This window comes from Candidatus Poriferisodalis sp. (assembly GCF_965214215.1).
Lineage (GTDB): Bacteria > Actinomycetota > Acidimicrobiia > Acidimicrobiales > Poriferisodalaceae > Poriferisodalis.
Genome location: NZ_CBDCBD010000002.1, coordinates 403170 through 460840, shown reverse-complemented (window position 1 = coordinate 460840; position 57671 = coordinate 403170). Strand labels below are relative to the sequence as shown.

At 66.5% G+C, this 57671-nt stretch carries 43 protein-coding genes (1 of these 43 only partly in view); 28 read left to right on the top strand and 15 right to left on the bottom strand.

Annotated elements, in window-relative coordinates:
- Window positions 1-28 precede the first annotated feature (28 nt).
- From ACOOF5_RS02280 to ACOOF5_RS02265, 4 genes are all read left to right on the top strand, one after another.
- The gene (locus ACOOF5_RS02280) at window positions 29-475 is read left to right on the top strand and encodes a hypothetical protein (RefSeq protein WP_420436177.1); all 447 of its coding nucleotides are present in this window, start codon (window positions 29-31) and stop codon (window positions 473-475) included.
- A 2-nt stretch (window positions 476-477) separates the two neighbouring features.
- A complete protein-coding gene (locus ACOOF5_RS02275; protein ID WP_420436175.1) occupies window positions 478-699 on the top strand; it encodes a hypothetical protein in 222 nt (73 codons plus the stop codon).
- 176 nt (window positions 700-875) lie between these two features.
- Window positions 876-1640 carry an alpha/beta hydrolase family protein gene (locus ACOOF5_RS02270; RefSeq protein ID WP_420436173.1) on the top strand — a complete coding sequence of 255 codons (765 nt, stop codon included), beginning with the start codon at window positions 876-878 and terminating at the stop codon, window positions 1638-1640.
- Window positions 1641-1682: 42 nt separating this feature from the next.
- Entirely contained in the window at window positions 1683-1955 is a 273-nt protein-coding gene (locus tag ACOOF5_RS02265) for a hypothetical protein (RefSeq protein ID WP_420436171.1), read from the top strand.
- A gap of 51 nt (window positions 1956-2006) precedes the next feature.
- Here the strand turns inward: ACOOF5_RS02265 and ACOOF5_RS02260 are convergent, their stop codons facing one another.
- Together ACOOF5_RS02260 and aceE are read right to left on the bottom strand one after the other, a co-directional pair.
- On the bottom strand, window positions 2007-2468 hold the full coding sequence (locus ACOOF5_RS02260; RefSeq protein WP_420436169.1) for a MaoC family dehydratase: 462 nt from the start codon (window positions 2466-2468) through the stop codon (window positions 2007-2009).
- Between the two features lie 99 nt (window positions 2469-2567).
- Window positions 2568-5270, bottom strand: coding sequence for a pyruvate dehydrogenase (acetyl-transferring), homodimeric type (gene aceE, locus ACOOF5_RS02255; protein ID WP_420436167.1), 2703 nt, complete (start codon window positions 5268-5270; stop codon window positions 2568-2570).
- A gap of 21 nt (window positions 5271-5291) precedes the next feature.
- Between aceE and ACOOF5_RS02250 the strand changes: the two genes are divergently transcribed.
- Window positions 5292-6368, top strand: a complete 1077-nt coding sequence (locus ACOOF5_RS02250) for a ribonuclease H family protein (RefSeq protein ID WP_420436165.1) — start codon at window positions 5292-5294, stop codon at window positions 6366-6368.
- Window positions 6369-6452: 84 nt separating this feature from the next.
- Here ACOOF5_RS02250 and ACOOF5_RS02245 read toward each other — a convergent pair whose 3' ends face one another.
- Window positions 6453-12986 carry a PEP/pyruvate-binding domain-containing protein gene (locus ACOOF5_RS02245; protein ID WP_420436163.1) on the bottom strand — a complete coding sequence of 2178 codons (6534 nt, stop codon included), beginning with the start codon at window positions 12984-12986 and terminating at the stop codon, window positions 6453-6455.
- Window positions 12987-14133: 1147 nt separating this feature from the next.
- On the opposite strand from ACOOF5_RS02245, the gene ACOOF5_RS02240 reads away from it, so the two are divergent.
- Window positions 14134-14325: a hypothetical protein gene (locus ACOOF5_RS02240; RefSeq protein ID WP_420436160.1), complete on the top strand. Its 192-nt coding sequence runs from the start codon at window positions 14134-14136 to the stop codon at window positions 14323-14325.
- 230 nt (window positions 14326-14555) lie between these two features.
- On the opposite strand, the gene ACOOF5_RS02235 is transcribed toward ACOOF5_RS02240, so the two are convergent.
- From ACOOF5_RS02235 to ACOOF5_RS02225, 3 genes are all read right to left on the bottom strand, one after another.
- Complete coding sequence (locus ACOOF5_RS02235) at window positions 14556-15014, bottom strand: SRPBCC family protein (protein ID WP_420436158.1); 459 nt, start codon at window positions 15012-15014, stop codon at window positions 14556-14558.
- A gap of 8 nt (window positions 15015-15022) precedes the next feature.
- Window positions 15023-15250 (bottom strand): TlpA family protein disulfide reductase, encoded by a 228-nt coding sequence (locus tag ACOOF5_RS02230; protein WP_420436156.1) that lies wholly within the window; start codon window positions 15248-15250, stop codon window positions 15023-15025.
- Window positions 15251-15316: 66 nt separating this feature from the next.
- Window positions 15317-15652 (bottom strand): hypothetical protein, encoded by a 336-nt coding sequence (locus tag ACOOF5_RS02225; protein WP_420436154.1) that lies wholly within the window; start codon window positions 15650-15652, stop codon window positions 15317-15319.
- Window positions 15653-15898: 246 nt separating this feature from the next.
- Between ACOOF5_RS02225 and lpdA the strand changes: the two genes are divergently transcribed.
- The 6 genes from lpdA to ACOOF5_RS02195 all read left to right on the top strand — a co-directional run bounded on the left by lpdA (window position 15899) and on the right by ACOOF5_RS02195 (window position 24112).
- Window positions 15899-17362: a dihydrolipoyl dehydrogenase gene (gene lpdA, locus ACOOF5_RS02220; protein ID WP_420436152.1), complete on the top strand. Its 1464-nt coding sequence runs from the start codon at window positions 15899-15901 to the stop codon at window positions 17360-17362.
- Window positions 17363-17407: 45 nt separating this feature from the next.
- On the top strand, window positions 17408-18802 hold the full coding sequence (locus ACOOF5_RS02215) for a dihydrolipoamide acetyltransferase family protein (protein WP_420436150.1): 1395 nt from the start codon (window positions 17408-17410) through the stop codon (window positions 18800-18802).
- Between the two features lie 71 nt (window positions 18803-18873).
- Entirely contained in the window at window positions 18874-20652 is a 1779-nt protein-coding gene (lipA, locus tag ACOOF5_RS02210; RefSeq protein ID WP_420436148.1) for a lipoyl synthase, read from the top strand.
- Window positions 20653-20765: 113 nt separating this feature from the next.
- A complete protein-coding gene (locus ACOOF5_RS02205) occupies window positions 20766-22301 on the top strand; it encodes an Eco57I restriction-modification methylase domain-containing protein (protein WP_420436146.1) in 1536 nt (511 codons plus the stop codon).
- Window positions 22298-23248: a BsuBI/PstI family type II restriction endonuclease gene (locus tag ACOOF5_RS02200; RefSeq protein ID WP_420436144.1), complete on the top strand. Its 951-nt coding sequence runs from the start codon at window positions 22298-22300 to the stop codon at window positions 23246-23248. The genes ACOOF5_RS02205 and ACOOF5_RS02200 overlap by 4 nt, the downstream gene beginning before the upstream one ends.
- Before the next feature lie 12 nt (window positions 23249-23260).
- Entirely contained in the window at window positions 23261-24112 is an 852-nt protein-coding gene (locus ACOOF5_RS02195; RefSeq protein WP_420436142.1) for a hypothetical protein, read from the top strand.
- A 139-nt stretch (window positions 24113-24251) separates the two neighbouring features.
- Here the strand turns inward: ACOOF5_RS02195 and ACOOF5_RS02190 are convergent, their stop codons facing one another.
- The 4 genes from ACOOF5_RS02190 to ACOOF5_RS02175 form a co-directional block, all read right to left on the bottom strand.
- On the bottom strand, window positions 24252-24797 hold the full coding sequence (locus ACOOF5_RS02190) for a hypothetical protein (protein ID WP_420436140.1): 546 nt from the start codon (window positions 24795-24797) through the stop codon (window positions 24252-24254).
- Between the two features lie 267 nt (window positions 24798-25064).
- On the bottom strand, window positions 25065-25247 hold the full coding sequence (locus ACOOF5_RS02185; RefSeq protein ID WP_420436138.1) for a hypothetical protein: 183 nt from the start codon (window positions 25245-25247) through the stop codon (window positions 25065-25067).
- Entirely contained in the window at window positions 25226-29737 is a 4512-nt protein-coding gene (locus ACOOF5_RS02180; RefSeq protein ID WP_420436136.1) for a hypothetical protein, read from the bottom strand. The genes ACOOF5_RS02185 and ACOOF5_RS02180 overlap by 22 nt, the downstream gene beginning before the upstream one ends.
- A gap of 941 nt (window positions 29738-30678) precedes the next feature.
- Window positions 30679-31503, bottom strand: a complete 825-nt coding sequence (locus ACOOF5_RS02175) for an enoyl-CoA hydratase/isomerase family protein (RefSeq protein WP_420436134.1) — start codon at window positions 31501-31503, stop codon at window positions 30679-30681.
- Window positions 31504-31707: 204 nt separating this feature from the next.
- Here ACOOF5_RS02175 and ACOOF5_RS02170 point away from each other — a divergent pair, with 204 nt between their 5' ends.
- The 6 genes from ACOOF5_RS02170 (at window position 31708) to ACOOF5_RS02145 (ending at window position 38085) form a co-directional block, all read left to right on the top strand.
- Window positions 31708-33108: a 4-hydroxyphenylacetate 3-hydroxylase N-terminal domain-containing protein gene (locus ACOOF5_RS02170; protein WP_420436132.1), complete on the top strand. Its 1401-nt coding sequence runs from the start codon at window positions 31708-31710 to the stop codon at window positions 33106-33108.
- A gap of 183 nt (window positions 33109-33291) precedes the next feature.
- Complete coding sequence (locus ACOOF5_RS02165) at window positions 33292-34239, top strand: ABC transporter ATP-binding protein (protein WP_420436130.1); 948 nt, start codon at window positions 33292-33294, stop codon at window positions 34237-34239.
- Window positions 34236-35192, top strand: coding sequence for a hypothetical protein (locus ACOOF5_RS02160; RefSeq protein ID WP_420436128.1), 957 nt, complete (start codon window positions 34236-34238; stop codon window positions 35190-35192). Before ACOOF5_RS02165 ends, ACOOF5_RS02160 begins: the two co-directional genes overlap by 4 nt.
- Entirely contained in the window at window positions 35189-36205 is a 1017-nt protein-coding gene (locus ACOOF5_RS02155; protein WP_420436126.1) for an ABC transporter ATP-binding protein, read from the top strand. Before ACOOF5_RS02160 ends, ACOOF5_RS02155 begins: the two co-directional genes overlap by 4 nt.
- Window positions 36202-37002, top strand: coding sequence for an ABC transporter permease (locus ACOOF5_RS02150; RefSeq protein ID WP_420436124.1), 801 nt, complete (start codon window positions 36202-36204; stop codon window positions 37000-37002). Before ACOOF5_RS02155 ends, ACOOF5_RS02150 begins: the two co-directional genes overlap by 4 nt.
- 66 nt (window positions 37003-37068) lie before the next feature.
- A complete protein-coding gene (locus ACOOF5_RS02145) occupies window positions 37069-38085 on the top strand; it encodes a glycosyltransferase family 2 protein (protein ID WP_420436122.1) in 1017 nt (338 codons plus the stop codon).
- Window positions 38086-38190: 105 nt separating this feature from the next.
- On the opposite strand, the gene ACOOF5_RS02140 is transcribed toward ACOOF5_RS02145, so the two are convergent.
- Window positions 38191-39954 carry an acetyl/propionyl/methylcrotonyl-CoA carboxylase subunit alpha gene (locus ACOOF5_RS02140; protein WP_420436120.1) on the bottom strand — a complete coding sequence of 588 codons (1764 nt, stop codon included), beginning with the start codon at window positions 39952-39954 and terminating at the stop codon, window positions 38191-38193.
- A 153-nt stretch (window positions 39955-40107) separates the two neighbouring features.
- Between ACOOF5_RS02140 and ACOOF5_RS02135 the strand changes: the two genes are divergently transcribed.
- Window positions 40108-41028 (top strand): biotin--[acetyl-CoA-carboxylase] ligase, encoded by a 921-nt coding sequence (locus ACOOF5_RS02135; protein WP_420436118.1) that lies wholly within the window; start codon window positions 40108-40110, stop codon window positions 41026-41028.
- A 245-nt stretch (window positions 41029-41273) separates the two neighbouring features.
- The gene (locus ACOOF5_RS02130; RefSeq protein ID WP_420436116.1) at window positions 41274-42770 is read left to right on the top strand and encodes a leucyl aminopeptidase; all 1497 of its coding nucleotides are present in this window, start codon (window positions 41274-41276) and stop codon (window positions 42768-42770) included.
- Between the two features lie 52 nt (window positions 42771-42822).
- On the opposite strand, the gene ACOOF5_RS02125 is transcribed toward ACOOF5_RS02130, so the two are convergent.
- A complete protein-coding gene (locus tag ACOOF5_RS02125) occupies window positions 42823-43551 on the bottom strand; it encodes a hypothetical protein (protein WP_420436114.1) in 729 nt (242 codons plus the stop codon).
- A 162-nt stretch (window positions 43552-43713) separates the two neighbouring features.
- Here ACOOF5_RS02125 and ACOOF5_RS02120 point away from each other — a divergent pair, with 162 nt between their 5' ends.
- The 7 genes from ACOOF5_RS02120 to ACOOF5_RS02090 all read left to right on the top strand — a co-directional run bounded on the left by ACOOF5_RS02120 (window position 43714) and on the right by ACOOF5_RS02090 (window position 52368).
- Window positions 43714-44532 carry an SIR2 family NAD-dependent protein deacylase gene (locus ACOOF5_RS02120; protein ID WP_420436112.1) on the top strand — a complete coding sequence of 273 codons (819 nt, stop codon included), beginning with the start codon at window positions 43714-43716 and terminating at the stop codon, window positions 44530-44532.
- 89 nt (window positions 44533-44621) lie between these two features.
- The gene (moeB, locus tag ACOOF5_RS02115) at window positions 44622-45785 is read left to right on the top strand and encodes a molybdopterin-synthase adenylyltransferase MoeB (RefSeq protein WP_420436110.1); all 1164 of its coding nucleotides are present in this window, start codon (window positions 44622-44624) and stop codon (window positions 45783-45785) included.
- Window positions 45786-45913: 128 nt separating this feature from the next.
- On the top strand, window positions 45914-47281 hold the full coding sequence (locus ACOOF5_RS02110) for an FAD-dependent oxidoreductase (protein ID WP_420436108.1): 1368 nt from the start codon (window positions 45914-45916) through the stop codon (window positions 47279-47281).
- The gene (locus ACOOF5_RS02105; protein WP_420436106.1) at window positions 47278-48879 is read left to right on the top strand and encodes an LCP family protein; all 1602 of its coding nucleotides are present in this window, start codon (window positions 47278-47280) and stop codon (window positions 48877-48879) included. Before ACOOF5_RS02110 ends, ACOOF5_RS02105 begins: the two co-directional genes overlap by 4 nt.
- Window positions 48876-50249: a UDP-glucose dehydrogenase family protein gene (locus ACOOF5_RS02100; RefSeq protein ID WP_420436104.1), complete on the top strand. Its 1374-nt coding sequence runs from the start codon at window positions 48876-48878 to the stop codon at window positions 50247-50249. The genes ACOOF5_RS02105 and ACOOF5_RS02100 overlap by 4 nt, the downstream gene beginning before the upstream one ends.
- A 170-nt stretch (window positions 50250-50419) precedes the next feature.
- Window positions 50420-51301, top strand: coding sequence for a hypothetical protein (locus ACOOF5_RS02095; RefSeq protein ID WP_420436102.1), 882 nt, complete (start codon window positions 50420-50422; stop codon window positions 51299-51301).
- A gap of 23 nt (window positions 51302-51324) precedes the next feature.
- Complete coding sequence (locus ACOOF5_RS02090) at window positions 51325-52368, top strand: sugar phosphate nucleotidyltransferase (RefSeq protein ID WP_420436100.1); 1044 nt, start codon at window positions 51325-51327, stop codon at window positions 52366-52368.
- 112 nt (window positions 52369-52480) lie between these two features.
- Here ACOOF5_RS02090 and cofE read toward each other — a convergent pair whose 3' ends face one another.
- From cofE to ACOOF5_RS02075, 3 genes are all read right to left on the bottom strand, one after another.
- Entirely contained in the window at window positions 52481-53191 is a 711-nt protein-coding gene (gene cofE / locus ACOOF5_RS02085) for a coenzyme F420-0:L-glutamate ligase (protein WP_420436098.1), read from the bottom strand.
- A complete protein-coding gene (gene cofD, locus ACOOF5_RS02080; RefSeq protein ID WP_420436096.1) occupies window positions 53188-54135 on the bottom strand; it encodes a 2-phospho-L-lactate transferase in 948 nt (315 codons plus the stop codon). The genes cofE and cofD overlap by 4 nt, the downstream gene beginning before the upstream one ends.
- A 92-nt stretch (window positions 54136-54227) precedes the next feature.
- Window positions 54228-55208 carry a GDP-mannose 4,6-dehydratase gene (locus ACOOF5_RS02075; RefSeq protein WP_420436094.1) on the bottom strand — a complete coding sequence of 327 codons (981 nt, stop codon included), beginning with the start codon at window positions 55206-55208 and terminating at the stop codon, window positions 54228-54230.
- Between the two features lie 150 nt (window positions 55209-55358).
- Between ACOOF5_RS02075 and ACOOF5_RS02070 the strand changes: the two genes are divergently transcribed.
- On the top strand, window positions 55359-57671 hold the 5' portion of the coding sequence (locus ACOOF5_RS02070; protein ID WP_420436092.1) for a cell wall-binding repeat-containing protein. Its footprint extends 918 nt past the window's final position; 2313 of the gene's 3231 nt are visible here — the first part of the coding sequence; it begins with the start codon at window positions 55359-55361; its stop codon lies beyond the right edge, outside the window.

The following is a 57671-nucleotide window of genomic DNA, read 5'->3' as shown; positions in this document are numbered from 1 at the left end:
TGACACGTGTACAGCCGAGGAGGCAACGGTGATCATCGCGGTCATCGTCATCTCGCTGGTGATCGGCTTTGTCGTTGCCGCCGGCGTGGTGGGCGTGCAGGCCCAGCGGCTGGGCCGCCAGCGACGAGAGCCGGTGTGGCGCCTTGCCGAAGCGGCGGAATTCGTCGCTCAGCTGGTGCCGTTCGATATCGCCGCGGGGCTGAGAGCTGACGAGCTCGAGGCGCTGCTCCGGGCGCATCTCAACCAGCTGCAGTTCGGGTCTGATGCGGCGGCCGACAACACGGAGGAGGCCGGCGACGACTCGGGCCCAACGGTCACCGAGGACCGCTCCTCTGGCGCCGATCTGTACCGCGATGTCCGTCGAGCGGGAGTCGAAGTGACGCTTGAACAGGTCCAAGCCGTCGTTGACGCGCACTTGGAATACCTGCGCCGGATCGGCGCGCTCGCTGCGGTGTATCCCGGCGGCAGAATGTGACCATGGACATCCCCAGGGAGCTAGCCGGCTGCCGGTTCGTCGGCGACAAGCGCAACCAGATCGTCTACGACATGGAGCTGGAGTCCGACGATCCCGCCGTCAGCGAGCAGCTCGCCGCGGCTGTCGCTGACATTGTGACGGCGCAGTCGTATGCCACCTTCGGACCCGACGAGCTGCCCGAGGCGCGCAACCGCGGCTATCGCCTGTCGCGGCTCTGCCATTAGAGGCTGCTGATGCTGTCGGCAGCCTGGCAGCGCGGCACGAGCAGCCTGCCCGCTGCCACCCCGGTTGCTTCCCGCTCTTGTTCGCTGCGTTCACGGGCCGCTCGGGCCACGGCTTCGCCTGACGGCTCAGCCTCTCGGGCGCTGCGCCAGCACCGGCGGCAACTCCGAGCCGAGCTGTGAGCACGACCGTCACCGAAATCACCGTCGAGGGCAGCCCGAATCTTGCGGCCCTGATGGTCCGGCCGTCTCGTTCGACGGGAAGCGGGCCGGCAGTGGTGCTGTGCCACGGGTTTCCCTCCAAGCAGCGACCCGGCATTCCGAATCGCACGTACCAGCAGTTCGCAGAACGCATTGCCGAAGCGCAAGGCTGGACCGTGCTCGCCGTCAGCATGCGGGGCTGTGGGGAATCCGACGGCGATTTCTCCCTGCTCGGATGGATCGACGACGTCGGGCGCTCTATCGAGCATGTCCTGGACGACGGCTGCCGGGGTGTGTGGCTGGTGGGTTCCACGACGGGCGGCTCGGTGGCCATCCTGGCCGCCGCCCGCGATGCCCGGGTGCGAGGCGTCGCCGCGATGGCACCCCGGGCCGACTTCGACGACTGGGCCAGCGACCCCAAGGCGTTCCTGCAGCACTGTCGCAACGTGGGCGTCATCAGGTCCGACAACTTTCCGCGCTCGGCGAGCGCGTGGAACCGCGAGCTGAAGCAGAACCGGGCGGTCGACGCGGTGAAACGACTCACCGACCGGCCGTTGCTGATCCTGCACGGCATCAACGACCGCCAGGTGCCCTACACCGAAGCCCGCCACCTCGCAGAGCAGCATCCCAGTGCGGAGCTTCGCCTCATTGCGGGAGCCGACCATCGCATCCGTCACGACCCCCGCGCCGTCGCCATCCTGCTGGGCTGGCTGGAGCACCAGTCCGCTGCCCAGTACGTCTAAATTCGTTGCCGAGCCGGGCGGCGCGTGTTCTAGCGTGAGGTCATGGCAGTGAGCTTGATGGCGACGACCCAGATTGTCGTCGAAGCGTGGGCGGTACTTGTCGCCGCCGCAGGCATCGTCGCCAGCGTGCTCGGCACCGGTCTGGGCATCACCTTGCATCTGAGCGGACGCATTGACCACCAGTCGGATCGCATCGACCACCAGTCGGATCGCATCGACGGCGTGACCGCCGAGGTCGCATTGGCACGTGAACGCGTGGCACGCCTAGAAGGCGGTTCCAGCACGCCCGATCCGGGTCCGTTGCAGCTCGCCTGAGCGAGTCCCTTTCGACGCTGCCCAGAGCGAGTGATCAGCGCTGGGAGGGTTTCACGCGCGGCGGGCGATCATCATGTTGGCGACCGAACGCACCACCGTGGTGCCGTGCTGGTTGACCAATTCGTGGGCCATCTTGATGATGCCCCGGTCACGCTTGGATCGACTCGGGCGAACCTCCAGCACTTCGACGACCAGCGTCAGGCGGTCGCCTGGATGTACCGGTGCCAGCCAGCGCAGCTCGTCGAGGCCCGGCGAGCCCATGCTGGAGGGCCCCAGCAGGTATTCGCCCAGCATCCTCATCATGATCGAGCCGGTGTGCCAACCAGAGGCGATCAGCCCGCCATAGACAGTGTTGCGAGCGGCATTCGGGTCGATGTGGAACGGCTGAGGGTCGAACTTGCGGCCGAACTCGATGATCTCGGCTTCGTCGATGGTCGTCGAGCCGAAGGTGAAGCGCTCGCCGGCCTCGTAGTCGTCGAACCACCGCTGCGGGCAGGGGATATCACTAGGCATCGGAACAGTCTGGCGGCGCCAAACCGACGGCGCCGGACAGTGATGGACAGCTCCGCCGCCATCTCACCTCGTTTGGACCCTGAGGGAGCGAAGGCTGGCTCAGTGGGTTGCCGATGACCAGGGGTCGGCGCTGTCGGTGGCCAGGCCGTAGCGCTTGATGGCCTCAGCGGCGACCTTGGAGTCGATCTCGCCGAGCTCTGCGAGTCGCCACAGCACCGCCACGGTGATGTGCTCGGCGGTCACCTCGAAGTGCTCTCGCAAGCGGCTGCGGGTGTCGCTGCGGCCGAATCCGTCAGTGCCCAGCGAGGTGTAGTCGCGGCCGATCCAGCGCGACACCTGGTCGGGCACGGCCCGCATGAAGTCGGTCACCGCAACCACGGGACCCCATCCGTCGGCCAGTTGCCGGGTTACGAAGGGCACGCGCGGCGCCTCGTCGGGATGCAGCGTGTTCCAGCGCTCGCACGACAGAGCTTCCTCGCGCAGCGCCTTGTAAGACGTGGCGCTCCACAGGTCGACCGCCACGTCGTGCTCGCTGGCCAGCAGTTCGGCAGCATCACGTGCGGCGCCCTGAGCCGCGCCTGAGAACATGATCGTGCCCCAGTGCGTGCGTCCGGGCGGCGTCGGGGCGAATTGGTACATGCCGGCCAGAAGGTGCTCGACGTTCAGATCGTCCGGCTCTGGCGGTTGGATGTAGTTCTCGTTGTAGATGGTCAGGTAGTAGAAGATGTCCTCGCCCACGCCGTACATGCGCCGGATGCCGTCTCGCACGATGGCCGCCAGCTCATACGCGAACGCCGGGTCGTAGGCCTTGCAGGGCGGCACGACCGAGGCGAGCAGCGGTGAGTGGCCGTCCTGGTGCTGGAGGCCTTCGCCCATCAGGGTGGTGCGGCCTGCTGTCGCTCCCATCAGAAAGCCGCGGCCTCGCATGTCGGCCAGCGCCCAGATCATGTCGCCCACCCGCTGGAAGCCGAACATCGAATAGAAGGTGTAGAAGGGCACCATCGCGACGCCGCGGGTGGCATACGAGGTGGCGGCGGCGGTGAAGCTGGCCAACGCGCCGGCTTCGGTGATGCCCTCTTCGAGGATCTGGCCGTCGATGTGCTCGGTGTAGGACAGCAGCAGGTCGTGGTCGACGGGCTCGTACAGCTGCCCCTGGCTTGCATAGATGCCCAGCTCGCGAAACAGCGAGTCCATGCCGAACGTTCGGGCCTCATCGGGGATGATGGGCACCACGCGGTCGCCGAAGCCCGGCTCACGGGTCATGGCGCGCAGCATCCGTGTGAATGCCATCGTGGTCGACACCGCCATCTCGCCCGAACCCGAGGCGAACTCCGAGAACGGCTTCGAGCTCGGCATCGGAAGGGCCTTGCGACACCAGTTGCGCATGCGCTTGGGCAATGGGCCGTTGAGCGCCTTTCGGCGGGCCATCAGATACTCGTGCTCGGCGCTGCCGGACGCGGGTCGGCAGTAGGGCGGATCGTCGGGATCGAAATCGGCGTCGATCTCGTCGTGCAGCCGCAGCCGTTCCCGGATGGTCATGAGCTGGGTGCGGGTCAGCTTCTTGATCTGGTGGGTGGCGTTGCGGGCTTCGAGGTCAGGCCCCAGCGACCAGCCCTTGACTGTCTTGGTCAAGATGACGGTGGGGCTGCCTTCGTGCTCGACTGCGGCTTGGTAGGCCGCATAGAGCTTCTTGTAGTCGTGGCCGCCGCGGGGAAGCGTCTGAAGTTCTTCGTCGGAGAGGTGCTGGACCATCTCGCGCAGGCGCGGATCGGGCCCGAAGAACTGCTCGCGGATGTAGGACCCGCTCTCCACCGAGTAGCGCTGGTACTCGCCGTCGACGGTCTCGTTCATCTTGTTGAGCAGCACGCCGCCGCGGTCTCGGGCCAGCAGCTCGTCCCAGCGGCTGCCCCAGATCACCTTGATGACGTTCCAGCCCGAGCCGCGAAAGTTGGCTTCGAGTTCTTGGATGATCTTCCCGTTGCCGCGCACCGGGCCGTCGAGTCGCTGCAGATTGCAGTTCACCACGAAGATCAGGTTGTCGAGGCGCTCCCGTGCGGCGAGGTGCAGTGCCCCGAGCGTCTCGGGCTCGTCGGTCTCGCCGTCGCCCACGAAGCACCACACCTTCGATTCCGACGTGTTGTCGATGCGGCGATTGTGGAGGTAGCGGTTGAAGCGGGCGTGGTAGATGGCCGTGATCGGTCCGAGGCCCATCGACACCGTCGGAAACTCCCAGAAATCGGGCATGAGGCGGGGATGGGGGTACGACGACAGCCCGGTGCGACCGATCTCGCGTCGGAAGTGTTCGAGGTCGGTGTCGTCGAGGCGGCCTTCGAGATAGGCCCGGGCGTAGATGCCGGGCGCGGCGTGGCCCTGAATGTAGATGTGGTCGCCGGGCTCGCCGTCGTCCTTGCCGTGCCAGAAATGGTTGAAGCCCACGTCGTAGAGCGCCGCCGAGCTGGCGAACGTGGACAGGTGCCCGCCGATGCCGTCTGCCCACGAGTTTGCGTGGGTCACCATGGCGACGGCATTCCAACGGATGAAGGCTCGCAGACGTTTCTCGATGTCGTCGTCGCCTGGAAACCACGGTTCGTCCTCGGGGGCGATCGTGTTGATGTACGGCGTCGAGACGGTGGCGGGAAAGTCGACCTGCAGTTCGCGGGCCTTCGACATCAGTCGACGGATCAGGAACCGCGCACGGTTCTTGCCCCGTTCCTCCACGACTGCTTTGAAGGACTGCAGCCAGTCGTCGGTCTCGTCGGGGTCGATGTCGGGGATTTGCTCATGCAAGCCGTCGAAGAGCATGGGTCCTAGTGTCGCACTCCGATGAGCCAGAAATCGAACGCGGCAGTGCGAGACGTTTTCACCGATGGGTCGTGCCTCGGCAACCCGGGCCCGGGCGGCTGGGCCTACGTGGTCGACGGAGGGCCTTGGGCATGTGGCTTCGAGCCCAAGACCACGAACCAGCGCATGGAGGTCATGGCGGCGGCACAAGCTGTCGAGGACCTCGACGGGCCGTTGCGGATCGTCAGCGACTCCACCTATGTGGTGAAGTGTTTCAACGACGAATGGTGGAAGGGCTGGCACCGGCGCAACTGGCTGAACACCGCAAAGAAGCCGGTGGCCAACCGGGACCTGTGGGAGCCGTTCATTGAGGACGTGCTGGCACGCGGCGATGTGACGTTCGAATGGGTGAAGGGCCACGCAGGCCAGCGAATGAACTCCGCCGCAGATGCGCTGGCCGTGCACGCTGCGGGGGCAGGCGTCGGCCAGAGCGGCAATCGATTCGATGACGACGTGCTCGAGCGGCTCGCCGACCCGCGGTCGGGGCCGCACCATCCTCCCAAGGGCGCCGTCAGCACCGACGAGCCGACATCGGGAAATCGGGAGATTGCGGGTTACGCAGTGGCCGTGCTCGGTCACCGGCCGCCCGAACTCGGCGGGTACAGCGAGAACCCCGTCTCACGCAAGGTGCTGCGACAGCTGAGCGACGTGCTTGCCGCCAAGCGCGAGATGCACCCCGACATCGTCGTGGCAACGGGCCTCGGGCTCGGCGCGGAAACCTTGGGCGCCGAGGCTGCGCTGGCGGCCGGGGTGCCCTATGTCGTAGTGCTGGCCTTCGAGGGCGTGGAGCGCAGATGGCCGGGACCGTCGCGGCGGCGGTTCGCCGAGCTCCGACAGCAGGCAGCCAAGCAATTCGTGCTCGGCAACCGGACGCCCGTTGACGGTGAGGCGTTCGGCAAGGCGATGCGTCGCCGGGATACGTGGTTCATGCACAACTGCGACGAAGCGGTGTTGGTGCGCCGAGACGATGACCGCACTCTGGCCGATCTGCAACGGCGATTCGAAGAAGCACTCGACGACGTCTGGGTGATCGAGCCTGAGTCCGGACGCACTGGGTGAGCACCGTGCTGCTCGCGAATTGCGCCTCCCCATTGATGCGGCCGGCTCGGGTCGTAACCGGCGCCTGCGCGATCGCTGGTGCGGTCAGTCGTCGTCGGTGATGGTGCCGGTGGCGTAGAGGAAGCCGTCGCGGATGACGATTCCGCTGGTGGCGTAGATGTACACGCGCAGCGTTTCGTCGTCTTCTGGGGTGTCGTCGTCGATGATCGGCACGGTGACGTCGATGGTCGTGTCGCCGGCAGCCAGTGTGAACGCCTTGTATTCGATGCTCCAGTCCTGCCACAGTGTCGCGGTGCGGGCGTATCCGCCGTAGCGGAACGTGATCGGGTCGGGATTGGGTTTCGACAGCGTCACCACGAAGGCGAGGTGCTGCGCGTCCTCGGCGGCTGTGGCGTCGCTGACGGTCACCGTCGGCGGACCGGCGGGGGCCAGATCGTTGTCGGACACCGCGACTGTCGCCGCGTTCTGCGTGGACGACACGGTGTAGCCCGTGCCGCTGTCGACCGTGACAGTCAGCGAACCGTCAGCCTCGTCGGTGCTGTCGTCGTGGGTGCCGAGGCTCACAGTGTGGGTGCCCGAAGTCGCCATCTGGATGGTCATCGGACCAGGCGACAAATGGTAGCTGCCGTTCTGCGAGACCGTCAGGCTGATCGTCAGGGGCGCCGTCGGCGCGGGACTGGCGGTGATCGTGTAGGTCGCATTGCCGCCTTCTGTGACCGCAGTGCCCCCGACGATGCTGATGACCGGCGTGTCCGGCGGCGGCGCCGGGTCGTCGTCATCGGACACCGCCACCGTCGCCGCCCCGGCTGACGACGACACCGTGTAGCCCGTGCCGTCGCTGATCGTGGCGGTGACCGAGCCGTCCGCCTCATCAGTGGTGTCGTCGGCGGTGGCGACGGTGAACGTCGCGGTGCCAGTCGTCGGGATCGTGACGGTCCGCTCGCCGGTCGCAGCGAAGTCGCCGCTCTGGGACACGGTCACGCTGACGTCAACACTTGCCGCGGGCACAGGGCTGGCCGTGATGGTGAACGACGCCGCAGCCCCCTCAGCGACATCGCTGCCCGCCGCGATGCTGACCTCGGGCACGTCATTGTCGGCCACCGCGACCGTGGCGCTGCTGTCGCTCGACGACACGGCATAGCCGGTGCCGGTGCCGATCGTGACGGTCACCGACCCATCGGCTTCATCAGCCGTGTCATCGGCGGTGGCGACGGTCAGCGTGTAGCTGCCCGTTGTGGGGATCGTCACGGTCCGTGCCCCGGTCGTCGCACCGTAATCGCCGCTCTGGGAGACGGTCACCGTCACGTCCAGGCTCGCCGCCGGGTTGGGAGACGCGGTGACAGTGAACGACGCCGCGGTCCCCTCGGTGACGGCGCTGCCCGCAGCGATGCTGATCTCCGGATCTTCGGGCTGCCGGGCTGCCTCGATGCACTCCAGCGCCTCACGGAACGGCTTCCACCCGAACCAGATCTGCTCACCCTCAAGCGCCTCAGCCGCAGTGAACGCAGTCAACTGATCATCGACCACATCACCGAACGCCACCAGCACCCGACGCCAGTTACGGCCAAAACTCGGCGCGCGACCACGATTCAGGTCGAAATAGACACGCGCCGACTCCAACACCTCATCAGAAACACAACCCGCAGGCACAGGCGGTGGAGGCGGCGGGTCGTCGTCATCAGACACCGCCACAGTCGCCGCGCTCTGCGTGGACGACACGATGTAGCCCGTGCCTGTGCCGATCGTGGCGGTGACCGACCCGTCTGCTTCGTCGGTGCTGTCGTTGGCGGTGGCAACGGTCAACGTGTAGCTCCCGCCGGTCGGGATCGTCACCTCGCGCGCCCCGGTGGACACGCCGAAGCTGCCGCTCTGCGCGACGGTGACGCTGACCAACAAAGCGGCCGTCGGCGCTGGTGACGCGGTGAGCGTGAACGACGCGGCGCCGCCTTCTGTGACGCCGCTGCCCGCAGCAATGCTGATCTCCGGATCAGCCTGCGGGGGCGGTGCGGGGGAGTCGTCGTCTGCGACCGCGACCGACGCCGAACCAGCCGACGACGACACCGTGTAGCCGGTGCCGGTGTCCACCGACACGGTCACCGACCCGTCGGCCTCGTCGGTGCTGTCACCGGTGGTGTCCACCGTCAGCGTGTAGCTGCCCGTGGTGGGGATCGTCACCGTCCGCGACCCGGTCGTGACACCGAAATCGCCTGACTGCGACACCGACACCTCCACCGACAAAGCAGCCGCCGGCACCGGTGACGCGGTCAGCGTGAACGACGCCGAAGAGCCCTCAGTCACACCGCCGCCCGCAGCAATGCTGATCTCGGGTTCGGCAGGCGGGGGCGGGGTCTGGCGGGCTGTCTCGATGCACTCCAGCGCCTCTCGGAACGGCCGCCATCCGAACCACAGCTGCTCGCGCTCGAGCGCCTCAGCCGCAGTCATAGCAGTCAACTGATCATCGACCACATCACCGAACGCCACCAGCACCCGACGCCAGTTACGGCCATAACCAGGCTCGCGATCACGATGCAGGTCGTAGTAGTTCCGCGCCGATTCCAGCGTCTCATCAGACACACAATTCGAAGGCGGAGGCGGGTCGTCGTCATCGGACACCGCCACCGTCGCAGCGCTCTGGGTCGCTGACACGGTGTAGCCGGTGCCGCTGCCCACTGTCGCGGTGACCGACCCGTCGGCCTCGTCGATTGTGTCGTCAGTGGTGACGACGGTGAACGTCGCGCTACCAGTCGTCGGGATCGTGAACGTTCGCACACCGGTAGTAGCGAAGTTGCCGCTTTGGGACACGGTCACGCTGACAACGAGACTCGCCGCGGGAACAGGGCTGGCCGCGACGGTGAACGTCGCCGCGGTCCCCTCAGTGACATCGCTGCCCGCCGCGATGCTGATCTGGGGCACGTCGTCGTCGGCCACAGCGACCGCGGCGCTGCTATTGGCAGACGACACGGTGTAGCCGGCGCCGTCGCTGATCGTGGCGGTGACCGACCCGTCGGCCTCGTCTGCGCTGTCATCGGCGGTAGCGACCGTCAGCGTGTAGCTCCCGCCGGCCGGGATGGTCACCGCGCGCGCTCCGGTGGACACGCCGAAGCTGCCGCTCTGAGCGACGGTGACGCTGACCGACAAAGCAGCCTTCGGCGCCGGTGACGCGGTGAGCGTGAACGACGCCGCCGAACCCTCGGTCACGCCGCTGCCCGCCGTGATGCTGATCTCCGGGTCAGCCGGCGGAGGCGGCGGCGGTGCGGGGTCGTCATCGTCTGCGACCGCAACCGTCGCTGAACCGGCTGAAGATGACACTGTGTAGCCGGTGCCTGTGTCGATCGTGGCGGTGACCGACCCGTCGGCCTCGTCGATGCTGTCGCCAGTGGTGTCCACGGTCAGCGTGAAGGTGCCCGTGGTGGGGATCGTCACCGTCCGCGACCCGGCCGCCGCACCGAAATTGCCTGACTGCGACACAGTCACGCTGACCGACAGAGCTGACGCCGGCGTAGGGCTGGCGGTGAGCACGAAAGTCGCAGCAGTCCCTTCAGCGACATCGCTACCCGCGACGATGCTGATCTCCAGTTCGGCAGGCGGGGTCTGGCGGGCGGCCTCGATGCATTCCAACGCTTCGCGGAACGGCTTCCACCCGAACCATCGCTGCTCACCCTCAAGCGCCTCAGCCGCAGTGAACGCAGTCAACTGATCGTCGGCCACATCGCCGAACGCGATCAGCACCCGACGCCAGTTGCGGCCATAACCAGGAGCGCGATCACGGTGCAGGTTGTAATGGTCCCGCGCCGACTCCAACGTCTCATCGGAAACACAATCCGCAGGCGGCGGAGGCAGCGGGTCGTCATCATCAGACACAGCCACCGACGCCGTACCCGAAGACGACGACACCGTGTAACCCGTGCCTGTGTTGACCGTGGCGGTGACTGAGCCGTCGGCCTCATCGGTGGTGTCGTTGGTTGTGCTGACGGTGAACGTGGCGGAGCCTGTGGTCGGGATCGTGACGGTGTCTGCGCCGGTCGTCGCAGCGAAGCTTCCCGTCTGCGACACGGTGACGTTGACAGTCAACGCCGAAGCCGGATTGGGGCTGGCGGTCACGGTGAACGTCGCGTCGCTGCCCTCGGTCACTGCTGAACCCGCGGCGATGGTGATGACCGGTGTTGCCGGCGGTGGATCATCGTCGTCGGCCACGGCGACCGTCGCGGCGCCGTTCGTGGTCGACACGGTGTAGCCCGTGCCGGAGTTCAGCGTGGCGGTGACTGAGCCGTCGGGCTCATCGGTGCTGTCGCCGGACGTGGGCACCGTCAGCGTGTAGGTGCCCGACGTGGGGATGCTCACGGTCTGCGCGCCAGTGGAGGCGCCGTAGTCGCCGCTTTGTGACACCGTGACACTCACCGACAACGCTGTGGTCGGCGACGGAACAGCAGTGACCGTGAACGTGGCGTCGCTGCCCTCGGTCACGCCGCTGCCGCCAGCAACGCTGATGGTGGGGCCTGGTGAAGGCAGTAGCTGCTGACGGGCGAGTCGCAGCACTCTCGCCCGCACGTCGTCTGTGAGACTCGCGAATTCGGGCTTGAGTCCGTCGGCCTCGACCTCCGGGAGAAGCGTTACGCGCTGGTCCTCGCTGAGTTGGTCCCATCGCTGCTTCGCCCGCTCAATGAGACTGTCATTGACCACGGTGAAACGCAGTCTCTCCGTCGTGGTTCCGCCGCGGGTGTCCGAGGCTGTGAGGTCAATCTCGTAGACCCCGTCGTGGTTTGCGTCAGCTGCATGGTTGTACTGCCGTGCGTCCATAACTAGGAGACGGGCAAAGGTGTAGTCGGTGAAGTAGCTGGCGTCAGGCCCGGCGATCTTGTAGGTGATGTCGCCGCCGTTGCCTCTGTTGTTGACCGACAAGATGTAGGTCTTCTTTTCGGGCGGTGCATGGTTGAAGTCGAATAGCAGATCGGGGGGCGGCATTTCGTCATCCTCGATCGTCACCTTGGCTTGGCCTGACCCGTTGATGCCGTAGTCGCTGCCCGCGTCGATCTGGACCGTGACAACGCTTGGGTTCGTCCGGACCGAGTCATCAGAGGTCGGCAGCGATATGGCAGCAGACGCGCTGTTGGCCGCGAAGGTGACGGCTGTCGGCGCGGTGCCCTGCAGCCGACTCCCTGACTCGGTGATGGTGACGCTTACCGTGAGCGCTTGCTCGAGCACGCTGCCTGACCGGGTGAACGTGAAGCCGACCGACGAGCCCTCCGTGACCGTGCTGGCATCACCACGCACTCCGATCATCGGCTGGTCGTCATCGGCGATGGTTGCTGACGCCGAGCCCGCCGCGCCGATCGTGTAGGCGCTGTCAGCGCTGATGCTGACCTTCGCGACGCTGTCATGCTCGTCTTCTTGATCATCGTCAGTTCTGACGGTGACGCTGGCGCTCGTCTGATTGCCAGGGATCGTCACGGCGGCTGGCTTGCTCTTCAGCGCCGCCCCGGTCTCGCTCCAGGCAAGGTTCACTGTGAGCGGTGTCGACTGGATGCCGCCGCTTCGAGTCACCGTGAGCTCCAGTGACTCGCCCTCCGTGACCTGGGCTGAACCGAGAGCAAGGCTCACTTCAGGGCTTGGAATCACTAACGGTTCGGGGAAGATCCAGGGCCGTGCCTGCTTGATGGCGAGCTGGTTTGCCGCCGTGATCTTGAACTCGATCTCGATGGCGAAGTCGTCGCCGTCCTGAACCTGATAGAGAGTCTTGAAACGATTATGGATCGTGTCGAGGTTGCTGCGCAGCTGGGTCATCTGCGCAGCGCTCATCAGCAGCTGATTCGACGATGTCAAATTGGAGCGTGACAGCACCGTCGCTGAGCCACCAGCTCCAAGCAGCAGCTGCTCGGGCTGGGAGTAGGCCTCCGGGTTGGTGACTAGGTCCTCGCCAACTTGGGAGTTGACGTAATGAGCGTTGTCCTGGAGGGTGATCGGGTCATAGCTGACGGCGACACCGTTGACCCGTTCATCTGAGTAGTTCGGATGCACCAGAACGCCCATGGCGACGGTGCTGTGATCGACGCGATGGAAGTCTCGCTCCAGGAAGGCGCGGTGGTTCCAGAGACTGGCCCAGACTGCTTTGATGGACTTGTCGATGCCGTCTGCGGTGGTCTCGTCCGGGTCCTGTGTCTTGGAGTCATACAGGCCGGCGCCGTTGAACGACGGTAGGTCCTCGTTGTTGGTGCTGGACCGGTAGCGCAGGGACTGGCCGTCGGGATAATTGCCGTGCAGCGCGTTCAGCGCTTGGACGACCCATGCAGGCGAGGTAGCGTTCTTGATGGCTTTGCGCAAGTCGTCGAGCATCTCCTCCTGAATGTCAGAATCGCTCTGGAAGTACGAATGCGCGAGCATCGCCGACACTGCTTGGTCTAATGTCGTCTCAGCTGAGAGAGTGATCTTCTCCGCAGCCGGCGCCTTCTTCTTCCCAAGAATCGTCTCAGTCCCGACGGTTGCCTGCTTCATGAACTCGTCGTAGAAGTAGAATGGGACGGCATACCCGACTGGCGTTGTGCCAGTGGGCAACGACAACTTGGTCAACTCCGCTACATTGGCCGCCTTGACGCCGAACGCGTTCCAGTCAGCGAAGTTCACGCTCGCCAGTGAAGTGATAGTTGTCTTCGTCAGGTCTCGCTGCAGTGTCTGCGTCTGCTTAGGACGAAGGTCTTCGAAATGCTTATCTACATCTGCCTTCGTGGCTGCGCGTAGCGTGTATCCCTCGGCACCGACAGCAAAATATACGTAGCTGCCGATCAAGGAGGTGACGGTATCGGTCGACAAGGCGTCGCGAATGAAGGCATTCGGCAGACCATTTTGGATAGCCCGTAAGTTGACATGAGACAGCGGCGTTTGCGGTACGGTGGTTATGGTTCCAGCCACGCGAGGCAGATCATTGGGCAGCGTGTCATAGATGGCTATATCAAAGGGGCTGGGACGTTCACCCTCCTCCATCAATCGCAGGCGGCCGTATCCTTCGGCTTGGTTCAGCGGGATGAAGTCTATATCAGGAGCGATGTCTTCATCCAATAGCACACCAACGCGGGAGCTGTCATACTTGGACTTGCCCGATTTGTAAAGGTCGAGTTGCCCCTTTGTGAACGGGTGATAATAGAAGTTGTTGTCTAGGAATGGCATACTAGCGGCTAGGAGCTGATGCAGGTTTTCGACAAAACTGAAGGATACAGAATTCCAGGGATCAAACTGAAAGGCATAGAGTCCCAATGTTCCGTCTGACGAGATCACGTTGGGATAATAGACAATCGTGCCCTTACCAATGGCTGTAGGTCGACTGACCGACAAGCCAACGGCCTGGTCGAAGCTCGTGTGCATCTTGTGTGTGTTCGAATTGATGAAGTATGTGGTCTGAGTGTCGGTGCCAAGGCCTCTGACCTCGAACTTGACGAACTCCAGGCCGTCAAGATGCTCTAATCCCCTGACCCCTGTACTACCCTTGAATGACAATGTCTGGAATGCGGCTCGGGAGTCAATCGCGACTGCGCCATTGACGATATCGATAGTCTTTGCCGGGTTGATGGGATTGTATTTTCCGAGGTCCGCCAGTTCCGTGATGTCGTCTACACAATCGCCGTCGAGGTCTCCCGGCTGCGCGACAGAGTACTTCTCCACGAGGTACTTCTCAGCGGACAGCGTTCCGAGGTTGTCGGGCAGAGTGGTCGTGCCGTGCTCACCGCGCTTGACCAGAATCGGCTGCGACTTCAAGTACAACACGAAATAGTCGGCGGTGGTCGAGTCGACCGTGATCGGGACGCTAGTCACCGAGATATTGGTGGGAGTGGGCGCGACCCAGCCGTCGTCACAGGGACCGAGCGGCGGGGTGCTCGATGAGACCGGTGGCGCTAGCAGGGCGAAAGTCGCCACGGTGCCCAGCGCGACTGCAAGAATCGCCGACAAGGCGTGGCGGCATACCGTTTGACGGCGTGGTAGCACCATGGTGCTGGGGGGAGGCACCGCCCGATTGGATACCGGTCAACAAGGGCAAATGCAAGGGGTAATTGCACACTGTTTCAGTCAGTTTCGGTTTCTGTGGCACCCCCTTGATCTGCTGGAGCGCGATCGCAGGCAAGTGCTTTGGGCTGGTTTGGTGATGTCCTGGCGCATCGCAGAACACCGGATAGGCCGATTCGCCCCATCGGCAGACCTGGGTTATCGGTGTTCGTGGGCGGTCTCGACGAGTGCAGCCAGTCGTTCGAGCGTCTTTTCCATCGACGGCACGTTCTTGCGGTGAGCTCCGAGGAGCTCAATGCTTCGCGGCAGCTTCGCAGTGGACCAATTGAAGGTCTCACGCACGAGCGTTCCGCCGTCGGGCTGGGGCTCGAGCCGGTAGCTCCAGCGTTGGCCTTGCCAGTGCGCCCAGGTGATCAGCCGATTCTCCTCGAACTCCAGCACCCGGTTCTTCACGGTGTAGGCGATGCCGCCCTTGATGCGCATCGAGAACGTGCTGCCGAGCGCCAGCGGAGCGCTGCTGGTGGTCAGGCGGTTCAGCGTTCCGGAGCCGTCGATCTCGCAATGGCGGCTCGGATCGGCCAGCACGGCGAAGATGCGTTCTGCGGGCGCGTCGATCAGCCGCTCGACGCTGACGCTGCGTTGCCGTGATTTGGCCATGGCCTCCCTCAGGCGGGCGTGAGCGCGTCCTGAACGATGTCGGGCGGCGGGGCGCCGCCACCGCGTTCGACCGACCCGTCAGCCCGTACGAGGACCCACCGAGGCTGTGAGCTGACGCCGAAATGGCCCCACAGATCGCCGTCGGCGTTGGTGACTTGCGGGATGTCGCCAAGCTGGTGCTTGGACACGAAGCTCCGGTAGGAGTCCTGTGAGTCTCCGCCTGGGACGCCCACCATGACGAGGCTGTCCCCGTGCTCTGACTTCAGCGCTGCGACCGCAGGCGCTTCACGGTTGCACGCCGGTCACCAAGGCGCCCAGAACCACAGCAGCACGTCGTTGCCGGCCGTCGCAGCCAGATCGAATTGCTGCCCGTCCAGCAATTCGCCCTCGAGCAGCAAGATCTCTGCTCGGGTCTCGGCGGCAGCGGCGGCAGTCGTCGCGCTTGCAGCGGCCGAGGTGGCAGCCGGAGTTGCAGCGCTTGTGGGCGCCGGGGCGTCGGTTGGCGTGGCGGCGCTGGGCTCGGTCGCGCTCGGCTGCTGCGAGGTAGCGGCGTCGTCGCTCCCGCAGCCGGCCAGAACGCCGACGGCGATCAGTCCGGCGACCAAGACGGAGGCGGCTCGGGACATCAGGCGCGTCATCCCGCCGAGCCTAACGCTGGCCCGCCAGACGATTATGCGGGTTGCCGCGAGTTACATTCGACTCGGTGAGCACCCGGACGCTGATCGCTTTGGCTTTCGCCACTGGAGTGTTGATCTTGGTGGCGTTCGCGGTCCGGGTGCTGCTGTGGCTGTGATGCGCTGACCCGCTGGTGACGCGCTTGGAACGCCCCGACTGCGCGCGCCTCGGTGCCATGGGCGCGCCCTGAGGCGTACCCTCGTCGCGCGATGGAAGATGGAGCGAATTCAGGCGAAGCGAGCGGCCCGGTTCGTTACGACCTCGTTGTGATCGGCGGCGGCCCGGCAGGCTACGGCGCGGCTCTGTACGCCGGTGCCGCGGGAATGAAGGTTGCGCTGGTCGAGCGGGACAAGGTGGGAGGCACATGCCTGCACCGGGGTTGTATTCCCGCCAAGGAGCTGCTCGAGACCGCCGCGGTGTGGCGCACGGTTGGCGAGGCAGCCGAATTCGGCGTCAACGTCGAGCCGCCCGAGCTGGACTTCGGTGTCTCACAAGTCCGCAAGCAGCGCATCGTGGACGGTCTGGAGACTGGGGTGAAGGGGCTGCTGCGACATCGCAAGGTGACCGTGTATGAGGGGACGGGCTGGCTGTGCGCCGACCGTTCCGTCGAGGTTGACGCAGGCGAGTCCGACACGCTGAGGCTGCAGGGAGATCACGTTCTGCTCGCAGCAGGCTCGGTTCCGATCACGCTGGGTGGCTTCGACCGCGACGGGACGCTGATCATGACCTCCGACGAGGTCTTGGCGCTCGACGAGGTGCCCCCTCGCGTGGCCGTGATCGGCGGGGGGGCCATCGGCTGCGAATTCGCCTCGATGCTGTCCGATCTGGGCGCTGAAGTCACCGTGCTTGAGTACGCGCCCCAGATCATCCCGGGCGTCGACGCTGACATTGCCAAGGCCTTGGCTCGGGCTTTCTCCAAGCGCGGCATCACCGTGCTGACCGGCTGTCAGGTCACTGGCCACACCCCGACCTCGGGCGGCGGAACGACGGTGCAGTACACGACAGCTCCCCGGTCCGGTGGCGACAGCGGGGAAGCTGCGCTGGACGTCGACGCCGTGGTGGTGTCGGTGGGACGCCGGCCGTACCCCGATCATCTCGGCCTCGACGACACCGAAGTCAGGCTCGACGAACGCGGTTTCGTCGTCGCCGACGAGCTGTGCCGCACGTCGATGGCGGGTGTGTACGCGGTCGGCGATCTCATCAACACCCCCCAGCTGGCCCATGTGGGGTTCGCCGAGGCCATCGTGGCGGTGAAGGACATGCTCGGAGAAGAACCGGCCCCGGTCGACTACGGCAACGTGCCCTGGGCGATCTACTGCCATCCCGAGGTGGCGTTCGCAGGGCTCACCGAGGCGGCGGCTCGTGAGGCTGGGTTCGATGTGGCGACGTCCAAGCATCGCTTCACCGGAAACTCGCGGGCGATGATCGTCAACGACACCGAGGGGCTCGTCAAGATCGTGGCCGAGCGTGAGGCCGACGGCGCCGCCGGGCGCGTGCTCGGCGTTCACATGATGGGTCCCTGGGTCACCGAGCAGCTGGGTCAGGGCTACCTGGCGGTCAACTGGGAGGCCACAGTCTCGGAGGTGGCGGCCCTGGTGCAGCCGCACCCCACCCTGTCGGAGTTGTTCGGCGAGACGATGCTGTCGCTCACTGGACGAGGTCTGCACGGATGATCCCGGAACCCGGTGCCGTGTACCGAGGTGAGAGGCTGAGCCGACATGGCTGATCTGGTGCTGCCGCAGCTCGGCGAGACGGTCACCGAGGGGACCATTACCCGCTGGTTCAAGAACCCGGGCGACTCGATCGCGGTCGGAGAGATGCTCTACGAGGTGTCCACCGACAAGGTGGACAGCGAGGTTCCCTCGCCGATGGAGGGCGTCATCAGCGAGATTCGCGTGCCCGAAGGCGAGACCGTGGACGTCGGAACGGTGCTCGCGATCGTCGAGCTGCCTGAAGGTGCCGTCGCCCCGCCGCCTGACGCTGCCGTCCCAGTGCCCAGCGCTGCGCCCCCAGAACCTGCCGCTGCGCCGGCGCCGACCGATGCACCGGCGGTGCCCGCCGTAGCACCCGCCAGTGCGCCTGCCGACGCTGCGCCGACCAATGGCTCGGCGAACGGGCCGGCGACCGACCACGGCAGTCATTTGCTTTCGCCCGTCGTCCGGCGTCTGGTGCGGGAGCACGGCCTGGACCCCGCCGCGCTCGTGGGAACCGGGGTCGGCGGCCGCATCACGCGATCCGATGTGCTCAACGCCATCGACGAACGGCAACGCGCTGCCGCAGCAAGCGCAGCTCCGGCAACGTCGCCGGCGAGTCCGGCGGCAGGCGAACGTCCGTTAGCACCGAGCGCGCCGTCGGTGCCTGCACCGGTCGCCGCCGCGGCCGCTGCTGATTGGACCGACGGCGACTCGCGCTTCGAATCGTTCAACAACATCCGCCGCCGCACGGGCGAGCACATGGTGAACTCCGTGGCCACCTCGCCGCACGCCCTCACCGTCGTTGAGGTCGACTATGAGAACGTGGAGCAAGTGCGCAGAGCGCACCGCGAGGCGTGGCGGGCATCGGAAGGCTTCAGCCTCACCTATCTGCCGTTCATCGTGGTCGCAGTCGCGGATGCCTTAGCTCAATGGCCGCGGCTGAACGCATCGGTGGAGGACGGAGGCCTGCGCCTCTGGCGCAGCCGCAACGTCGGCGTCGCGGTCGACCTCGACTACGACGGGTTGATCGTGCCGGTGCTGCGCGATGCTGACTCGTTCAGCTTGCGCGGGGTCGCTCGCACCATGAACGAGTTCGCTGCACGCGCCCGGGAGCGACGCCTGACGCCCGACGACATCACCGGCGGAACGTTCACCATCTCCAATAACGGATCGTTTGGCACCTACACGACAGCGGCCATCATCAACCAGCCCCAGGTGGCCGTGCTCTCGACCGACGGCGTCGCCAGACGGCCAGTCGTCGTCACGGACCGGTTCGGCAACGAGAGCATCGTCGCGCACTCGGTCGGTCACCTGGCGATGGGCTGGGATCATCGTGCGTTCGACGGCAGCTACGCCGCAGGATTCCTGGGCCACATCCGCCAGATGCTCGAACAGCACGACTGGGGAGCAGAGTTCTGAGGCCGAGCGGACTTGCAATGACCCCTGGGCGTGCCAATACAGCGACAGCGAGACCGGGGCCCGAGCGGCCCGTGAGCGGAGCGAACAAGAGCGCGAGACACAGCTCGATGCTGCAGGCGCGCTGGCTGGGGCGGGTCGGCTTCCGCGAGGCGCTCGGCCTCCAACGCCGCCTGTGGAAACACAGCGCGGATGACTACTTGCTGCTGCTCGAACACGATCATGTCTTCACTGCCGGTCCGAGTGCCGACGAGGCGAACTTGTTGGTCGATCCGACTGCAGTCGGCGCCGACTGTGTGCGTATCGACCGCGGCGGCGACTTCACCTATCACGGTCCCGGTCAGCTCGTCGGCTACCCGATCCTGACGCTGCCGGGCCAGCGAGGCGGTGGCCTGGCCGAGACCGCCGCCTACGTCTGCGATCTGGAACAGGTGCTCATCGACGCGCTGGCCGACGTTGGGCTGTCAGGCTGCGGCCGGCTGCGGGGCTATCCGGGCGTCTGGCTCGACCTTGAGGGCACGCCTCGCAAGCTCGCTGCGATCGGCGTTCGACTCAGCCGCGGACGAACCATGCACGGCTTTGCGCTGAACGTCGACACCGATCTGGCGTGGTTCGATCGGATCATCCCGTGCGGCATCCGCGAGTATCGACCCACGTCGCTGCGGGCCGAGGGCTGTGAGGCGACGATGCGTGAGGTGGTCGACGCAGTGCTTGGTCGAGCCGCCGAGCGCTGGTCAGGCACGGCACTCGAACGTGCCGATGTGGCGTGGCGACACCGGCCATCCGATCTGAGCGCCTTCAGCCGCGGTCTCGGCCCCGGACAGGCGCTCAAACGGCCGTCTCGGGGCTCCCGTTTCTCGGCACCCGCCAGCGCAGACACACAAGGCGGACACGACTCGGGCCTCGTGCCAGTCGCTCCGCCGCGCAGCCGCGCCCGCCTCGCGGAAGCCGGCGTCGGGAACGGCCTGCAACTCGCCGAGCGGAAGCCCTCGTGGCTGCGTGCCCAGATGGACCTGAACGAGGGCTACCTGCGGCTGCGCCGGGTGATGCGCCAGCACGATCTGGTCACCGTGTGCGAGGAAGCCGGCTGCCCGAACATCTTCGAGTGCTGGGGCGCGGGCACGGCAACTTTCATGATCAACGGCCAGCGATGCACGCGGGCGTGCGGTTTCTGCCTGGTCGACACGAGCAAACCCGGCCCACTCGACATCGACGAACCCCGCCGGGTCGCAGAGGCAGTCGCAGAAATGAAGCTCGACCATGCGGTCGTCACCGCCGTGGCCCGGGATGATCTCCCTGACGGCGGCGCTGCTGCGTTTGCAGACACCATCGCTGCTATCCGTGCTGAGTCGCCCGGCACGACCGTCGAGGTGCTGGTGCCCGACTTCGGCGGCGACGCCGGATCGCTGCAGACGGTCCTCGACGCAGGCCCCGACATCGTGAACCACAACATCGAGACCGTCGCCCGGCTGCAGCGGGCTGTGCGCCCGTCCGCGGGCTACGCCCGCAGCCTTGCGCTGCTGGCGCGTTGCGCTTCAGGGGGCCACGTCACAAAGTCGGGCATTATCGTCGGCATGGGCGAGGATGATGCTGAAGTCGAACTGACGCTCGCTGACCTGGCGGCGGTCGGCGTGAGCATTGTGACCATCGGCCAGTATTTGCGGCCGACGGACAACCACATCCCTGTCGCTCGCTGGGTGCCACCAGAGTCCTTCGGGCGATGGAGGGACATCGGGTCCGCGCTCGGCTTCGCCCATGTCGAATCCAGTCCGCTGACCCGCTCCAGCTACCACGCCGCCGAATCTGCCGCAGCCGTAGCGCTCGAAGCACGTGCCCGGCCCGCCTCGGCCTAGCGCGTCGACCAGGCAGCGCAGTAACTCGGGCGCAGAAAATGCTCCGCGAAGCAAACCCGGTGCCTACCTATGCTGCCGACAGGTATCGAACTCGACTTGCTTGGTGAGGACGCGTGGCAGCAGTTGTTGATGATCTGCTTGCGGCCGGGCCGCTGACGCGTGCCGAGCAGCGCCGCGTCGCCCATGCCGATGGGTCATCCCCGGATTCTCGTTCTGAGCTTGGGCAGTACTTCACGCCCGCCCCGATAGCGAGGTTGCTAGCCGACATGTTCGAACCGCCGGAGGGACCCGTGCGTGTCCTGGATCCCGGTGCCGGCGTAGGGTCACTCTCGGCCGCGCTAGTCGAACGAGCAGCCCGCGAGGCATGGCGATGCTCGCTGGATGTGACAGCAGTAGAAGTTGATGATCGCCTGCTGGATGGTCTTGAGGCGACGCTCGGCGAGTGCTGCGCAGCGATGCCTTCGGCGCGTAGTTGTGCCGTGAATTCAGACTTCTTGACGTGGGCCGCGGCCCAAGCGGCACCGGAGATGTTCCGACAAGAGCCTCAGCAGTTCGACCTCGTCATTATGAATCCGCCCTACGGCAAGTTGCGCACCGCTTCGGCGACGAATGAGCGGCTTCGGCGTCTTGGTGTCCGCACGAGCAACCTGTACTCGGCCTTTGTCTGGCTCGCCAGCCGTTTGCTTGCTCCGGGCGGTCAGCTGGTGGCGATCACCCCGAGGAGTTTCTGTAACGGCTCATACTTCAGGCCATTCCGACGGGCGCTGCTGGACGACTGTGCGCTACGGGACATCCACGTCTTCGAATCCCGCGACACCGCCTTTCGCGACGGCGCAGTGCTCCAAGAGAACATCATCTTCAGGATCGTTCGGTCCGAGCAGCGACCGCCGGTGCAGATTGCCGTCAGTTCGGGTTCGGGCCTCGACGCACCCCGCCGGCACGAAGTCAACGCCGATTCCGTCGTCCACCCAACCGACCCTCGTCTCTTCATCCGCATACCCGAGGACCGTGCCAGCGTCGAGCTGGCAGAACACATGGGAGGACTCCCGCAGACGCTGGCGGGACTGGGCGTCACCGCCTCAACCGGGCGAGTCGTGGACTTTCGGTCGCGAGAGCACCTGCGCGAAGACTGCGGCGGCGATGCGATCCCGTTGATCTACCCAGGACACTTACGGCGAGGCAGGATCGACTGGCCAGGCAAATCCAGCTCCAAGCCGTGTGCGATTGCGGCGGCACCGGCAACCGAAGGAATGTTCCTTCCTTCGGGCGAGTACGTATTGGTCAAGCGCTTCTCATCGAAGGAAGAACGCCGACGGGTCGTGGCCGCAGTGCTGGAGCCCGCGGACCTGCCGAGCGATGTCGTCGCGATGGAAAACCACGTCAACGTGCTTCACATCGCGAACCGTGGCATGGAACGCGATCTCGCATGGGGATTGGCGGCATACCTCAATTCGACGGTTGTCGATCAATTTTTTCGGCAGTTCAACGGGCATACACAAGTGAACGCCGCCGACTTGGAGTCACTCCGATACCCAGACACTGAATCCCTGCTCGCCTTGGGCGCCGAAGCACGCTCAGCCGACTTGGAGCAGGCAGCGACGGACTTGCTGGTGGAACGCCACGTCCCGGACCTCGAAGGGCTCCGGTGAGCTACGAATCCACCCAGCGCATCTCCGAGGCCCAGTGGATACTCACCGAACTCGGGTTCCCGCCTGCACAGAGCAACGAGCGCTCCGCGCTCGCATTTCTCGCACTTCTTGACTTGAAGCCCGACATGCCGTGGACGACGGCGACCACCCCGCTGCGGGGCATCACCGAGATGATGAAATTCATGAGCGCCCACTACGACAAGGATTACGCTCCCAACACCCGCGAGACAGTTCGACGGCAAACAATCCACCAATTCTGTGCAGCTGGATTGGCGACGATAAACCCGGACGACCCCGACCGCCCCACCAACAGCGGTAAGACCGTCTATCAGGTCAACGGCATCGCGTGGACGCTTGCAAAGGCGTACGGCACCGACGCTTGGTCAGAGCGCCTCGCGACCTATCTTGAGCGGGTCGGCACGCTTGCCGACCATCTTGAGCGTCAACGCCAGATGCGTCGGATCCCGGTGCGTTTGCCTGATGGCACTTCAGTCGATCTCGCACCAGGAGGCCAGAACCCGCTCATCAAGGAGATCATCCAAGCGTTCTGTCCAAGATTCACGCCCGGAGGCGGCGTATGGTACATCGGCGACGCCGACGAGAAGTTCGCGGTCTACGACGAGCGTGCATTTGCGCATGCCAGTATCAATGTCCCCCATCACGGCAAGATGCCCGATGTCATCGTCGAGCATTTGGAAGAGCCGTGGCTCGTCGTTGTCGAGGCAGTGACATCTCACGGACCCATCGACCCGAAGCGGCGAGCTGAGCTGGACCAGCTTCTGCAATCGCCGCGTCTCGGACTCGTCTATGTGACCGCGTTCTCAGATCGCGCAACCTTCCGTCAGTACGTCGCCGACATCGCATGGGAAACCGAAGTCTGGATTGCCGAATCACCTGACCACCTCATTCACTTCGACGGATCCAAGTTCCTGGGTCCGTACAACTGAGGCTGGCCGCCCGTGGGCGAGGGTGCTCCTGTCGATGTGGCAACGGTGCTCTGCCAGTGGGCAACCGGGGGCCTCGCGTACTTGTGGGTGACCACCCGACGGGGCGAAGTCGGGCTCGGGTATGGCTGGCTCCTGCGGTCGCTGTACGGGGCGATTGCCGTCCTCGCGGCCGTCACGGGACTTGTGTTTCAGCCCAATGCTGTTCGCGATCTCGCCTGTATCGCGATGGCCGTGTGCGCAGGCGTGACCCTCGTGCGATCGGCACTGCCCAACGTGCCCGCAGCGGGTCCCCGAGTGGCTGCGGCGGGCATGGAGGATGACGATGTAGCACCATCTACATCGTCCCCGCGGAGGACGACTGAGGGCTTCGATCCGCGCTGGGATCTTGCCGCACCCCTGGTGGGCATGTTGGGCGTGTTCGCTGCGGGACTGGGTGCCAGTGGAGACGTCAACCCGATTCTGCACCTAGCGCGTGTCGTCGTCGGCGCCGCGTTCCTCGGCGCCGTCAGCAACTCGATGCTGCTGGGCCACTGGTACCTCGTGCAGCCCGGTCTGCGCCGGGAGCCGCTGCGTGAGCTAGTACGTCACCTCAGTGCGATCTGGCCGGTAGAAGTGGGACTGCTGCTGGTGCCCACCGGCATGCTCAGCGTGCTCTCGGGCAGCATCGACGACGGCTACGGCGGACTATTGGGCTGGTTCTGGATTGCCTGCGCCGTCACCACCGTGGCGCTTGCCGCCGTCGCCATGGCAGCGTTGCGCGAGCGCCAATATGCCGCCGTCATGGCCGCAACCGGGCTGCTCTACCTGGCGATCTTGACCGGGTTCGGCACCGACCTCGTAGCCCGTCTCACCCTCGCCGGTTGACCGGGCCTCGCAAGTGCCCGGATCGGGCGAATTGATCCCTTCTTGGGTTGGATTTCCGGCATGGGCAGGAGGAAGCGGTGGGTCTCGATATCGCTTGACGAAGTGCTCGAGGAGTCCGAACGGGGTCGGACCAGAGAGCTCAGAGAGCCGAGTGCGCCTGTTGTCTTGCCTCGATGCGGGCGAGACGGTCCGAGTGGGTGTCCTGGGTGGCTTCGATGCGGGCGAGACGGTCCGAGTGGGTTTCCTGGGTGGCTTCGATGCGGGTGAGACGGTCCGAGTGGGTGTCCTGGGTGGCTTCGATATGGGCGAGCCAATCGGTGTGGTTCAGCAGGATCGCATTGACCTCTGCAAAGCGCTCGTCGACTCGGGCGAATCCGGCTTGCATGTCCGAGCGCAGTGTGTCGATGTCAGAGTCGACGTCGTCGCGAAGTGTGTCGATGTCAGCGGTGATGTCGGCGCGTACTTGGGCTATGTCGTCGCGCAGCGTGTTGAAGCCCAGCGCTGCGAGCACGAACAGGCCGCCGATCAGCGCCACGATCACCGACACCACAGCAGGCACCAGCAGCGAACGCCGCACGCCGCGCCGGGCGTCGGAACGGGACCGCGGCTGCGAGGCGGCGACTTCGCTCGCTGCGGCGCGGCCGGTCGGCGGATCGGCGGCATCAGACCGGTCGTCGTCGGTCACGGTCGCGATCGTACTTACGGCATTTCCTCCCGCCAGTCACCGCCGAAGCGGCACCCCGTGCTGAGGGCCAACGTAGGTTCAGCGGGCCCCGCCGCCAAGCGAATTTCGGGCTCGCACTACGTGGCCAGGGCTCGCCGCCAGCGCAGGGCTTGATCGGCGCACGCCAGTAGTCACTGCCCACGATCGCCCTCGAGCCCTGTGGCGGCGACCACGACCGAGTCAATCTCGACGTGTGGCGGGCACTGAGCCCGGCTGTGTGCCGTGCGGTCAGTCGTTGTCAGTGATGGTGCCGGTGGCGTAGGTGAGACCGGAGATGGCGGTGATTGACCCGTCGGCTTCGTCGGCGGTGGCGACGGTGCGGGTGTGGGTGCCGCTGGGAGGGATGGTGACGGTCTGGTTGCTGGCGGCGGCGGAAGAGGAGGCTGAGGCTATTGGGCTGCTTCGATGCACTCCAGCGCTTCGCGGAACGGTTTCCACCCGTACCAGATCTGCTCGCGCGCGAGCGCTTCGGCCGCTGTGAACGCGGTCAGCTGATCGTCGGCGATGTCGCCGAACGCGACCAGCACCCGACGCCAGTTGCTGCCGTAGCCCGGCGCGCGATGACGGTTCAGCTCGTAGTAGTCACGCGCCAATCTCAGCGTCTCATCAGAAACACACTCGACAGGCGGAGGCGGAGGCGGAGGCGGGTCGTCGTCGTCGGCCACCGCGACCGTGGCGGTGCTGTTCGCGGATGACACGGTGTAGCCGGCGCCGGTCGAGACGGTGGCGGTGATCGACCCGTCGGCTTCGTCGTCGCTGTCGTTGGTGGTGGCGACGGTGAGGGTGTAGGTGCCGGTGGCAGGGATCGTGACCGTTCGGGTGCCGGCGGCGGCGCCGTGGTCGCCGGTCTGGGTGATCTCCACGGCCACGTCGAGAGCTGTGTGCGGCAATGGGTCGGCGGCGATGGTGAACACCGCGTCGCCGCCCTCGGTGACATCTGTGCCGGCGGTGATGGTGATCTCGGGTATGTCGTTGTCGGCGACGGCGACGGTGGCGGCGCCGCTGCTCGTCGACACGGTGTAGCCGGTGCCAGTGCCGATAGCGGCGGTGACCGAACCGTCAGCCTCGTCAGCGCTGTCGTCGGCGGTGGCGACAGTGAACGTCTCGGTGCCGGAGGTGCCGATGGTCACAGTCTGGGTGCCAGTGGACACGAACGCGCCGGTTTGGGTGATCTCGACGGTGATGTTGAGATCGGCTGCGGGTGCGGGGGCAGCGGTGACAGTGAAGGTGACGTCGCCGCCTTCTGTCACGTCTGCGCCGGCTGTGACAGCGATCTCGGGCTCGACGGGCGGTGGGGCCGGATCCTGCTGGGCTTTCTCGATGCATTCGAGGGCTTCGCGGAATGGGCCCCATCCGGCCCAGCGGGTTTCGCTTTGGCGTGCTTCCGCGGCGGTGAACGCGGTCAGCTTCGAGTCGGACACGTCGCCGAACGCGATGAGGACTCTTCGCCAGTTGCGGCCGTAGCCAGGCGTGCGGTGCTTGTTGAGGTCGTAGTAGCCCCGGGCCAGCTCGAGGGTCTTGTCGGGGACACAGCCCGGCGGCGGAGCCTCCGGGCCGTCGCCGTCGGCCTCCTCCTCTTGTGCGGTTTCGCCCGCATCTGCGGTTGTGCCGGTGTTGAGGGTGGCGGTGGCGGCGAGGCTGTCGAGATAGGTCACCGCCGGGGCGCCGCCGTCGCTGTCGTCGTTGTCGTAGCCGGGGGTGACCGTCACGGTGACCGTCGCGGGCGCGGCGATGCCGTGGTCGAACGGGTGGCTGGTCGCCGTGATGTCGTCGAACGCGCCGGCGGTCTGGGTCAGCGACCCGTCGTTGGCTTGGGCGCTGTAGGCGACGCTGTATTTCGTGGCGTGGGGCACCGCGTCCCAGCTAGCGGTTGCTGTGGTGCCGCCGCCGTCGGCGACAGCGAGACCGGCGACTGCCGTGGTCGGCACTGGCGCTGCCTCGACTGGCAGGCGGGTGTTCTGCGGGGCGGGCAACGTGTTGGCGTACAGGAATGGGCAGGCGGGGTTGTCATGGACCCGTCCGGAGTCGAACCCCAAGCTGTGCATCCGGATCGTGTCCACGGTGACCTTGCGCACCCCGCCGCCGGCGGCGGTGTGGGTGATGTCCGCGCACAGCGACCTGTTCGGGTTCTGGTGCTCGCGTTTGTTGTGCACCCAGATGAACCGGTAGCACTCCCATGACGTGTCGGCGTTGTTGTCATAGCTGTCCGAGATGCCGTTACGCAGCCGGCTGCTGGAGTCCCGATAGGTGCCGTCGGGCTGCACCAGCCATCCGCAACCCGGAGAAGGGCTGCGTTCTTCGAAGGTGACCTGCAACGACTGCACCGGCGTGCCGCTACGGGTCAGCGAGATGCCGGTGATGCTCGACGCGGTGGTGCCCCCGAAGTCGCCGACGCTGATGTCGACGGTGACCGGGCCGCCCAAAGGCTTGTTCGACAGACGAATGGCGTACTGCACCTCACAGCACGGCGTGACGTTGCGCATCGGGGTGATCCCCGGCGCAGCGGTGATCGTCGAGGGACGCAGCTTCCCGCCGTTGCCGTTCACGAACCAGCGCCACCTGTTCTCGTTGTCATAACGCACAACACTGAACACCTCCACCTCCGGCGCATCATCCACCTCGACTCGGACGTTGCCCAGACTCTGGTTCGAGTAGCCGCCGCCGTTGGCTGTGTGGGTCAATTGCATGTCGGGCCGGTTGCGATGCGTGCCGGGCTCGTCCGCGCCGGTGACCGTCACCTGCTGAGGCGTCTGATAATTCGAAGCAGTGAACGTCAACGACGACGGGCTGAAGTTCGCCGCGTTCTGGTTGCCGCCGGCCCTGCCGATCGCGACCGTCGTGACCCCGCCCGACGGCGCCGTGGCCAGCCGCACGCAATAGGTCGTCTCGCCGGTCTCGACAATCCGAAGACTCGTACCGCTGAACACATTGCTCTGAGCAGAACACGCCACCGGGGCGGCCTCGTCGTCGGCCAATGTCAGCGTCGCCGCGTTGTTCGCCCCATCTGCGGTGACGCCGCCGCTGACTGTGGTTTCCAGTCCGGTCACGCCGAGGCTGGTCAGCGTCGCGGTGATCGTCTCGTCAGTGCTGTCGGGGTCGTCGCGGTTCGCGACCGGCGTCAAGGTGACGGTCGCGGTCTGCACCGCCGAACCGGAATCAGAGCCGGTGAGGATGACTCGCGGCGTGGATGCAGATGCGTTCGCCAGCGTCGCGCCGGTGCCGCTGGCCGCGACGGTGAAGTCGTGATTCGCGGTGCCGCTGCCCGGCAGCCGCGCCCCGGTCGAGGTCGTCAGCGCGATGGGCGCTGCGATGACCTCGCCGGCATACAGCCGACGCGACAGCGACACCGTCAATGTCGCGGTGTCGGTCGCGTCGCCCTCGGTCATCGTCATGTCGCTGCTGGTGAGCGACACCGTGGTTTCTTCGTCGTCCTGGATCAGCACCTTGTCCGACCCGTCGCTGGACGACACCGTGTAGCTGCCGTCGTCCGCCGAGCACGATGCGGTGTCGGGCGGGACGATCTCGACGGTGACGCTGCTGTCGCGGTCGTCCGCCGCAGTGTTCGTCCACGTCAGCGTGTGAGTGCCATCCCCGACGTTCATGCCGCTGCTGGTCAGGCTCACCTCCTTGAGGCCCTCGTCGCCCGACGCCACCCGGGCGCCGACGGTCTCGGTGACTCGCACGCACACCGTCAAAGCCGTCGCCAGTGTCTGGTCGGCTTTCAGCGGGAAACCGATTCCGACACCGCCCTCGCTCTCATCGGCCTTCTTCTCGCCGGCGTCGGTGCGGCTCTCGCCCTCTCCGGTCGGCAGCTCCACCGAGATCTCCGGCGGCGCCACCACGGTGAACACCGGCGACAGGCCATAGAAGCTGCGACTGTTCGAGCCCGCGAGCGTGACAGCGGTGAACGGGTCGCTGCCGGTGCCCACAGAGCCTGCCTGCACGTTGTTGTTGCCCAGATAGTCGGTGGCGTGCTTGGTGCCGTCGTCGTTGCTGCCGGTGAACACCCGAACGGTGCCCCCGATTATCGTGCCGCTCTCGTTGCGCGCGGCGTGGCTGTCCCAGGAGCCGTCGTAGAAGTCGGCGTAGTCGTCGGCGGCCTTGTCGCCGCCGAGCCAGTAGATCGGCACCCCCGCCCCGGTGGTGGAGGTGTTGTCGCGGGCGTCCACCGACGACGTCGACGCGACCGCTGTGAACGCGTCGCCGACATCGTCGCTGATCGCCATGTGACCGGCCTTGGCGGCCGTCTGCACAAAGCTGTTGTACGTCGCGATGTCGGTATCTGACGCGTTGCGTGTCGTCGAAGAAACGAACAGCAAACGGAAACTGTCGCCGCCGGACAATCCCGAAGGCGTCAACGGCCAATCAGGAGCGACCGAGACCTGCGTTGGGGTGTCGTCGTCGAGGATCGTGTGGGTCGCTGTGGCGGTGCCGAGGGTGACGCCGCCGAGGTTCGGATCGCGCAGGGTCAGCGTCGCGGTCACCGTCTCGTCAGCTTCGGCGTCGGTGTCGCCCTTCACCCGGATGCCGATTGCGCTTTCTGTGGTCTCACCAATACCGAAAGAGCCGTTTAGGCAGTTGGCGTTCCATACGAAGAAGTTCCCGCCGCCTTGGTCTCGGACGAGCTGGTAGTCGGAGTCGGCGGGAATGTCGGGGTACGGGGCACTGAAGACCGCGGAATCGGGCGTGTGGATGGTCGCCGTGCCTTCGAAACAGACTTGATAATTGGTCGCACCGTCGTGCACCGCTTCGGACAGGGTCACCGTGAAAAAGAGGTTGCGCGTGCCCGAATCGTCCTCCGCGGCGTCCGCAGGCGCGCTGATCGATATTGTCGGCCCAGTTTGCGCGGCGGCCTCGCTGGGCAGAACGACGAGCAGCGGGCTGGCCAGCACAACCGGCAATGAGCCCCACAGCGCACGCCGAATGCCGCCGCCGGGGCCTGAGGGGCTGCGGCTGGCTCCGTGTGTTGCGACGCGCGCCGTCGAGCGCCGTGAGCCCGAACCGTTCCGACCCGAACCGTTCGAGCCCCAATCGGCGCGGGCGGGCGGAAGGCCGAGACCGTGCGAACCAGAACCGGGCCGACGGGTACCGCCTCGCGCGCCGGCGAGAGAAAACTCAGCCCCGAACGCGCCCTGCGCTAAGCGACGCCGCCGCGAAGACGACCGACACCCCGAACCGCGGGGGGGGGGTCACAGCAGCCGACAAGAACCTCCGCAAGCCAACGCGCGCACCGACAAGCGCTGAACCGATCGCGCTCAGCCCGCGAGCCAAACGCCGTCGTTCGTCATTCCTCGAAGACATCATTGCAGCCTCCAACCCGACGCCCGGCCCCGCCGCGCGCGAAGCGCACCCGACCGCCGGACGCATCGCATCCGATCTGCCCCAAGCGTACGCCCCAGCCAGCGCGAGACGCGCCGACACACACTCGCAGTATCTGACGCCCGCCGAGTTGCCCGGTGCCCGAACGCGTAGAGCCCAATTGTTCTTGTCTGACAGGGCCGTGAGGATCGTATGGGGCATCCCCGGCGCCGATCCCCGGCGCGACCCCTGAGCAGCTGAGCCAAAGAGCCAGGCGCCTGAGAGAACCAGCGGCGCCTCGCAGCTAAGCGCCCGAATGAACGAGGGGTGAGCGGGGGCAGGTGTGCCCACGCGCAGTTCGCAGCGCCACAGCCCGGCCTACTGGTTACGGGCGGCGTTGCGCATGTTCGAGCATGGGTGCACCTGCCCCCGATCACCCCGGCTCCGGCTCGGGTCCCGATCACCCCGGCTCCGGCCCCGCATCGCCTCGGCCCTGCTCCCGATCGCCCCGATCAACAGTTCTGGTTGCGCACAGCGCTCGGGTTCAGGTGCCGGTCCATTCGGGCGGGCGCTTCTCGGCGAAGGCCCGGCCGCCTTCTTTGGCGTCGTCGCTGTCACCGACGATCCTGCGGATCGATTCGCCCATGCGCAGGGCTTCGGTCCAGCCCATTCGCTGGCTGCGCCACGCCACTTCCTTGACGGCGCGAACTGCGAGTGGCGCCCCTGCGCAAAGTCGCTCTGCCAGTGTTCGGGCTTCGTCCATGAGCGTGTCGTGCGGCACGACCTTCCACGCAAGGCCCAGATCCCGAGCTTGCTCGGCGTCGAAATTCTCGCCGGTCAGCAGGATCTCCATGGCGTTCGCCCAGCCGATCTTGTGCGGCATCCGCATCGAGCCCACGATGGTGGGCACGCCGATCCTGACCTCGGGCATGCCGAAGATGGCGCGGTCGGACGCGATGAGGAAGTCGGCAACCAATGCGCCGGTGAGCCCGTAGCCGATGCATGCGCCGTTGATGGCCGCAATGATCGGCTTGTACAGCTCGAGACCGCTCTCGAGGCTGTTGACGGTGGGAATCTCGAAGTACGACCCCGACCACGTCCCCGCCGAGCCCTTCGTCGGGTCGCGCAGATCGGCGCCGGCGCAGAACGCCCGGCCCTCCCCGGTCATGATCGCCACCCACGCGTCGGGATCGTTGTAAAACTCCATCCACGCTGCGTTCAGGCACTGGCGCATGTCGCCGTTGATGGCATTCATCGCCTCGGGCCGGTTGTAGGTGATCGTGGCGATGTGCCCGTCGAGCTGGTAGGTGGCAGCTGCGTCGGGGCTCGAGATGTCGGGTACAGGGCCTTTGTATGAGGGGTCCGTCATGGACGCCGTTCTAGCGCACACGCCCGCGCCGGAACCGCTGACTTCGGACGTTCGGAGGCGAAGCCATGGCCCAAGCGGGCCGTGAGCGACGGCGCACAAGAGCGAGAATCGACTGGTGCGACAACGGGAGGATGCAGCTATCGGCGCGGTCTGCGGGGCAGCGCGCCACTAGCGTGACTGCCGCTCGCATTGCACTCGCGACCAATGGGGGAGCCCACAATGCGCACCGGCCAGCAATACAAGGAATCGCTCGCAGACGGACGCCTGACCTACTTTGAGGGCAAACAGATCGACGATCTCGAGACGCACCCGATCTTGGGCCAGACCGTGGATGCCACCGCCGCTGGCTACGACCGTTTCTATGACCCGGCACCCGATGCGTCCTCGCCACTGATGACGGTTCCGCGCAGCGCGGACGATCTGCGCGAGATGATCCCCCTGCTGCATTCGGCAGGGATGATGGCCCACGTCACCTATACCTCCATCCAGACGCTCAAGACCGCGGCCGGGCGGATGGTCGACACCAAGCCGGAGAACATCGAGCGGATCGATGCGTTCATCGACGAAGCGCAGCGTGACGACGTGCGCATTACCCAGTGCATCACCGACGCCAAGGGCGACCGCAGCCGTCCGCCGGCCCGCCAGGACGACTTGGACTCCTACGTGCGGGTGGTGGACCGCCAGCGAGACGGCGTCGTGATCCGGGGAGCGAAGCTGCACATCACCGGCGCTTCGTTCGGTCACGAGCTGCTGACCATTCCCACCAAGGCCATGAAGCCCGGCGAGGAAGACTGGTCGATCGGCTGCTCAGTGCCGGTGAACGCTCCAGGCGTCAAGATCATCAACACCACCTATGCGCCCCGCCATGAGGACCCACGGGCGTTTCCCGTTTCGGGCGAGCACCACTATCCCGAGGGCTTCGTGATCTTCGACGACGTGTTCGTGCCCCACGAGCGCGTCTTCCTCGACGGCGAGACGCACTACGCCGCAGTGTTCGCCCATGCGCTGGGCCTGTGGGAGCGTCTCGGCGGACTGTCGGCTTTCGTGGAGGAAGCAGATGAGCTAGTAGGGCTGGCGCAGCTCGTCGCCGAGGCCAACGGCACTGCTGGCATCGGCCACGTCAAGGAGAAGATCTCCGAGATGATCATCCACGCGACGCTCATCAGGGCCACGCTGGAAGCTGCCATCGAGCACTGCTCGATCGGACCCGAAGGCGCGGCGTTCCCCAACGAGCTCTACACCAATGCAGGCAAGTTTCACGCAGCAGCGAACTACAGCGCCATGGTGCGCCACCTCCACGACATCGCCGGGGGCGCCGTGCTGACCTCCCCGGTGCCGGCCGACTTCGAGAACCCCGATGTTGGTCCGCTGGCCCGCAAGTACATGGCCACCCGTGCCGATGTCGAGGGCGAGTACCGCGCACGACTGATGCACACGATTCGCGACCTCACCGCCGATTCCTATGGCGGCTGGAAGTTCGTGACCAATCTGCAGGCCGGGGGCGGCTTGTACGCGCAGCGAATCGTCACCCGCCGGCACTACGACCTCGAAGGAGCCAAGCAGAAGGCCCTGGCTGTTGCCGGGCTCGCCGACGCCGACCACTAGCGGCCCGTCTCACGGCCCCAGCAGCGACCGCAGCGACCGCCGCTGCGTGCGCTCGGGCGACTGAGCTGCAAGCGGCGCAGCGACCCGCGAGGCTGCACCCCGTAGGCACCCCGAACGAACGCGGCGATCACATGCGACGTGGCGCGAGCCTGCACACTGCGGGGGTTGGCCTAGGTTGAGCGCGTGAGCGATGCTGCCGCAGATCCCTCGGCGATCGTTTCCACGGTTGCGCTCACGCAGCGGTTCGGGTCGACAGTGGCGATCGACGCCTTGGACGTGTGCATGCGGCCCGGCATTACCGGCCTCGTCGGCGCGAACGGCGCGGGCAAGACCACGCTGCTCAGTGCGCTGCTCGGCTTGCGCCCTCCGACGTCGGGCTCAGCGACCGTGCTTGGACTCGATCCGCGCAGCCAAGGCGCCGCTCTGCGGGCCAAGGTGGGTTTTGCCCCCGAGCGTGACGTGCTTCCCGACGAGATGCGCGCCGTGGACTTCGTTCGCCACCTGGCTCAAGTACGCGGCCTGCCGCGCAGCGAGGCACGTACCCGCTCATCGGACAGCCTGTGGCTGGTCGGGCTCGGCGAGGAGCGCACACGCACGCTCGGCACGATGTCCACCGGTCAGCGCCAGCGGGTCAAGCTCGCGCAGGCCATCGCGTCCGACCCCGAACTGGTGCTGCTCGACGAGCCGACATCGGGACTCGACCCCACGCAGCGCAGCGAGATGCTGACGTTGATCGGCGAGATCAGCAGCGAGTACTCCGTCAGCGTCGTGCTGTCGTCGCACCTGCTTGAAGAGGTCGAGCGGGTCTGCGATCACATCGTCGCTCTCGACGCGGGTCACCTAGTCGCTGACGGGCCGATCGAAGAGCTCATTGGCGACGGCGACGGCATCACGCTGGAACTTGTCGACATCGCCGAGCCGGCGGGAACGGTCGACGTGGTCGAGAGCACGCTGCGCCTTGGCGGCATCGAGGTGGAGCGCGTGGGCACCACGCTCCGGCTCGGCGGCAGTGACCCTGATGAGCTGAGCGATCGGGTCCGCGACGCAGTTGCGGATGCGGGAGCGCGCATCCGGCGCCTTGAAGCCCGCAGGCGCACGCTGGCCGACTTGTTCGAGGTTTCAGCGGTATGAGCGACGCAACGGGAACTACCGACCTTCGTGAGCAGGTGACCGAGGCTGACGACGGCGCTGCACAGATACTCGACCATCGCTACCGGCCCTACAGCGGCAGCCGCCACGGTCTCGGCGGCGCCATGCGGGCCGTGATTGGCTCGTCATTCAGATTCACGCTCGGCTTCGGGCGTCCCGCACGCCACAAGTTCTTGCCTTGGCTGGCCGTTGTCGTCGCCTTGGTTCCCGCAATTGTGTTCGTGGGCATCGCGACGGTGCTCGACATCGATCTGATCTCTGAGAACATCCTGCCCGAATACCACGAGTACTACGGCCTCATCCAAGCGGCGTTGTTCTTTTTCTGCGGAATCGTTGTTCCCGAAATCCTGGTCGCTGATCGCCGTAACGGGATGCTGCCGATGTATCTGGCCACCCCGCTGCGATTGTGGAGCTATCTGGCCTCGAAGGCCGCCGCTGTCGCGGCGACGCTGGCAGTGATCACTGTCGGGCCGCTGCTGTTCCTGCTCGTCGCCTACACCATCGAGGGATCCGGCCCTGCTGGGCCGGGCGACTGGCTGATCGTGCTCGTACGCATCTTGGGCTCCGGCATCGCTATCGCCGCCACCATCACCGCTGCCAGCCTGGCCATCTCGAGCCTGACCGATCGGCGGGCGTTCGCCGTGATCGGCGTCATTCTGCTCCTCTTGGGCTCACAGCTCGTCACCGGGGTGCTCGTCGAGGTGGCCGAGATGGACCCCCGCATCTATGCGTTCAACCTCGGCGAGATCGGCGGGGCGCTCAAGGATCGGATCTTCGGCGTCGGACCACCGATGCCGGGCGGCGGCGAGTCGTCGCCGGGGCAGCGCATCGGCGAGTTGTCAACGTTGTTCGTGGTGGCCGTGAACGCCGCGTGGGTGGCGGTAGGCGGAGCCGTGCTGTGGTGGCGCTACCGCCGGATCGAGGCGAGCCAATGAGCGCCCGCCCCCGCCCGGTGCCCGCACCGAGTCTCGACGAGCGCGGTGACGCTGCGGCCGAGTCGCGTGCTGAGGCCATCGAGGCCGCTGCGCCACCGTCCGGCATGGTCGAGGTGCGCGGTGTCTCAAAGTTCTTCGGCGACGTCGTGGCGGTGTCGGGCGTGACGTTCACCGTTCGCGCCGGCGTCACTGCCCTGCTCGGCCCCAACGGTGCAGGCAAGTCGACGCTGTTTCGCATGATGTGCGGCCTCACCCCGCCGTCGAGGGGCACCGTGCGTGTCCTGGGCGCCGATGCCCGCACTGACCGCGACGTTCGGGGCCGGATCGGATTGTCGCCCCAGCAGGACGCCCTGTTCGACCGGCTCGACGCGCTCGATTTCGTGAAGATCGCAGCCGCTACTCACGGCGTCGTGGATCCAGGCGCGGCTGCACGAGCGGCGCTCGGCATCGTCGAACTCGACCCAGACGACGATCGACCGGTATCGGGCTACTCCAAGGGCATGCGCCAGCGCACCAAATTGGCCGCGGCACTTGTCCACGATCCCGAGGTGCTGATTCTGGACGAACCGCTCAACGGGCTCGATCCCGTTCAGCGGCGGCGCATGATCGACCTGCTCGAAGATCTCGGCGCGCAAGGGCGCTGCGTGCTCGTGTCGTCGCACGTGCTCGAAGAGGTCGCCCGACTCGGATCGCGAATTCTGGTCATTGCGCAGGGCCGCCTCGCCGCCAGCGGCGACTACCGCGAACTGCGAGAGCTGATGGACGATCGCCCGCACCGCATCAGCATTGAGGCCGACAGGCCACGCGATCTGGCCGCGTCGCTGGTCAGCTCGGGCACTGTCGTCGGGGTGCGCATAGATGGGGATGTGGTGGTAGCCGACACGCTGGAAGTGGACCGGCTGGGGCGCGAGATCGCGCCCCTGGCGAAGGGCCTCGGCGCTCGACTCCGGCAGGTCATCCCGCTGGACGAAGACCTCGAATCGGTCTTCCGCTATCTGGTGGAACGACGATGAGCGCAACCCTCGACACCGCGTCGCCCCCGCCGCAGCGGCATCGTGTGGGCGTCGTCGCAGCGACGGCGTTGTGCTACCGGGTCCTGATCCGCCAGATCGTCTCGGTTGGTCGCCTGGCGGCGCTCGGCGCGCTCGGCGCGATCATGATCGTGGTCGGCTGGGTAGTGGGCAATTCGACGAATGGCGGGGAGTCCGCCAGCACCGGCGCACTGTTCAACGGCGCCAACTATGCCGACGGCTTCGGACTCATTGTCATCGTGCCGATCGTGTCGCTGGTCTTCGCCTCGGCGGCGCTGGGCGATGTTCGCGACGACGGCACCCTCGTGTACTTGTGGCTGCGCCCCATCGGCCGCGCCCCGTTGGTGATCGCCGCAGCGGCTGCGGCGGTGACGGTCTCGCTGCCGCTGTGCGTCGTGCCGACTGCGTTGGGCGGCTGGTTCGCGGCTGACTTCGTGGCCGACTCAGGGGGTGTCGCGCTGGGTGCGCTGGCCGCGGCGGCGCTGGGGACCGTCTCCTACTCGTGCCTGTTCGTGCTGCTGGGGCTGCTGTTTCGCAAAGCCGTCCTGTGGGGGATCGCGTATGTGCTGCTGTGGGAAGGCTTGGCGGTGGGCCTCGGCGATTTCGCCGAACGCCTGTCGCTGCGCGGGTATGCCCGCTCGGTGCTCGCACAGATCTCCGATGTCGATCTTGGCTTCACGACGTACGGGCTCATCACGGCGATCGCCGTGCTCGTTGGCGTCTCCGTGGTCAGCACGGCGTTCGCCACGGTTCGACTCGGCCGCCTCAACGTGGACTGACCTCACTCGCTGGGTCAACCCGAAACTGAGTTCCCGCGTGTCGGGGATACCCGACACAATGGGCGGGTGCGGCTGGTCATCCAGATTCCCTGCCTGAACGAGGCGGAGACACTTGGGAAAACACTGGGTGTGCTGCCGCGCGAGGTGCCCGGCTTCAGCGAGGTCCTGTGGCTGGTCGTCGATGACGGCTCAACTGACGACACGGCAAGAATCGCCCGCGACCACGGCGCCGACGCAGTCGTCAGCCTCACGCAGAACAAGGGACTCGCAGTGGCCTTCGCCAGCGGCCTCGACGCCGCGCTGCGCATGGGTGCCGACGTGATCGTGAACACCGACGGCGACAACCAGTACGACGCGGCCGACATCGCCAAGCTCACCGAGCCGATCGTCGCCGGCCGGGCCGACCTGGTGATCGGCTCGCGCGACATCCGCAACCACCCTGAGTTCTCGCCGCTCAAGAAGCGGTTGCAGCGGCTCGGCTCGTGGACGGTCCGGCAGGCCTCGGCGACCGATGTGGCCGACGTCACCTCCGGATTCCGTGCCTACAGCCGGGAGGCAGCGCTCGCAGCGAACGTCGTGTCACGGTTCACCTACACGCTTGAGACGGTGATCCAGGCCGGCAAGTCAGACCTCGCAGTCACCGATGTGCCGGTGCGCGTGAATCCCACGACTCGCCCGTCCCGCCTCTTCAAGTCCAAGCGCCAGTACGTGCGTAGGGCCGCGGGCACGATCGTCCGCGTCTATGCCATGCACGAACCGCTGCGGGTGTTCGCAGTGCCTGCAGCGCTGTTCGCCGCAGTCGGTGTGTTCCTGTTCGCCCGATTCGGATGGTTCCTGGTGACCTCAGACGGCTCAGGTCACGTGCAGTCGCTCATCATCGGTGCCGTCTCGCTGCTGGTGGCCATGCAACTCGTCATGCTCGGCGTCCTGGCAGACCTGCTGCGCGCCAATCGCGTGATCGCCGAGCGAACGCTGCGCCGGGTCCGCACCATAGAACTCGACGTTGGAACACTTCTGAATGAGCGACAGGCGGCGGAACGACGACGCTTCGAGAACGTGTCCGGCGAGGGAACAGATCACTGAGCAGTGAAGGCGGCAGGGGCATCTGCGACGTTGCGACCCGCCGGCACGCTGGAGCTGGAGACCCTGCCGCCCTCACCGCGGGCGCGCGCCCAGCTCCAGCCGAGTTCAGGAAATAACGACGACCACGTCGCCGGCGCCGACGGTGTCGCCCGGCTCGACCTTGATCTCGCTCACGGTCCCCGAGCGGTCGGCGTTGATGCTGTTCTCCATCTTCATGGCTTCGAGCACGACCACGCCCTCACCGGCCGCCACCACTTGGCCGACCTCGACGAGGATCTTGACGATCGTGCCCTGCATCGGGACGGTCACCTGGCCCGTCCCGGCGCTGGCCGAAGCAGCACCGCTTGCGCGCCGGGGGCGAGCCGCCGTGTTGGCGGCGCTGGCTGGCGGTGCTGAATCGGGCACCCATGCGCTCACCGAGAATCGCTTGCCGTCGACTTCCACCACCACATCTCGCCGCACGAGAGGCACGTCTTCGCCGTCGGACCCCCCGGTGGGCTCGGCGTCGATCTTGCCGCTCACGCCGCTCAGATCAAGCCGTTCCTCCACCCACTTGGTGCTGTGGGTGCCGGCCTGAAAGTCGCCTGAGGCCATGATCTCAACGTGGGCTGCCGCGGTCGTTGCGACGCCGCCGACGCTCAGCTCGCCGAGGGCCCGCTGCATGCGGCCGATGGCGGTCGGGCGATCTGAGCCCCACACGACGAGCTTGCCGATGAGGTTGTCGTAGTACTGGCTGACGGTGTCGCCCGCTTCGTACCCGCCGTCCCAGCGGACGCCGAACCCGTCGGGCACAAGCAGCGATGTCAGCGTGCCCGGCGACGGCAGGAATCGGCCGTCTGCGGGATCCTCGGCATTGATGCGCGCCTCGATCGCGTGGCCGACCGAGGTCACTTCCGACTGTGTGAACGACAGCGGCTCTCCGGCCGCAACGCGGATCTGCTCGCGAACCAAGTCGATGCCGGTGACCATCTCGGTGACCGGGTGCTCCACCTGCAGCCGGGTGTTCATCTCCAGATAGAAGAACTCGCCGTCCTGGTACAGGAACTCCACGGTGCCGGCGTTGGTGTATCTGCAGCCACGGGCCACCGCCACCGCGGCATCGCCCATCGCCTTGCGTACGGCGTCATCGAGCAGCGGCGCGGGGCTCTCCTCCACCAGCTTCTGGTGCCTGCGCTGCGCGGAGCAGTCGCGCTCGCCCAGCCACACGGCGTTGCCGTGGCTGTCGGCGATGATCTGCATCTCGATGTGGCGCGGCCAGGTGAGGTACCGCTCCATGTAGCACTCGCCCCGTCCGAAGAAGGCTTCGGCTTCACGCTGTGCGGACGCCAAGGCAGCTTCGATCTCGTCGGGTCCGTTCACGACCTTCATGCCGCGGCCGCCGCCGCCATAGGCCGCCTTGATGGCGATGGGATAGCCGTGGTCGGCGCCGAACGCTTCGACGTCATCGGTCGAAGCGATGACCTCGGTGGTGCCGGGAACGCCGGCGACGCCGGAGCGTTCGGCGGCGAGGCGTGCGGAGATCTTGTCGCCCATCACCTCAATGGCCTCGGGCGGCGGTCCGATAAAGGTCACGCCTCGCTCGGTGATGGCGCGGGCGAAGTCGGCATTCTCGGAATAGAAGCCGTAGCCGGGATGAACTGCATCGGCGCTGCACCGCGAGATGACATCCAGAATTGCCTCGGTGTTGAGGTAGCTCTCGGCTGCTGTCTGGCCGCCTAGGGCGAACGCCTCGTCCGCGAGGCGCACATGCAAGGCGTCTCGGTCCAGTTCGCTGTACACGGCGACCGTTGGAATGCCCAGCTCGCGGCAGGCCCGGATGACTCGCACCGCGATCTCGCCCCGGTTGGCGATGAGGAGCTTGCTGAACACGAATGAAGTCCTAACTGTGAGGTCCTGGCCGCAATTGCCTGTCGGTGCAGGCCGACCGCTGCCAAGTCGGGCCAGTCGGCATCACTTCATTTTCGACCGGCAGCGGGCAAGTCTGTCGGCTGTCGCCGCGAGTGCCACCGCTACGCTCGGTGTGTGCCTGGTTCACACGACGCCAGGGCCATCGAGTCCCCGCATTTCAGCTCCGTACCCCGCACCCGCTTCACCCACATCGAGTGGTACGACGAGATCGGTTCGACCAATACCGAACTGCTTGATCGGGCCCGCCGGGGAGCGCCCGAAGGGGTGGTGCTGATCACCGATTTGCAGACCGCCGGACGCGGTCGCCGCGGTCGGCGTTGGACGGCGCCGCCGGGGACATCGTTGATGATGTCGGTGCTGCTGCGACCGCCGCCGGGTCCGCTGCCTCCGACTCGAGCGGCCTTGGTGACGCTGGCGGTTGCGCTGGCCGCCGCTGACGCCTGTGAGCAATCCAGCGGCGTCAGGCCGCGGCTGAAATGGCCCAACGACCTCGTCATCGCTGAGGGTGCTGGCAGTAGCAGTGCTGGCCGCGATCGAAAGCTGGCGGGCATATTGGCCGAGTCGATGAGCACGCACGGAGCGCTCTCCGCGCTCGTGGTGGGCATGGGCCTCAACACCGGCTGGCCGCAGGTCCCGCCAGAGCTGGAAGGCGTCGCGACAAGCTTGAACCTGGAAGCAGGCGCGGAGGTGGACCGCACGGCGCTGGCCCGCCGGGTGCTCGAGGGCCTCGAGGCCCGCTACGAGCTGCTGTGCAGGGCCGATCACAGCTTGAGCGGCGGTTCGGGCGCTGCCGCTGTGCTGGACGAGGCGCGCTGGAATTCCGCGACGCTCGGCCGCCGGGTGCGCATCTCGTTCGATGCGACGGCCGACAGGCCCGCGACCGATGACCTCGAGACTGGCTCCCCCATCCTCGAGGGGCTTGCGAGCGATCTCGATGCGCACGGGCGGTTGCTGGTCACCGACGATGCCGGGGCGATCCACACCGTTGCGGTCGGCGACGTCGTGCACCTGCGGCCGGCACCCGGGCCGCAGTGATCTCCCATCGGCGCTTCGCCGAAGCGCCGATGGGTGAGCCCTTCCGCTGTCGCACCAGTTGTTTCCCGCTCTTGTTCCCGATTTCCATTGACTCGGCGGCCACGGGCCGCTCGGGCCACGGCTTCGCCTATCGGCTCAGCCTCTTCGCGAGAATCCTCAGCGTCGGGTGCTGCCGTCAGGTAGAACCGCACTGCGGGCGCTGCTCACCGCCGTCCGCGCCCTATCTCCGACTAAGCGAGGACGCCGTGCCGCTCACTGTTTCGCCTGATGCCTTCGAGGTTGTCACCGACCCCGCCGCTGCGATGCCGACTGCCGCCGCCGACCGGCCGGTGCGCAGCGATGCCCTCGACACGCTGGGGGCCACGCCGAACTACTTGGCGGCCAGCGGCTTCGATGGCTCCGCGGGCAGCACGGCACTCATGGCCGGCATCGCCGGCACTGCAGACGACACGATGCCGATCGCGGTTGGGCTCGGCGCTGAAGGTCTGACTGCCGCCGATGTCCGCACAGCGGCGGCGAATCTGTGGCGGGCAGCGTCGAAGGTCGACTCGCTGACTTCGGCGTTGGCTGCAGTCGCGGCCGACGACCTCGGCGCCGATGTTGCCCTCAGCGCGGTGGCCGAAGGAATGCTCCTCGCCTCCTACGGGTTCAACGAGCACAAGGGCGATCCGCCCGATGATGATGCGCTCGATCGCATCGTGCTCGCTGTGCCTGACGGCACCGACACCGCGGCTGCTCTCGCTCGGGCCGCGGCGGTGGCCGGCGGTATCGCCCTGGCCCGCGACTTGGTCAACCAGCCGGCCGGAGCGCTCACGGCGAGCGGACTCGCCGATGCTGCCGTCGAGGCCATCGAGTCGGCTTCCGCAGCCACTGATCCGGCGGCGGGCACTGCTTCAGTCGAGGTGTGGGACCGCGAGCGGTTGGCGTCGGAGCGATGCGGCGGGCTGCTCGGCGTCAATGCGGGTTCCACGGAGCCGCCGGCGCTCATCCGCATGCGCTGGCAGCCGACTGCCACGCCGCGCGCCACGGTTCACCTGGTCGGCAAGGGCATCACGTTCGACACCGGCGGGCTCAACCTCAAATCCTTCGAAGGCATGGAGTGGATGAAGATCGACATGGGAGGCGCCGCTGCGGTCATCGGGGCGATGAGTGCCATCGTCCGATTGGCACCCGACATCGCGGTGACCGGCATCTGCTGTTGCACCGACAACCAGCCCGGCCCTACGGCCACCAAGCCCGGGGACGTGCTGCGCATCCGCAACGGCAAGACGGTCGAAGTGCTCAATACCGACGCCGAAGGCCGGCTCGTCCTCGCTGACGGACTGTCGCTCGCCGTCGAGGAGGAGCCCGACCTGGTCGTGGACCTCGCCACGCTGACGGGTGCCTGCATGGTGGCGCTGGGCGACAAGTACGCCGGGCTCATGGGCAATGACCCGGCGGCGATCGAACGCGCCCAGGCTGCGGCGCACGCTGCTGGAGAGCGTCTTTGGCACCTGCCGCTGCCTCCCGAATACCGCGAGCAGCTCGACTCGCCGATCGCCGACCTGCGCAACATCGGCAAGAACCGTTACGGGGGCACGCTTCACGCGGGATTGTTCTTGTCGGAATTCGTAGGCGAGACACCATGGGTGCACTTCGACATCGCCGGACCTGTGCGCACCGATGCCGACGCCGGCGAACTGGCCAAGGGAGCATCGGGCTTCGGCGTGCGCACGCTGGTGGAGCTGATCTGCGGCTGGTGACGCGAACCGCCAGGCCCCTGGGCCGGCGACGGCGCGCGCACAGCCGGAGGGGCTAGGCGCGGCGAGGGGCGCGCGGCCGCACGCAGCGCTCGGCCCACGCCCATGCCGTCGCCTCGTTGGCGGCGCTCGGCGCCAGCCCGAGCGTCACGAGCCGCTCGGCAGACTCGTGCAAACCGTGGCCGAGCGTCAGCATGCAGATCGCGAGCAGCCGCGTCTCGCCGACGGAGAAATCCGCATGGCCGTCGGTCCGCGACCAGTGGTCGACTTCCGAGCGCAATTCCGGCGGCATCCGCATCTGCAGGCGGCGGGGCACCGGTGGCACCCGCGTGCGGACGATCAGCACCGCGTCGTCGTCGAAGTGCGCCATGTCGAACATGCCGCAGCGTTCGATGGTTCTCATGAAGGTGCTCTGACGGCCGCCGCGGTGCTGCAGCCCCAATCGCCGGGCGGTGGAGTCGAGGTCCAGGTGGAGCTCCTCGCCGGGCGGCAGCTCGTCGAATTCGCGAGCGAGCAACCGCAACAGCCACACGGCGCTCGGGCCGAGAATCGCAACCCAGAATCGCTCCACGTAGATCGAGCGCGGATCGTGGCCTCGACGCCGCAGCTTGGGATCGTCCCACGGCCGCACCCGCAAGACATGCACTGGATCACCTGACGAATCGTCGAACGCTGCGGGGCTTGGCTCGGTCTCGGCGCCGCCAACCAGCCTCAACGCGGCCGCAGCGGACGGATCAGGCGCCGTTCGACGTTGGGGGACGGCGTGTATCTCATCAGCTCGCACGGGGGCTCTCCTTCTCGACGGCGTGCCACGTTGGGCCGCGGTTGTTGTTCGTTGCCGAACACAATCTTGTATATCGAAAAATACTAATACAACATGAAAGATGCTGTAAAGTGCACATCGTTCGTCAGATCAGGTCGCTTGCCATCAGTCAGACTGTGATCGATGAGCCCAGACGAGAAAGTCCCAGCGTCCGATTCGAGCCCCGACATCGATGACGACGTCCGAACAGTGGCGCGATGGATCGACGAGGCGAGCGCCATCACGGTGCTCACCGGCGCCGGGATCTCCACGGATTCGGGAATCCCAGACTTCCGCGGCCCCAATGGCGTGTGGACCAAGAACCCAGCCGCCGAGAAGCAGGCGACGCTGCAGAACTATCTGGCCGATCGCGAGGTGCGGGTGCTGGCCTGGCGGGCCCGCATGGATCACCGAGCGTGGGGCGCCGAGCCCAACGACGGTCATCGAGCCCTCGTGCAGTTGGAGCGTCGCCGCAAGCTGGTGTCGCTGCTGACGCAGAACGTGGACGGGCTGCATCACGACGCCGGGTCCGATCCGGACAAGATCGTGGAAGTGCACGGCACGATCCGCGAGGTTGCGTGCCTGGAGTGCGACTACCGCGAAGAGATGGGTACCGTGCTCGACCGGGTTCGGCTCGGCGCCGACGACCCGCCCTGTCCCGACTGCGGGGGGATTCTCAAGAGCGCCACGATCAGCTTCGGCCAACAGCTCGTAGCGCGCGATCTCTTGCGAGCCCAGATCGCAGCCGAGAATTGCGATCTGATGCTGGCCGTGGGAACCACGCTGGCCGTCTATCCGATCGCTGCGGTGGTACCGACGGCTAAGTCCGCAGGCGCGCGAGTGGTGATCGTCAACGCCGAGCCCACCGAGATGGACCACCTCGCCGACATGGTTCTGCGCAAGTCCATCTCGGAGGTCCTCCCCCGAATCTGCGGCGGCACGCCCCGACCGCGTGCTGTGTGACCAATTCCTGACCAAATAGGTAGGATTTAGGTCCTGAGTCTGGTCTGATGACTGGGCGCTCCCGAATGCGACGACTTGGGAGGCCTCTGATGCCCTCGTTCCGCGAACTGCTGACAGCGACAAAGCGCGAGATCACCGAGATCGACACCGCCACAGCGGCGCAGTGGATCGCGGACCGCGAGCCCGTCGTGCTCGATGTGCGCGAGCCCGACGAGTACGAGCAGGGTGCCCTCGCCGACGCGATCCACATTCCGCGCGGGCACCTCGAGGCTCAGATCGAGAACCGGCTGCCCGACCACGATGCGGAGATCATCATCTATTGCGCCGGCGGCGTGCGTTCGGCATTCGCTGCGAAAACGCTTGCCGAGTTGGGCTATCCCAACTCTGTGTCCATGGATGGCGGTTTCGGCCGATGGAAGGACGAGGGCCGCCCCTGGTCCACGCCGGCCTCGCTCGGCCCCGAGCAGCGAAACCGGTACCAGCGTCACCTGCTGCTGCCCGAAGTGGGCGAGGCCGGGCAGCTCAAGCTGCTCGACGCCAAGGTGCTCATGCTTGGCGCAGGCGGCCTCGGCTCGCCCGCCGCGCTGTATCTGGCTGCCGCCGGAGTCGGCACCATCGGCATCATCGACATGGACGTGGTGGACGAGTCCAATCTGCAGCGCCAGATTCTCCACAACGTCGACCGTGTCGGCGATCGCAAGGTCGACTCGGCCAAGAAGACCCTGACCGCGTTGAATCCCGATGTCAACGTGGTCACCTACGACACGCGGCTCGGCGCCGACAATGTGCTCGAGATTCTCTCGGGCTGGGATGTGATCGTGGACGGAGCGGACAATTTCCCGAGTCGTTACCTGCTCAACGATGCATCGGTGAAGCTGGGCATTCCCGTGGTGCACGGCTCGATCTTTCGCTTCGAGGGTCAGGTCACCGTGTTCGACCCGAAGAACGGCCCGACCTACCGCGATTACCTGCCCGAGCCCCCGCCGGCTGAGCTGGCACCGTCGTGCGCCGAGGCCGGCGTGCTGGGCGTGCTGCCGGGAATCGTGGGCTCGATCCAGGCGCTTGAGACCATCAAGCTGATTCTCGGCACCGGCGATTCGCTGTCGGGCCGCATCGTCGCCTTCGACTCGCTCGAGATGACCTTCCGCGAATTCCGGTTGCGGCCCGACCCCGCCAACGAGGTCACCTTCGCCAATCGCGAGCGCATCACCGTCAGTGAGCTGGACGGCCTCTGCAGCCCCACGCTGAGCTGACCCCAGGGGCTGTGCCCCGCGCCCGCCCGGCTCGTGGGCCCAATCGCACGAAGACTCAGGATCAGAGCGGAAAGCACTGGGTGCCGCGACGAAAGTGAGGCCGGGGGGCACCGGTACGCTGCGGATCCATGGCCCAGAAGCGCTTCGTCGTGATCGGCGGTGGCCCGGCGGGCCACTCCGCAGCCACCTACGCAGCCCGTTATGGCGCCGACGTCACGCTTATCGAGCGCGACATCGTGGGCGGCTCCGCGCACCTTCGCGACTGCGTGCCGTCCAAGACCATGATCGCCACCGGCTCGGCGCTCAGTTTTGCTGGTCATCTCGACGAGCTGGGGCTCGCCAACGTGTTCACGTCGGTCGACACGCCACACCTTCGCCAGCGCATCGGCGACATCGAGGAACGTCTCGCGGAGGTCGCACGGCAGATGCTGATCAGCCAAGGCGTGCGCATCCTGTCGGGTTCGGGTCGCTTGCTGGGGCCCAACGAGGTCTGTGCCGACACGGCGGACGGCGCGATCGAGCTGTCGGCCGACGTCGTGGTGCTGTCGACCGGCAGCCGTCCCCGGATCCCCGACTGGGCGCCCATCGACGGGGAGCGAGTCCTCACCACGCGCGACGCGTACCCGCCCGCCGAGCTTCCAGAGCACCTCGTCGTCGTGGGCTCTGGGGTGACCGGCGTGGAATTCGTGCACATGTTCACCTCGCTGGGCTCGCAGGTCACGCTGATCGTGAGTCGCCAGCAGGTGCTGCCGCATAAGGACCCCGAAGCCGCTGCGGTGCTGGAGCAGACCTTCAGCGACCTCGGCGTGGCCCTGCTCAAAGGGGCGCGTGCGGTGAGCATCGAGCGCTCAGGCGACGCCGTCGAAGTCGTCTGCAGCGATGGGCGGACGGTGCAGGCGTCGCATGCGCTGATTGCGATCGGATCGATCCCCAATAGCGACGGCTTGGGGCTGGAGAACACCGATGTGGGAGTCGACGGCGAGGGGTATGTCGAGGTCGACCACAACCTGTGCTCGTCGGTGCCCGGCATCTACGCAGCAGGCGACCTGTCGGGCAAGCTGCCGCTCTCATCGGTCGCCGCCATGCAGGGCCGCAAGATCGTGGAGCACGCGGTGGGTCTGCACGAGTCCCGCCCTCACCGCCATCTCGACTACGACAAGGCGGCATCGGCCATCTTCACCGAACCCGAGATCGCCGATGTCGGGCTCGCGGAAGCCGAGGCATTTGCCACGGGCCGCAAGATCCGCGTCACCAAGGTGCCCTTCGGCGCAAACGCCAAGGCACTGATCGAGGAGAATCCCCGCGGCTTCGTCAAGATCGTCTCGGACCCGCTGACCGGTCAGGTGTTGGGCGGCTCCATCGTGGGCCGCCACGCAGCGGAGCTGATCTCGGTGGTGGCTCTCGCCGTCAGCGCAAACCTGCGGGTCCAGGACATCGCCGAAAGCTTGTTCGTGTATCCGTCCCTGAGCGAGGCCCTTTCCGAGGCAGCTGAGTGAGCCATCGCAGCCGGCGGACTCGCCTCGTCCTTGTCGCGCTGGCAGTTCTGACCCTCATGGGAGCAGTCGCGACTGGTGCATCTGCATTTGTGCTGCTGCAGCTCGGACGGATCGAGCGGCACGAGTTGGCCGATGTGCTGACCTCCGCCCCCCGCCAGCCCGTGACTGCGGCCGACGTGGTGATCGACCAGCCGATCTCGATCGCTGCGAATCCTGACAGCGAGACAGCCGTGGGCGATGAACGCAACAGCGAGGTCACCCGAGGCGACGGCATCACTTCGGTTGTCGACTCGAATTCACCTACGGACTCGCTTGACGCCGTCGACCTCTCCGCCGGTGAACCCGTTCTGCCGGGCGGCTCGACTGGGGAGAACTACTTGCTGGTCGGTACCGACAGCACCCTGGGACTCGCGCCCGACGATCCGCTGCGCAACGGCCACTCGGATTTCAGCCGGCTGGCAGACGTGATCATGGTGATTCGCTTGCGAGATGACGGCACGGCGGCGATGATGTCGATCCCGCGTGACCTAGCGGCGGAGATCGCGGGCACGAGCGATATTGCCGGAACCGGCGTCGTCGCCAAGATCAACAGCGCCTACAACCGCGACACCACCACGGCGGCGCGCGCTGCCCGTCTGATCGACACGGTCGAGAACAACCTCGGCATCACGCTGCAGCACTACATCGAAGTCGACTTCCAAGCGTTCCTGCGGCTGGTCGATGCTGTCGGCGGCGTCACCATGAGCTTTGACCGGCCGCTGCGCGACCAGCTCAAGGAAGACGCCACTGATCCGGCGGACAGCCGCAGCGGGTTCTTCACCCCCGCAGGCACTCATCGCCTCGACGGCAGGCAGGCACTCGCCTATGTCCGCAGTCGGCATCTCGAAGCCCAGTCGGATGACGGAACCTGGCAGCGCTACGGCGCTTGGAACGATTTGGCCCGCAACGACCGCCAGCGGGCGTTCATGCGCATCGCGGCTGGGCAGGTTGCACCCGCCTTGTTTGCAAACCCGCTCAAGTTGCTCTCCGTGCTCGACATAGCGGCTGACCATGTGTCGACGTCGGACACGCTGGGCACTGTGAGCGACGGCCGCAGACTCGCATCGGAGTTCTCCGGCATCGACTTCGACGCCGACGTTGAGGACTACAAGCTGAGGCTGGTGGATGTCCACGAACCCGTGAGGTGGTCGCTCGGGCTGGACCCCGAGCGCGCCGAGCACAACCAGCGCGTGCTGGACGTGTTCGCAGGCATCGGCTGGGACGACATTGTCGAGTCGCGCGTGACAGTGCAGGTCACCGGCACCGGACGGCACCGGCTAGCAGCAGAGCTGGCCGAGATCGGCTTCGACGCGCAGGCTGCTGGGGCGATGCCAGAGGGCATTTCGGAACCGCCGGGGACCACGGTGGTCTACCTGGCCCCGGTGGGACGGCTTGCCGCGGGCCTGCTGGCCAGTCACCTGCTGCCTGTGCCAGAATTCGCCGGCTATGCCGAGCTCGACGCAACCACGGTGATCCTGCACATCGGTGACGAGCCGCCTCGCACTGACCCCGGTTACCGGAGGGTCGATGTGCCTGCCGCCGAACAGCTGGTGCCGTGAGCGCGGCATCGCCCCAGCACCGCATCCTCGTTGTCGGCGCCGGCTACGTCGGCCTCACGACGGCTGCGTGCTTCGCGCACCTCGGTCACGACGTCATCTGTGCCGACATCGACCGTGCCAAGGTGGCGTCGCTGTCGGCGGGTGTCGTGCCGATTCGCGAGGCCGAACTTGATCGACTCGTTGCTGAAGGCATCGCCAAGAGGCGCCTCCGCTTCGTGATCTCGGCCGAGACGGTCGCGGCCACATGCGACTTCGCCTTCATCTGCGTGCCGACGCCGCTGCGGGACGACGGCGAGACCGAGCTCAGCTACTTGCTGACAGCGCTCGATTCGGTGGCCTCCCGCCTGCAGCCTGGCTCTGTCGTGGTGACCAAGTCGACGGTGCCGGTGGGCACCGCTCCCAAGATCGCTGCGGCGCTGGGGCGAACCGATGTGGCGCTGGCGTCGAATCCCGAGTTTCTGCGAGAGGGGTCGGCAGTCCACGACTTCCTGGCACCTGACCGCATCGTCATCGGGGCCGACGACACCTCAGTGGCACGCCGGGTGGCGGCGCTGTATGCCGGTGTGGAGGCACCGGTGATCCTCAGCGATCCGACATCAGCCGAAACCGTCAAGTACGCGGCAAACGCCTTCCTGGCCGCCAAGGTCTCATTCGTGAATGCGCTCGCAGCGGTCTGTGAAGCCGTTGGCGCCGATGTCGACACCGTCCTCGCAGGGGTAGGCACCGATCACCGCATCGGCTCGGCATACCTCCAGCCCGGTCCCGGCTGGGGCGGATCATGTCTGCCGAAGGACACTCGTGCATTGGTGTCGGTCGCCCATGACGCGGGGTACGTCTTCGACCTGCTCGAAGGGGTCATCACCGTCAACGAGCAGCAGCTCGAGCGTGTGGCCGACAAGGTCGCTCGCATGGCCGCCGACGGACCAGGCGGTCGGTCCGATCCGGGCGCTGATGAGATGGATCTGCGTTCCTGCGATCTCGACGGGGTCACCGTGGCCGTGCTGGGCCTGACCTTCAAGGCCGGGACCGATGACCTGCGCGGTTCCCCGGCGCTGCGGGTTGCCGAACGGCTCAGTGCTCGTGGAGCGCGTCTCGTGGCGTACGACCCGGCGCTCGCCGATCTCGATAATCGTCCCGACATCGCCGCGCAGCTTCCGGCGACCCTCACGGTGAGCGGCTCGATGTACGACGCCCTCGCGGGTGCCGATGTGGCCGTCGTGCTCACGGAGTGGCCCGAATTCGCCGACCTGGACTGGGAGCGGGCGGCTTCAGTGATGGATGCAGCTCGCATCGTGGATGCACGCAACCTGCTCGATCCAACCAAGCTGCGCGCAGCGGGCTTCGTCTACGAAGGTCTCGGCCGCCGCTGACCGCCACAGCGAAAGCGCACCCGCGTCACATCTGCGGGGGCGGCAGGGAACTCTGCGACGTTGCGACCTGCCGGATCGCTGGAGCAGAGGGCCCTGGTGCCCCCGCCGCGGCGGCATCCGCGCAGCGCACTCACTCATAGTCGCCAAGCGCCGGTAGCTTGTCGCCCCGTATGGCGAGATCAGCCGCTGCCAAGAAGGTTGCCAAAGCAGCGAGCGCTGGCGGAAGCGGTAGGAGCTTTCGCCCCCGGCGCGACATCCTGTTTCCAGCGGCGATGCTCCTCGTCGTCGCACTCGGTGTCGTGCTGATTTTGGTGGCCCGCAACGAACGCTCTGCGAATGCTCCCGCAGGCCCGCCGCGCTTGGGCGATCACTGGCACTCGCTCTACGCGATCTACGACTGTGACGAGTTCATCTTCGACCTGTACCCCAACGACGTCGATGACCAATCGGGCATCCATACACATGGTGACGGGCTCATCCACATTCATCCGTTCCACACCGGCGTGACAGGCCAGTTCGCCACCGTGGGAGCGTTCATGCGCGAGATCGAGGTCGAGATGACCGACTCGAGGCTCGAGCTTCCCGATGGGACCATTCTCGATGAGTCCGGCGACGGATGTGCCTCACCTGACCCCAACAGCGACGACCCCGACATAGCCGAGCCGGGAGCGGAACTGCGCATCATGCGCTGGGAGACTCTCCAGGCCGAGAAGGCGCTGGCGTTCACCGATGATCTGCGCGACGTGCGCTTCCTTGGCGATGGCCAGATCTTCGTGTTTGCCTTCGTCCACCCGAGCATCGACAACGCTGACGTTCCACGACCCGACGACGCCTTCCTGCGCGCCTATCTCAATCTGCCTCCGGAAGATCAACCGTTGATCGACGACTTGAACCAAGAGGGACCGATTCCCGACGGGGGCGAGAACGAGCCAGCCGAGGGCGATCTTCCCGAAACGTCCGAGCCCGCCGAAACGTCCGAGCCGGCCGAACCCCCCGAGCCCGCTGCCGAGGAGAACTCGATGGGCAACGAACAGTCGAGCGCCGCATCCTGAGTCTCCGGCACGAGGATCTGCAGATGAAGGCGATCCTGCTGCTGGGCGGATTCGGCACCCGGCTGCGTCCGCTGACCAACGACACCCCCAAGCAGATGCTGCCGGTGTGCGGCCGTCCGATGATCGAGTGGGTCTGCGAGCACCTGTACCGGCATGGCGTCTCCGAGGTGGTGCTCTCGCTGGGCTACCGCGCTGAGGCGTTCACCACTGCCTACCCCCACGGGCGCATCGGCCAGCTCGCATATGAGGTGGCAGTCGAGCCTGAGCCGCTCGGCACGGCGGGAGCTGTGCGATTCGCCGCCGAGGCGAGCGGCATAACGGGACCGTTCTTCGTGCTCAACGGCGACGTCCTGACCGACCTGGACTTGGGAGCCCTCGCGAGCTTTCACCGCAGTTCGGGAGCCGAAGCCACCATCGCGCTGCAGCCGGTCGCCGATGCGACGCGGTACGGCCTCGTGGTGACCGATACGTCAGGGCGGGTGCTGTCGTTCTCCGAAAAACCGGACCAGGGCTCGCTGCCCGCCGCGCAGCCGCATTCCGAACGACCAACGATCAGCGCTGGCAGCTACGTGCTCGTTCCAGCGGTGCTCGATCGCATCGCGCCCGACCGGTCCGTCTCCATCGAGCGGGAGATCTTCCCCCAGATCGTCGCGGACGCAGCATTGGCTGCGCTGGTGTCCGACACATACTGGCTCGACACAGGTACGCCGCAGCAGTACCTGGCGGCAAGCCTGGACATCGTCGAGGGTCGCCGCCCTCATGCCCGGGTGCCGAACGGCACGACAGTGGCATCAGCGGGCGTCCATCCGACTTCGCGCATCCAGACGTCGGTCGTGGGATCCGGGTGCCTGATCGGACCCGATGCCGTCGTCCAGCGCTCAGTCCTGGGAGACGGCTGCCACCTCGACGCTGGAGCCGTCGTAGTCGATTCGGTGCTCGGCCCCGATGTCGTCGTCGGTGCTGGAGCCCTGCTCAGTGAATTCGCGGTGGTCGGCAGCGGCGAACGGGTTGCTCCGAGTGCCGTACTGCGCGCCCAGCGCCAGCCGCCCCCTGGCCTGGAGCGATAACGGAGAGGACCAGATGTCATAGCTGCGGAGGCGGCAGGAGACTCTGCGACGTTGCGACCTGCCGGATCGCGGGAGCAGAGGGTCCTGCCGCCTCCTCAGCGGGCGCGCCTATCTAGCGGAACAGGTCTTCGGCTGGCTCGCGGATGATCTCCGACCGCACCGAAGCGCGCCTCAACCAGCTCGGGTCGACGCCCCGCACGATCGCAACTGGCACACCCCGAGCCTTGCCGCACACCAAATCGGCAGCGGAGGCGATCTCGTCGGCCACGCACACTTCGGTGACCATGAGCTCGCGTCCCAGTGCATCGTTGGTGCCTTTGAGATCGACGACCGCAGCGATGCCCGCGCAACCGATGGCCACGTCGGTGACGCCGCGCCGCCACGGACGCCCGAATGTGTCGGAAATGATCACCCCGACGCTGCACCCTGACAATGCCCGGATGCGGTCACGGATCTTGTTGGCGGAACGGTCGCTGTCGTCGGGCAGCAATGCGGCGTAGCCCCGCTCGACGTTGGACAGGTCGATTCCTGCGTTGGCGCAGATGAATCCGTGTTTGGTCTCGCTGATGATGAGATCGCCACGCCGACGCAGGATGCGAACCGACTCGCGCTCAACCAGGGGCTTGTGCGACAACGGATCGTCGGGATCGATCTGTTCCATTGCTCCCTCGGCCTTGGAGACGATCTTCTGGGTCACGACGAGCACGTCGCCCTCAGCCAGACCGGCGGGTGACGTTTCGCAGGCACTTGCGATGACCGCTCCGAGATCGGCGCCGAGCGTGATCTCGCCGATGCCTTCGACGGGGTGCAATTCGATAGTCATGTGATTCCCCTCGCGCCGGCGGCGTCCAGCGTTGCCCGGGCCAGCGAGGCGGCACGGTCCGGGTCGGCCATGATGGTGTCGGTGACGACCGGCGTCATCCCTGCTTGCGCCACTTCGCCAGCGAGCAAGGCATCAGCGTGGTCGATCACCAGGGTGCTGGCGAAGCCGGCGTAGAGCCGTGCGACCCCGACGACGCTGGGTTCGTGACCCAGTTCACTCATCATCGCGCCCGCGGGCCCCTTGATCGATGCGCCGCCCACGATGGGCGATACGGCGACGACGTGGTCACGGCGGCTGGCGAGCGTCTCGCGCACCTGTGGCACGCCGACGACCGGGCCGATCGAGACGAAGGGGTTCGACGGCGCCACGACGACGGTCTCTGCGTCTTTCAAGGCATCGAGCACACCCGGCGCTGGCTTGGCGGTGTCGATGCCAGCGAAGCGAATCGAGCCCACAGCGATGCCGTGCTGGTGGGCGACGAAGTATTCCTGAAAGTCGATCTCGGCGGCCCCGTCGGGCTCAGCGGGGGTGATTCGGGTTGCGATGGCGTCGTCGCTGACCGGCAGCAGTGTCAGCTCGAGGCCGAAGCTGGCAGCGATCTCAGCGGTCACCTGTGACAGAGATGCGCCCTCGCTGCGGCGCTGTGTGCGGAAGAGGTGCAGGGCAAGGTCCAAATCGCCGAGCTTGAACCAGTCCTGCCCGCCCAGTCGCCCCAATTCGATGAGCACCCGCCACGTCTCGCCTGCCCGCCCCCAGCCGGTCTCAGGGTTGATCTGGTCGGCGAGCGTGTAGGTGACGGTGTCGAGGTCGGGACTGATGCTCAGACCATGCAGCGTGAAGTCGTCGCCGACGTTGACGATCGCTGTGACGTCGGTCGCTGGGCGGACGCGCAGCAGCCCGTTCAGGAACCGGGCTGCCCCCACACCGCCGGCCAAAACTGCCACATGATCCTTCGGCACGGGCTGAGACGTTAAGCGGTCCGACACGCAATCGCGCCGGCCGCTCGGTGTTGCGGCGTCACCGGGTTCGCGTCGGCTCAGGCGAGTTTGCGGCGTTCGATCTCGAGGTCGTGGGCCACCATCGAGGTGACCAGAGTTTCAAAGGGCATCTGGGGCGCCCAGCCGAGAACGCGATGCGCCTTCGATGCGTCGCCGACCAGCAGGTCGACCTCGGCTGGGCGGAAGAAGCGAGGGTCGATGCGCACATGCCGCTCCCAGTCGTCGATACCCGCAGCAGAGAAGGCGAGCTGCACGAACTCTCGAACTGAGCGCGCCTCGCCGGTGGCTATCACGAAGTCGTCGGGCTCGTCCTGTTGCAGCATGAGATGCATCGCTCTCACATAATCGCCGGCGAAGCCCCAATCACGTTTGGCTTCGAGGTTGCCCAAAGCGACCTCGTCTTGGAGGCCAAGCGCGATGCGGGCAGCCGCGTTGGTGACCTTGCGGGTCACGAATTCGAGACCGCGGCGAGGCGATTCGTGGTTGAACAGGATTCCGCTGCAGGCGAAGAGCCCGTAGCTCTCGCGGTAGTTCACCGTGGTGTGGTGGCCGAAGACCTTCGCCGAGCCGTAGGGGCTGCGTGGGTGCAGCGGCGTCAATTCGTTCTGCGGCGTCTCGCGCACCTTGCCGAACATCTCGCTGGAGGAAGCCTGGTAGAAGCGGATCGGATTGTCCTGGCCGCCTACGAGGCGGATCGCTTCCAGCAGGCGCAGCACGCCGAGGCCGTTGACGTTGGCGGTCAGCTCGGCTTGCTTGAACGAGAGCGCCACGTAGCTGATCGCACCGAGGTTGTACACCTCATCGGGCTGGGAGTACTCCAGCGCGGCAATGAGCGACGGCAGGTCGGCCAGGTCGCCTCCTACCAGTTCGACGAAGGGCAGACCGCTGGCCAGCGCATCGGCGTGCGGGTTGCGCTGGCCGGTGACCACGCCCACCACCCGGTAGCCCTTGGCGTGCAGCGTCTCTGCGAGGTATTGGCCGTCCTGACCGGTGATGCCAGTGATGAGCGCCGTAGACACGGAGGCGGCTCCGGGAGCTGATGTCGGTCGTGGTGATGCCGTCGTAGCGTACGTCGAGTCGGGCGGAGTGCCCGCGTGTGCGAGGCAGTGACCGGTACCGTGCCATAGGTGGCTCTTTGCGGTCGTCGGGGGCGTTGCGCGCCTCGGCGCTTGTCCAGTCTGCGTCTTGGCGCCGGCTCGTTGACAGTGCTGCTGATCAGCACGATGCTCGTGCTGATCGCTCCCGTGGGGGGGGATGCTGCCGCCACGACGTCCGAACGCCTTTGGGGGCCTGATCGATATGCCACCGCAGCTGAGATTGCCGAGGCCTACGAGAGCGAAGCGGGCCCACTCGACGCAGTGATCGTGGTGGGCGGGCTCGGGTTCGCGGACGGGTTGGCAGCTGTCCCGCTGGCGAGAGTGCTCAACGCGCCGATCCTGTTGACGACACCGAACGAGCTGTCCGACGCGGCGCGCGGCTTCATCGGCAGCCGCAGCGTGTCGGAGGTGGTGATCGTCGGGGGCCCGGTGTCGGTGTCGTCCGATGTGGAGGCCGAGCTGGCAGCCCTCACCGGCGTCGCTGTGCGGCGGCACGCCGGCGCGAACCGTCATGCGACTGTTGCCGCGGCCGCCCGTGCCGTCGGCCGAGAGCGTGTCGGCGACTACTGCGGCGACGGCAGGCGCACGGCGCTGCTGGCGACGTCGTCGAACTTCGCCGACGCCTTGGCGCTCTCTCCGCTGGCCTACTCGGGCCCCCATCCCGTGCTGCTCACCGAACGGGACACGCTCGCTGAACAGACGCGCAGTGCGCTGGTCGAGCTCGATATCGGCCAGGTGATCGTCGCTGGCGGCCCCGCTGCAATCTCCGAGCACGTCACCGACACGCTGCGGCAGGACCTGGGTCTGGCAGTGGTGCGGCTGTGGGGCGATGACCGGTTCGAGACGGCCGTCGCGATTGCCGAGGCGCTCACCGCGAACTGCTTCGACACCGATTACGTCGGCCTCGCCGACGCTTGGAATTTTCCAGATGCGCTCGTGTCGGGGCCTCTGCTGGGCCACCGTGCGGCGCCCCTGGTGCTTACGGCGCCCCGCGGCGACGCGAGCACGCGACGCTTCTTGGCCGGACTCGCACCGCGTCCCGACGCCGTGCGGCTGACCGTTCTGGGCGGCACCTCGGCGGTCTCGAGGGCATCAGTGCAAGCTGCGCTCGACGCACTGGGTTCGGGCACGACGCCGACGCCGACGCCGACCCCGGGATCGGCGTCTTGCCCCATCGACGATGCATCGCACGACGGTGCCAGTGGGGGAAAGAACCTGCAGATTCCGCGATCCGATGCGGTCCCCGGCGGCGCCGTCGCACCAAGCCTGATTGTGGTGGAAGGACGCGGCTTCGGGCATGGCAACGGCCTGAGCCAATGGGGAGCGTTCGGCTACGCCACCGAGTACGGCTGCAGCGGTGAGCAGATCGCACTGCACTACTACGGCAACACCCGCCTCGTCGACACTGACCACCGCGAGATCATCGTTCACCTCGCCCGCAACGCTCGCAAGGACATGGTGGTGACCTCGGCGGCGCCGTTCAGCGTGGCATCGCAGTCGTTCGCGGCCGGTGAGATTGCCCGTGTCAGCATCCGGGACAACGCCTTCGCTGTCCACCGCACCACCGGATGCGAGCCCGAAGGCGATGTGGAGTTGGCCGCAGGCATCGCCGGCAGCGTCGGACGCAACGGTGATCGCTACGTCGAGGTGCTGGCTGCGAACGACGATCCTGCGGTGGACGATCTCGCGCAGATGCTCACGATGATCTACTGCTCGGCGGGGCGCGGCGGCAGCGAGAACATGCGCATCGCCTACCGGGGCGTCCTCGGCATTGTCAAGCAGTCCGGCCGGGCGTACTCGTTTAATCGGCTCCCGCTCGAGCAGTACCTGCGTGGCGTGGTGCCCCAGGAGTCCCGCCCGGAGTGGGGCGCCGCGCAAGGGCCCGCGGGCACGGGCCTGGCGGCGCTCGAAGCCCAAGCCATCGCTGCGCGTACCTACGCGCTCTACTGGTCCGACTACCAAGTCGGGCGTGACCGTTTCACAGACATCTGCGACTGGCCCAATTGCCAGCTCTACAATGGCGCGGCCGACGGTCGCCGCAACGTGCTGCAGGCGAACGACTTCGGGGCGAAGCTGGCGCACTCGAACGAGGCGATCCGCAATACCGCCGGCGAGGCGCTGGTCAACAGTGCCGGTGACTATGCGTTCACCGAGTTCAGCAGCGCCAGCGGCGGCTGGACCGCCGGACCCCCGGCCTCGACGTTTCCTGCGGTCAAAGACCTCGGTGATGCGGTGTACGCGGAACGCGGCAATGGGGGCCACGCGTGGACGCTGTCGCTGCGGCGCGTCGACATTGAGCGGGCCTTCGCGCCGCTGTTTCGATCGGCAGGCAAGGAACTCGGTCAGCTTGTGAGCATCGACGTGGTCGAGCGCAACGGATACGGG

Bases quoted from the DNA above. Each gene is read 5' to 3' on its own strand.
- ACOOF5_RS02275 (WP_420436175.1), top strand. From the start codon at position 478: ATGGACATCCCCAGGGAGCTAGCCGGCTGCCGGTTCGTCGGCGACAAG.
- ACOOF5_RS02265 (WP_420436171.1), top strand. From the start codon at position 1,683: ATGGCAGTGAGCTTGATGGCGACGACCCAGATTGTCGTCGAAGCGTGG.
- ACOOF5_RS02260 (WP_420436169.1), bottom strand. From the start codon at position 2,468: ATGCCTAGTGATATCCCCTGCCCGCAGCGGTGGTTCGACGACTACGAG.
- aceE (WP_420436167.1), bottom strand. From the start codon at position 5,270: ATGCTCTTCGACGGCTTGCATGAGCAAATCCCCGACATCGACCCCGAC.
- ACOOF5_RS02250 (WP_420436165.1), top strand. From the start codon at position 5,292: ATGAGCCAGAAATCGAACGCGGCAGTGCGAGACGTTTTCACCGATGGG.
- ACOOF5_RS02235 (WP_420436158.1), bottom strand. From the start codon at position 15,014: ATGGCCAAATCACGGCAACGCAGCGTCAGCGTCGAGCGGCTGATCGAC.
- ACOOF5_RS02230 (WP_420436156.1), bottom strand. From the start codon at position 15,250: ATGGTGGGCGTCCCAGGCGGAGACTCACAGGACTCCTACCGGAGCTTC.
- ACOOF5_RS02225 (WP_420436154.1), bottom strand. From the start codon at position 15,652: ATGACGCGCCTGATGTCCCGAGCCGCCTCCGTCTTGGTCGCCGGACTG.
- lpdA (WP_420436152.1), top strand. From the start codon at position 15,899: ATGGAAGATGGAGCGAATTCAGGCGAAGCGAGCGGCCCGGTTCGTTAC.
- ACOOF5_RS02215 (WP_420436150.1), top strand. From the start codon at position 17,408: ATGGCTGATCTGGTGCTGCCGCAGCTCGGCGAGACGGTCACCGAGGGG.
- ACOOF5_RS02175 (WP_420436134.1), bottom strand. From the start codon at position 31,503: ATGACGGACCCCTCATACAAAGGCCCTGTACCCGACATCTCGAGCCCC.
- ACOOF5_RS02170 (WP_420436132.1), top strand. From the start codon at position 31,708: ATGGGGGAGCCCACAATGCGCACCGGCCAGCAATACAAGGAATCGCTC.
- ACOOF5_RS02160 (WP_420436128.1), top strand. From the start codon at position 34,236: ATGAGCGACGCAACGGGAACTACCGACCTTCGTGAGCAGGTGACCGAG.
- ACOOF5_RS02155 (WP_420436126.1), top strand. From the start codon at position 35,189: ATGAGCGCCCGCCCCCGCCCGGTGCCCGCACCGAGTCTCGACGAGCGC.
- ACOOF5_RS02150 (WP_420436124.1), top strand. From the start codon at position 36,202: ATGAGCGCAACCCTCGACACCGCGTCGCCCCCGCCGCAGCGGCATCGT.
- ACOOF5_RS02120 (WP_420436112.1), top strand. From the start codon at position 43,714: ATGAGCCCAGACGAGAAAGTCCCAGCGTCCGATTCGAGCCCCGACATC.
- moeB (WP_420436110.1), top strand. From the start codon at position 44,622: ATGCCCTCGTTCCGCGAACTGCTGACAGCGACAAAGCGCGAGATCACC.
- ACOOF5_RS02110 (WP_420436108.1), top strand. From the start codon at position 45,914: ATGGCCCAGAAGCGCTTCGTCGTGATCGGCGGTGGCCCGGCGGGCCAC.
- ACOOF5_RS02095 (WP_420436102.1), top strand. From the start codon at position 50,420: ATGGCGAGATCAGCCGCTGCCAAGAAGGTTGCCAAAGCAGCGAGCGCT.
- ACOOF5_RS02090 (WP_420436100.1), top strand. From the start codon at position 51,325: ATGAAGGCGATCCTGCTGCTGGGCGGATTCGGCACCCGGCTGCGTCCG.
- cofE (WP_420436098.1), bottom strand. From the start codon at position 53,191: ATGACTATCGAATTGCACCCCGTCGAAGGCATCGGCGAGATCACGCTC.